The sequence below is a fragment of the Pantoea sp. genome (genome assembly GCF_032114055.1).
Taxonomy (GTDB): Bacteria; Pseudomonadota; Gammaproteobacteria; order Enterobacterales; family Enterobacteriaceae; genus Pantoea.
In genome coordinates this window covers 1-56,914 of record NZ_DAMCTB010000003.1, presented here as the reverse complement: position 1 = coordinate 56,914, position 56,914 = coordinate 1, and the positions used below count along the sequence as shown (strand labels likewise).

Below are 56,914 nucleotides of genomic sequence, written 5' to 3'. Positions count from 1 at the left end.
CGGTGGCTTTAGTAAGAGCCGCAAACCGCATTTACTGTCAATGCGTGGCAGGTCGGTGTGTATCCTCACTGAGGGAAAGGAGACGTAGCGGCCGGTTTAACCGGCCCTTCTGGAGCCGCATTCCGGCCAGAGCAGAAAGCATTGCTGGCATTCAACACTCACGGAGGATCAGCAGCGATAAGCCCGCGAACGGGCCAGACGGGCCAATCAGCCATCACCGGCAGGTAGCTCTGCTTACTCAGTCAGCCAGCCGCGAAATAGTGACGGCGTCACTACAGGGAATCCGGGCTATGCCTCGACGCATAACGAGCGTCTTAGTCAGCCAGCTTTTTTCAGCATAAATATCAATCAGAATCAGCATAGCCTGCTGGGTTTTCCATCAGAGTTAGTCTTTCAGGCTAAAAACTTGCAAAACCTTACATTCGTGGTCTATGGTTTAGCGGCTGCGGTTTCTGCCGCTTCACTTACATTTTTTTGGCTTCTTATAGCTTTCTTTTCCACTGTTTCTGAACACTGTTTGCGGCTGCGAAAGCTATAAGACTCCTTTACTGATGCACCTGAGGAGAATATGAACACCAGAAACTCATCGTCTGAAAACCCTAAGAAACATTTCTGGAACAGGAAGCCTAAAGAGCTGACTGTGGATGACATTACCGTTATTGACAATGACATGCTCAAACGTGCGGTTGGCGCGGCGGCATTAGGTAATGCAATGGAATGGTTCGATTTTGGTGTCTACAGCTATCTCGCCGTCATTATCGGTAAAGTCTTTTTCCCCGACGCTAACAACGCGGTGCAGCTGATTGCCACCTTTGGTACGTTTGCGGCCGCCTTCCTGGTACGCCCGATAGGTGGCCTGGTCTTTGGTCCGCTGGGCGACCGTATTGGCCGACAGAAAGTGCTGGCAATGACGATGGTCATGATGTCGATCGGGACCTTCTGTATCGGGCTAATCCCGGCCTATTCATCCATTGGCATCATGGCTCCGATTCTGCTGCTGGTGGCGCGCCTGGTGCAGGGCTTTTCTACTGGCGGTGAATATGGCGGTGCAGCAACCTTTATCGCGGAATACTCCACCGATAAACGCCGTGGCTTTATGGGTAGCTTTCTGGAGTTCGGCACAATCGGCGGCTACCTGCTGGGTGCCAGCCTGGTAACCGCCATGACGACCCTGATGTCAAATGAGGCGATGATGTCCTGGGGCTGGCGCGTGCCGTTCTTTATCGCCGCGCCGCTGGGCCTGTTCGGACTCTATGTGCGGCTGAAACTGGAAGAGACCCCGGCCTTCCAGCAGCACATGGAAAAGCAGGAGGCGCTGGAGCAGAGCAAACCGCGTCTGACGCTGATGCAGATGTTGAGCAAATATCGGGCGCCGATGCTGAAATGTATTGGCCTGGTGCTGCTGTTTAACGTCTCCAACTACATGCTGACCTCTTACATGCCGAGCTACCTGACCGGCGTGCTGGGTCTGCCCGAGCTGAGCGGTCTGCTGCTGGTGATGGTCGCCATGTTTGTGATGATGCCACTGACGCTGCTGTGGGGCCGCTGGACCGACCGCATCGGCCGTCGTCCGGTTATCGGTTTCGGTGCTGTCGGTCTGATCCTGCTGGCTATCCCAAGCTTTATGCTCATCGGTTCCGGGAATATGTGGGCGGTCTTTGGTGGCCTGCTGATTCTGGGCGTGCTGCACACCTGCTTCAGCGGCACCATGCCGTCGACGCTGCCTGCGCTGTTTACCACCGATATCCGTTACAGCGCTCTGGCTATCGGCTTCAACCTCTCGGTGTCACTGTTTGGCGGAACGACACCGCTGATCACCGCCTGGCTGGTGGATACCACCAAAAATACCATGATGCCAGCCTATTACATGATGGGTGCGGGCATTATTGGTCTGCTGACCATTCTCACGGTGCGTGAGACAGCCCGCCAGCCGCTGACCGGTTCATCTCCGGCGGTGGCGACTAAAGCGGAGGCGCACCGTCTAATCGACAAGCTGCGCAAGCGCAACAAGCCAGCCGCCACACCGGCAAAATAAGTCTCCTGACACCCTGCTCTGCAGGGTGTTTTTTTATCGCTTAACGGCTTTATGGGTAGCTGGATTTAACTGCCGGAAGCGCACTACTTTCACCCGATTGCTACATAGCATCCTGCTGTAACAGCGTCGGCGACGCGTTTAAGTGCGATCGTAAAATCAGAGCATGCAGGCCGGATGTTTGCAGGCGCGCACTTTGCTGAAATCCTCCTGCGCCCGCAGCTGCGCAGCCTGCTTCGCTGCCTGACCCAGTCGCTGCATCGCACTCTGCTCCGCATAAATTCACCTGCTCTGCACGTAACTGCAGATGGCTGGCGGCCTGATTCAGCCCATCATTCCGCGCCTGCCAGTCCATGCTTTCTGCCGCTGTACGCTGTTACGAATAAGCTGGCCTGACTGCCGGGCGGCCTGTGACAGCGAACCTTCGGCCAGCCCCGCCTGGGCTGACCAGGTTTTCACGTCCCGATCGGTTTGCCAGAAATGGTGCGACGCACACACGCCGATGGCCTCGGCGTTAATAAAGTCCAGTGCCCGATGTACAACCCCTTCTTTATTTCTTCTGGCACAGATGCCTGGCAGCGTGATAATCCGCAGACGGAGGCTCAACTGTCCGACTGTAGAGATTTTGCGCTGGAGACGCGCAACGATGACATTGCGTCGCAGATATGGGATCGGTTCAGTCCAGTCTGAGGCGATAAGAGGCAGGCCACTGCCTCTGCTGGCTCACTCCCGGCTACTCATTGCTGAAACGGCCGACCGTACTGGCCGCACCCAGTGCGTGACCTTTAAGCTGTGAGATCAGCTCTGACTGGGTTAAGCCCGCTTTCAGCTGACCCACGGGCAGATCGGTGGCGATCAGGACGAAGTTGTAATGATGCAGGCCACTTCCTGCCGGGGGACAGGGCCCATAGTAGTGCAGCGTGCCGGGACTATTTTTGCCACCGCTATAGCCTTTGCCCTGCGTCAGCGCGCCCTGCGCAAATGACGAGCGGCTGGCGGGGATGTTGTAAGCCACCAGATGCGTGACACCCAGCCCTTTCGCTCCGACCGGATCGGTCATCAGCAGCGCCAGGCTGCGGGTGCCGGAGGGAACGGCAGACCAGTTGAGTTCTGGAGAAACGTTGTCACCGGTACACGAAGGATTGTTTTTATTGGCACCGGCAAACTTCTTATCCAGTAGCGCATTGTCACTGAAGTCTTTCGATTGCAGCGTAAATACCGATGCCGCCAGTGTGGTCACGGGCAACACGGCCAGTATCGTCGCGCAGAGTAATTTTTTCACCAGCCACTCCTTATCAGATTAACCCGGACTGGCATGTCCGGGCGGATTGCGTCGCAGCCTGCTTACTATAACGGCTTTCGTGCCGCTGGCCCGGCGTCCCCTCTGTTTCCTGAGGAGGAAACGCCAAATCTATGATTGTTGTCGCGCTCAGTTGCTCGTCCATCTGCATAAAACCGTGCGGGTCGGCGGACAAACGATCGGTGCGGGGAGACACCGCGGTTCAGGCTGAAACATTCAGCAAACACCTGGTTCTGGCCTGTCGCGGAACGGATGAGCCGGGCGTCCCTGTCCTGATGGCCTGACAGTCAGAGCTGCGTTAATGCCGCAAACACCCGGGCAACTGCGACTGAGCCCGGATCCGGTACGCCGTTGAGGTTCGCACTGTTAAGGTAAGATGATCGCCCCGCCCTGGCTTTACCCATTCCGGCGGTGGCGTCACTGCCCTGCTGTGCAGCTTCTGCCGCTACCGCCAGTGACTGACCCGCTACCAGCGCCTCTATAGCCGGTTGCAGCGCATCGATCATCGTGCGATCACCCGGTCGGGCGCCACCATACTGTTTCATCTTATCCAGACCCTGCTGCAACGCCACCGGCAGCCTGTCCCCGTCGGCCAGTTGCTGAGCCGCAGCGGTAAAAAAGATCGCCATCAGCACGCCGCTGGAACCACCCATCACTGTTGCCAGGCGTTCACCGGTAATCGCCAGCAGATCGGGTAAGGCATCCAATGGCAGTTGATGATCTGCACATTCACGCTTTATCTGGCGCGCACCAACTGCAAAAGTGGACCCGGTGTCGCCATCACCGACCTGAGCATCCAGTCTGTTCAGGTCGCCTTCGCTGGCAATCAGGGTATCGCAGATAGCATTCACCATCGCTGCAACCCTGGGATTATCGGACGGTTGCGCGGGCTGCGCGCTGGCCTCACGGGTGACCACAACAGGGGCAAGCGGCACGATCTTCACCGCATTAACCCAGCCGGTGACTTCAACCGGCGCACAGATCGCCTCTTCAAGGAGCGGGTTCAGCGTCAGACAGGTAACGGAAAAGCCCTTCATATCCAGCGCGGTCATCAGTGGGGCCGGGCCAATCAGATAGTCGCACTGCTGGCTGCGTGGCGAAGCGATCAGCTCACGCGTTATCAGGCTCATCTCCAGTGCAGACATGCCACCAAGATTGTTCACCAGCAGCGCACATCGCTGATCGTTATCCGGCATCACCTTCTCCAGCAGATGTTGCACAAGCTGCTGAGCGTTCTGGGTCTGCATAACATCCACGCCCGGCTCGCCATGGATCCCCAGCCCCATTTCAACGCTGCCGTCGGGTACACGCTCACTGCTCTCCTCATCCGGCAGATGACAGCCGGAGAGCGCCACACCCATTGTGGCAGTGGACCGACTCGCAGCTTCAGCCGCCTCAGTCACCGCCGCCAGATCGTCACCGCGCTCCGCAGCAAAGCCTGCCACTTTATGTACCAGCAGCGTTCCCGCCACGCCGCGCGGCTGAGGATTGTCGGGCAACGCCACGTCATCACCCACAATGACCATGTTGACACTGAAGCCCGCTTTGCGGGCTTTTTCGGCAGCCAGACCGAAGTTAAGCCTGTCGCCGGTGTAGTTTTTTACAATCAGCAGGCATCCCGCCTCACCGGTAAGGTGAAGGATGGCGTTGTAGACGGCATCCACACTGGGTGAGGCAAACACATCGCCACATACGGCCGCCGTCAGCATCCCTTTGCCAATGAAGCCAACGTGGGCGGGTTCATGGCCGGATCCGCCACCGGAAATCAGGGCAACCTGCTGCTTTTGCCAGTCACGACGCATCACGATGCGAATGTGCGGATCGACCTGCAGCCGGACCAGGTTTTGCCACGGGCTGGCGTAAATCATGCCGTCTAACGCGCTGTCGACGAGATCATCCTTTTTATTCATTACGAATCGTGTCATCTCTTTTTCCTCATAGACGTGTCGAAAGTGATTAATCAGTGTTGCACACTTCAGCCGGGAGTGAGAAAGCGGCGGTCAGAGAGTCTCTTATGAGATGTGCTAAGCGGCATCTGGCAGCAGCCATTTTTTGCTGATCTCCAGGGTTTTCTTAGGTCCTTTACCACAAATTGAGCACTTTTACGCAGAAGCTAAAAGGAGAGTGGCTGAGGCGGCCGGGCTGATGCCAGCAACGGTGTCAACGCATACAGGCCCGAATGGGAAGCAGGGAGGGTACGCTGAATTCAAGGCTTCTCCATACGTTCACAGACGGGTTTCTACGTTTTCAGGGGTTAACAATTTCGCCAGCGATAGTCAGGCGTCGGCTGCGCCGTCCTACAAAGGATGAAAAGGCATTTTGCCGCCCAATTTCAGACTGAAATCGCCCAAAGCGGCGATAGCATACCACGACGCTTTATCCCACTTTCCACCTGATTTCTTTAGATGTTAAACCCCGCCCCACTTGATCTGGATCACAAAAATCCGCATCATGCGCAGCAAAACCTGACTGACACTGCGGAGAGAACAATGACACTGTACCAGGGTATGCTGATTTTTTATGCCGTTGTTGCACTGTTCGCTACGCTGATCACCTTTTTCATCGCCAAAGATAAGCTGAGCATTAAACTGCTGAGTGCCTTCCTGGTCGGCGCGACATGGCCGATGAGCTTCCCCGTGGCGCTGATGTTTGCCCTGTTTTAATTGACTTAACTCTCTTTTCGACCAGACTCAGGTAAAACGTCCCTGACCTGCATACTGCAATCACTGACGTGGTTTTCCCCATGAGGGTAGATAAGGAGCAGTGATGCGTCTTCTTAGTGCGATGATGCTGGTTTCCCTTCTCAGTGCCTGCAGTGCGCCGTGGCACGCCGAAAAGCCAGTGCCGGCGGCTGAAACCCGGCAGCAGACCTGTCAGCCAGGTTCGTCGACCAGTCAGAATGATTGTGGTCATTTTCCCGAACCGGAATTTCACTAGCTGTTATTCTGTGAGCCCTGTTGCAGGATCGACATCGCGTTATTTCATCGCATAACAAGGCTTTACACTCTGCAAGCCGGTCAGTAAAGTAGCGCCCAGACATCAACTCTGATGCGTAAGCGTTAACGTTAACCAACGCCCCCCGCAGCACTGCTGCCTGTGATGATCCCTGCCATGATGCCCGAACAGCACGCCATCCGACCTCACGCTGCGTTTTCCAGCGCCGCCTTTTTCTTGTTCGTTCTGCTTCTCACCGCCGCTAACCTGCGGGCGCCGATTACCGTCATCGGACCGGTTTTACAGGATATCCGCCAGACGTTTGGGCTTAGCACCGGGCAAGCCGGTCTGTTTAACTTTATTCCGCTGATGCTGTTCGCTCTGCTCGCGCCGCCAGCCGCCTGGCTGGGCAACCGGGTCGGCCTGATGCGTTGTTTATGGGGCGCGCTGTGCCTGATAACTGCCGGTTCGCTTTTGCGCTGGTTTCCGGCCGAAGCGGCGCTCTGGAGCGGCACGTTGCTGCTCAGCGCAGGCATCGCCGCCGCTAATGTGCTGCTGCCTCCGCTGATCAAACGCGACTTTACCGCGCACACCGCCCGCTACATCGGCCTGTATGCCGCCACAATGTCGATTACTGCCAGCCTGGCCTCCGGCATCGCGGTGCCGCTGAGTCAGATCTCGGCAGCGGGCTGGCGGCTCTCGCTAGTGGTCTGGGCACTGCCGGGGCTGGTGGCGCTGTTCGCCTGGCTGCCGCTGTTGCGCAAGCGTCAGCCTGACTCCGCCGCTGCGGAGGTCTCAATCCCGCAGCGCCACCCCTGGCGCTCAGCGGGCGGCTGGCAAATCGCCCTGTTTATGGCGCTGCAGTCGCTGGCCTTTTATACCCTGATTGACTGGTTCAGCCTGTTTGCCCAGGACAAGGGGTTCAGCCAGGCACAGGCGGGCTGGCTGCTGTTCTGGTATCAGGCAGTCGCGATCGTTGCTAACCTGGGATGTATGGTGGCGCTGAAGCGGGTACAGGATGCCCGGATCACCGCGTTTGTGGCCTCCTCCGGCATTTTTCTTGGCCTGCTCGGCTTACTGCTCTATCCGCAGTGGGCCATCGTCTGGCTGACGCTGGCCGGGCTGGGGGCTGGCGCCTCGCTGGTGCTCTGCCTCTCGCTGTTTAACCTGCGCGCTGGCAGCCATCGTCAGGCATCACAGCTGTCCGGCATGGCGCAGTGTGTCGGCTATGCGCTGGCGGCGCTAGGACCACTCTTTTTCGGCGTACTGCATGAGCAGAGCGGAAGCTGGACGCTGCCCTTTGGCATGCTGACGCTGCTGAGCCTGCTACAGATGCTGCTGGCACCGCTGGCGGCGCAGTCAAAACCCATCAGCTAAGGGCGGCCCGCCGCTCATACTTAATAAGAGGCCGTTCGCTGTTGCGCATCGCGGGCGGCCCATAACCGACAGGAGAAAGGTGCGTGTCTGAACTGAATAATGCTCTGCTGCAGGAGGTGCTGGATCAGGTGCGTCCGCTGGTTCATCAGGGGAAAGTGGCGAACTACATTCCTGCCCTGGCGGATGTGGCGCCTGACCATCTCGCCATGGCAGTCTGTCTGCGGGACGGCACACTCTTTCAGGCGGGCGATGCTGAAACGCGCTTTTCTATTCAGTCGATCTCCAAGGCGCTATCGCTGACGGTGGCGCTGACACGCTATGACGACAGCGAAATCTGGCAGCGGGTTGGTAAAGAGCCATCCGGTCAGCCCTTTAATTCGCTGGTGCAGCTGGAGCTGGAACAGGGCAAGCCGCGTAATCCCTTTATCAATGCCGGTGCGCTGGTGATTTGCGATCTGCTGGAAACCCGCCTGACCGCGCCGCGTCAGCGGATGCTGGAGATCGTCAGGCAACTGAGTCAGCAGCCCGATATCAACTACGACCGCCACGTTGCCCGCTCGGAGTTTGAGCACTCTGCGCGCAATGCCGCGATAGCCTGGCTGATGAAGTCTTTCGGGAATTTTGGTAACGATGTCACGAGCGTGATGCAGACCTATTTCCACTACTGCTCGCTCTCGATGAGCTGCGTGGAGCTGGCGCGCACCTTTATCTATCTGGCGAATCAGGGCCGGACGCTGGATGGCAGTGAGATGATTACCCCGCGTCAGGCGCGGCAGATCAATGCGCTGATGATCACCAGCGGCATGTACGATGGCGCAGGGGAGTTTGCGTGGCGGGTCGGCATGCCCGCGAAGTCCGGGGTCGGCGGGGGGATCATTGCCATCATTCCAGGCGAGATGAGCATTGCCGTATGGTCGCCGGGGCTGGACAGCGCAGGTAACTCGCTGGCGGGTACCGCGGCGCTGGAGTTACTGACCGAAAAGCTAGGCCGCTCAATATTCTGAGGCGGACCTGTGCCTCATGCCGTCGTCACGCCAGCAAACCGCAACAATCAGCAATAGGGTGGGCAATGACCGGATCGGGCAGCAGCCTGCCAGTCTGGCAGAGGCGGTCATAACCGCCCTGTTTCTGCGATGAGCTTAGTGCCTGACCTGCGCTAAATCTTCCTCTTTCAGCCCGGTCAGCTTCAGGACGACAGAACGCTCCACGCCGTTCTGCAGCATCGCGAGGGCAATTCTCAGAGCGGCTTTACGCTCGCCTTTTTGCTCAAGCTGTTGTGCGATAGTCATCAGCGCATCTCCATGTTGCGGCACATGGTGTGCCAGTTCACGAACAAAGGCTTCGGCGTCAGCCGTTTCGCCCGCCTGTACAATGTAGTGTACCAGCGAAACTATCTGCGATGAAGAGTGATAGCCTTTCAGCAAAACAGGCACCAGCCTCTCCATCAGTTCTGCCAGATCCCGCTGACGGATATGCTTCTGTAACAGGGTCAGCGCGGCCATCCGGCGATGTTGCATGATCTCATCATCCGGAATGACCGTCACATCCACCAGTGGAAAATGGCGGCTATAGAGCCTGCCTGCCAGCCGGGCATCATTGAACTCATCCAGCCAGCAGGTAGAATAGGGGTAAGGTGAGCGGCGGCCTGCGTAGTAGAGCATGGGGATCACCAGCGGCAGTCTCTTGTGGCCGCTTTCCAGATGGCGCTGCATGGCCGCAATGGCATAACGCATTAAGCGAAAGGCCATGTGCCTGTCTGGCACAGACTGATGCTCAATCAGCACATGAATGTAGCCCTCGCCCGTCGTGGTTTTCAGGCTGTAGAGCACATCACTGAAATAGTGCCGGAGATCCGCTTCGACAAAGGAACCCGACTCCAGTTTCAGCGTGCTGAGGTCACAGATTTCCCGCAACTCCGGCGGCAGATGCAGCGTCATAAAGTCGTGGGCAATATCCGGCTGCGTCAGAAACTGCCGGAAGGTCGCATCATGCGGTGTGGGTGTTCCCGCGCTTTTATTCATCAGCCAAATCCCTTTTCATGCAGTTCTTTGAACGGCGTGTTACTGGCCACGCGACATCGGGGTCAGTTTGTAAAACGGCGAGGGCGACTACGTCGCCCTGAATGTGCCTGTTTAAACTGGCAGGAAACCGGTAAACACAGCCTGCGTTGTCCATGTCACCAGACCTGGTATGGCCAGGCTCTCTGCTTCATAGCCTGATTCACCCGCAGGGTAAAAGGGTCTGGCTGAATATTACGAGACGTGCCGGAAGATTTAAGTCAGACGTGAGCGCCATGCGTGACGCCAAAGGGACAGGTTTACACCTGCCAGGGTATTTTCTGGCCCCTGGCAGGCGATACGGAATCTGAGTGCCTGCCTCAGCTCACGATGTTCACGGGCTGACCCTGAATAAAAGCGGCGATATTTGTCATGACGCCCGACACCAGGTTCTCCACGCCGCTGCGGCTGGCCCAGGCGATGTGTGGCGTCAGCAGCAGCGTCGGCAGGTCGGCCAGCAGTGGATTGTCCGCCGCCGGGGGTTCGCTGCTCAGCACATCCAGCGCCGCACCGCCGATTACTCCCTGCTTTAATGCCGCAGCAAGGTCATGCTCGTTGATCAGTCCGCCGCGTGCAGTGTTAATTAGTTGCGCATGGGGTTTCATCTGACGCAGTGTTTCCCGATCAATCAGCTGGCGGGTCTGTTCGCTCAGCGGACAGTGGAGTGAGATGATGTCGCTGGTCGCCAGCATCTGTTCAAAGCTGACGTAACCTTCGCGTATCCGGTCGCTGCCTTTGCGCTCGGCGTACTGCACCTGCAAGCCCAGCGCCTGCGCCAGCTGTCCGACCGCCTGGCCAATATCGCCTTTCCCGACGATCCCCAGCGTTGCGCCCGCGATATCCAGAATCGGCTGACGATGCAGGCAGAAATGGGTAGCCTGCGGCCAGTCGATGCGGGTGTTCAGGGCGTATGCCATCAACTGACGGCGCAGGGCAAAAATCGCGGCAATCACGGATTCGGAGACGCTCTGCGTGGAATAACCCGGCACATTACTGACCAGAATACCGCGCGCGCGACAGGCGTCGAGGTCAATACAGTCATAGCCGGTGGCAGCCACACAGATGAAGCGCAGCTCAGGTAGTTTTTCCAGCGTCTCTGCCCGCAGCGCCACCTTGTTGGTGATCGCTACCGTCGCGCCAGTCAGCGCCGGGACCACGTCATTCGCCGAGGTCTGCGGACGAATTTTCCAGTCGGCCTCTATCTGCTCGGTGAGCAGAGAGAGAGGGATGGTTTCACCATCCAGCATTACAATTTTCATCTTTCGTCCTTTATGCATTTCGGTTAAATACAGCCAGCGCCTTCATGTTACTTGTATGTATTTACCGGGTAATGATTAAGTTAAATGATGCTGAAATTAAAGTGAATATGTTCAAAGAGTGCGAATTTTTTCGCATCTGAAGCCACTTTATTTAACGCTTTAATCCCCTTCGCGTTACACTGCCGCCCTGAATTCTGCTCCTGTTACGTTCACTGAAATAATGCCGAGATCTTCACTCAGACAACGCCTCACTGCCTGTATTGCGATACTGGCCGTGCTGCTGTTGTTTGTTGCGCCGATAATCTCGAAAAATCTCGCCGAGCATCACGCCATGATGGCGCACATGCCGGGTATCTCCGCCATGAGCGCAGAGATGCCGATGATGCATCATCCCAGCGAGATGTCGGCTATGAACCCTGCAATGAGCGATATGGGATTTGCCTGCGGCTACTGCGATCTGCTGGTCCATGTGCCGCTGATGCTCTGGGTCTTTATCCCCTTTATCTGGTGGATGTGCCTGATCAGCCGCGCACCGCCTGCCCCGGCAGTCGCAGTGCCACGGCGGCGGCGGCAATGGCGCCTGAACAGGCCGCGTGCACCGCCCTTTTTACGTCACACTCACCGCTGAATGATTCGATTAAGTGACGATGTCACCTAATCGCCTTTATCTTTTGAAAAGTGTGGAATGTTATGTCCTCTTCTCAGGAAATCTCTCCTGCGCCACGCGGCACGCTGTTTAATCTGCTGCGTCGGCTGCATTTTTACATCGGCCTGTTCATTGCGCCGTTTATTTTTGTTGCTGCCCTTACCGGGACGCTCTATGTCCTGACGCCCCAGCTGGAAAAGGCAATCTATCATGATGCCCTGACTGCCGAACCTAAGGGTGCGGCTCAGCCACTGTCAGCTCAGATTGCCGCCGCACGTATGCGCGTCGGAGAATCAGCGCATATCTACGCTGTCCGGCCTGCTCCCGGTCCGCAGGAGACGACCCGCGTACAGTTTAGCGGGCCGGATCTGGGTCCGTCGGAGTCGCGCTCGCTGTTTATCGATCCTTACACACTGCAGGTGAAAGGAGATATGACGGTCTATGGCACCAGCGGTGTGTTACCGCTGCGTATGTGGCTGGATCAGCTCCATCGCGGCCTGTTGCTGGGTGATGTTGGCCGGAACTACAGCGAACTGGCGGCCTCATGGCTATGGGTTGCCGCCCTGGGCGGCATCGTTTTATGGGCGGGCACCCGGCCACGCAAACGCAAGGCTCGTCGCGGGTTTGCAGCTACCCGCTACTGGCACGTCACGCTGGGGCTGCTGCTGGCTCTGGGGCTGGTGTTCTTCTCGGTAACCGGGCTGACCTGGTCGCAGTGGGCGGGCAACAATATTGAGAAAATGCGCAGTGACTTCGGCTGGAAGACGCCGCAGGTCAACACCGCTCTGAACGGTGAAGCGCCCGCCGAAGCCGCCGATCCGCATGCTGACCATCGCGGTACGATGGCCGGAATGAACATGTCCGACATGACGATGCCCGCGAAAACCGCGGCGCCGGTCGTAGAGAATCAGCCGGATGCCCACTGGGATCAGGTGCTTGTCGCCGCGCGTGAGGCCGGACTGGATGCGGCAAAACTGGAGCTGCGTCAGCCTAAAAAGCAGGATCAGGCGTGGACGGTGTCAGAGATTGATCGCCGCTGGCCCAGTCAGGTCGATGCGGTGTCGATCAATCCAACCGATTTCAGTGTGGTGGATCGGGTAGAGTTCGCCCACTTCCCGCTGGTTGCAAAACTGACCCGCTGGGGCGTGGATGCGCACATGGGCGTGCTGTTTGGCCTGGCGAATCAGCTGATCCTCGCTTTTTTTGGTTTCGGCCTCTGTGCGATGATTGTGCTGGGCTACCGGATGTGGTGGATTCGCCGTCCTGCGGTACCGCAGCTTAGCCCCGCGCAGACGCTGCTTTCCGCCTGGCTGGCGATGCCGCGCTATGCGCAGGGCGCCAGCCTGATCGTGATGCTGGCGCTGGGCTATGCGCTGCCGGTGATGGGAGTAAGCCTGCTGCTGCTGCTGCTGCTGCTGGATATCCAGCGCTGGCGCAGCGCCCGGCGCGCCCGGACTGTCCACGTGGATACGGCACCCGATAAGCAGTCTCCGCTGGCTATCGTCCAGTCACGTTTTGCCGTGAAGCGCAAAGAGATGCGTTACTTCCTGCGCAGCGTGACGGTGCTGGCACTGATCGTGATTTCGGTAATGGCGAATGCGATGATTGGCGGCGTGATCGATCAGTATCAGATCCCCTTCAGTCACTGGTCGCTGACCATGTATATGACCCAGGCGATGATGATTCTGCTTTACTCCACGGTCTTTACCGGCCTGCTGTCGATTCCGCTCTGGTACTTCTTCCTCGGTGAGAGTGACGAACAGGGTAAATAGTCCGCTCAGCGGCTTTTATTCGAAATAACTGACGAAGCCGGGCCATCATCCCGGCTTCTCATTTTCCGTCGCGGGTCTATGATCGATTGAACTTCCTTTAATAAAGAGCAAATCATGAACATTGTACGTGCAAACCCTGAACAGCTGTTTGAGTACGGCCCCTTCACTGTCCGTCGTCAGCGTCCCGGCGAGGCCTTAAGCCCCCTGCTCAGCGTTGACCTGATGTCACTGAAACTGGATGCCCGCATGCCGATGCAGCAGCATCAGGATGAAGAGGTGTTCACCTACCTGTGGCGCGGCTCAATGCAGCATCAGGACAGCAACGGCGAGCGAACGCAGCTCTCGGCAAAACGGGTCATGATTGTTAATGCGGGCGAAGGGGTGCAGTACGAGGAGTCGGTGCCGCTGTTTGAGGCGGAGCTGCTGCAGGCGGTTATCCGGCCTTCACAGGCTGGCGGTGAGGCGATGACCCAGGTGCTGGAGCGCGATCAGGGAATTATGACCAACGGCTGGACCGAGCTGGCCGGACCGGAAACATCCGACGCTCCACTGGAACTGCGCCAGGAGGCCTATATTTACGACACGCTGCTGGAGCGCAACCAGTCGCTGGATGTGCCGGCGATGCCAGGCTTTATCGCCTGGCTGACGGTGCTGGAAGGCATCATCCGCGTCGGTAATCAGCGGCTGGGCCGTGGCGATGTGCTCACCGGTTCCGGCAGCGGTGTGGAAATTGCGGCCGAACGTGATGCTAATCTGGTCTGCTTTCTGGTAAAACCCGATTATCCGGTATAACCCTCTTTGCCCGGCGCAGAACGCCCGCCCGACAGGGAAAACGACGCGTGGCAACGGAACAGCTTGATCGATCCGCTGTGCTGATCAGGCACGCCTTCCCGGCAAAAAGCCGGTCAGTGGTCGCCACGCTGCTGTCTTGCCTGCACCCGCCTGTAGGCGTTATTAAACTGACGCACATCGTCGCGCAGCCAGTGACGTTGCGTCAGCGGGGCATCATCCAGCGCCTGGGGCAGCGGCACACCCGCCAGCGATCCCCGGCAGCAGAACGCGCGTGCCAGCGTCGGTGTATTGATGCCGATATAGCAGGCAAACTCAGGTAAGGTCATCAGTGCTTTGCTCATTTTACACCTCATGTTAATTAGCCCTTCCCCGCATTTTTAGCCCATATCTTTAATGCTTTTATTGATCTGAAACATAGATGTGATACTAATCATCTGCCTGATGATCAGAAATGTTGCCTGCTGCAGACTGTGAAAAAGTGAGGAACCCGTGCGCCATTATGGATTGATGATTGCTTTACTGTTTTCCGGTTTTGCCACGGCAGATATGCTAAAGACAGGCCAGCCTGTTCCCCCCGTTTTCATTGCCGAAAAAGGCGAGATGGTATTACATCAGGGCGACATTCACTATCAGCGCTGGAATAGCCAGTCACTGGCCGGTAAGGTGCGGCTGGTGATCCATGTCGCGGGCCGACTTTCTGCAAAGGAGCAGAGCGCCCCCCTGATTGCGGCTATCCAGCAGGCCAGGCTACCGCGCGATCGCTTCCAGACCACCACCATCGTCAACACAGACGATGCCCTGCCCGGCAGTGCTCTTTTTGTGGTGCGCAGTATCGCCTCCAGTAAAAAAGCGGACCCCGGGCAACAGTTCATTATCGACAGTAGTGGCGTAACCGCGCATCGCTGGCAGCTGCAGCCGGAAAGCGCCTCCGTTCTGGTGATTGACCCACAGGGTATTGTGCGCTTCGCTAAAGATGGCGCATTATCCACGGAAGATGTCGCCAGTGTGATGAAACAGCTGCATGATTTACTGGGCTGATCCACGCTGAATTATGCACCTGCATTGGCTGCAAAACGCGGAATGCGCCTGAATTCTCCAACATTTTTATCATCCTGAACTACGCTTAATGGTAATGGATTTACCCGCCGTTTTTAAAACATGCCTGCAGTATGATGGCAGTCGGGGACGAGTATTGAAGATGGCATCGAATCATTTCGACCTGCTGTGACTTCCTCTGTAGATAAGGACAGCCTTGATGACGGCCTGTGTAGAACAACACGTCAGTTTCACACACAGCGATGCAGCCACTCTGCTGAAAGAGATTGAGCAACGGCTCGACCAGCTTTTACCGGTTGAAAGTGAACGCGACCTGGTTGGCGCAGCGATGCGTGACGGTGCGCTGGCACCGGGAAAGCGCATCCGCCCGCTGCTGTTGATGCTGGCAGCGCATGACCTGGGCTGCAGCGCCACGCCTGCCGGTCTGCTGGATCTCGCCTGCGCCGTAGAGATGGTCCATGCCGCCTCGCTGATCCTGGATGACATGCCCTGCATGGATGATGCGCAGCTGCGGCGCGGGCGTCCGACCATTCACTGTCAGTATGGCGAACATGTTGCAATCCTTGCTGCCGTTGCGCTGTTAAGTAAGGCTTTTGGCGTGATTGCAGTGGCAGAAGGCCTGACCGCTGCAGCCAGAGCGGATGCGGTCGCCGAGTTATCCCAGGCGGTCGGCATGCAGGGGCTGGTACAGGGTCAGTTCAAAGATCTTTCAGAAGGCGACAAACCACGTAGCGCCGATGCCATTCTGATGACCAACCACTATAAAACCAGCACCCTTTTCTGCGCCTCAATGCAGATGGCCTCTATCGTCGCAGAAGCGTCAGGCGAAACGCGTGAGCAGCTGCGTCGGTTCTCACTCAATCTGGGCCAGGCTTTTCAGCTGCTGGATGACCTGATGGACGGCATGACTGATACCGGCAAAGATGCACACAAAGACGAGGGGAAATCGACGCTGGTCAATCTGCTGGGGCCACAGGCTGTTGAAACACAATTGCGCGACCACCTGCGTTGCGCCAGCGAACATCTCTCATCTGCCTGCCAGGACGGCTACGCCACCCACCATTTTGTTCAGGCCTGGTTTGAGAAAAAACTCGCTGCCGTCAGTTAAGGATGCTGCATGAGCCACTTTGCGGTCATTGCACCGCCCTTTTACAGCCATGTGCAGGCGCTTCAGCATCTTAGTCAGGCCCTGATTGCACGCGGTCATCAGATTACCTTTATTCAGCAGAGCGATGTCAGCTCGCTACTTAGCGACAACCGTATCAACTTTTTTCCGCTGGGTTTAACCTCTCATCCGGTGGGCAGCCTGGCGCACACGCTGAATCTGGCGGCCCATCCGCTCGGGCCCTCAATGCTGAAACTGATTAATGAGATGGCCCGCAGTACCGATATGCTCTGCCGCGAACTGCCGGTCGTGCTGAACACACTGGCGATTGATGGCGTCATTGTCGATCAGATGGAACCCGCGGGCGCACTGGTGGCAGAGGCGCTGGCATTGCCTTACGTCTCGGTTGCCTGTGCGCTGCCGCTTAACCGGGAGGCTGACTTTCCACTGGCCGTCATGCCGTTTGAGTATGGCAACAGCGATCAAGCGCGCGAACGCTATCGCGCCAGTGAAAAGATTTATGACTGGCTGATGCGCGGCCACGACCGGGTCATTGCCCATCATGCTCAGGCGATGGGCATCGCCTCGCGCGAAAAGCTGCATCACTGTTTTTCACCGCTGGCCCAGATCAGTCAGTTGATCCCATCATTGGATTTTCCGCGTCAGGCCCTGCCCGATCATTTTCATTCGGTGGGGCCACTGCGCGCATCAGACAGCAGCGTCAGTACCACGCATCCTCGCTATTTCAAGGACGACGGGAAACCCCGTATCTTTGCGTCTCTTGGTACGCTGCAGGGCCACCGCTACGGCCTGTTTAAAACTATCGTCCGTGCCTGTCAGGAGATCGATGCGCAGTTGCTGCTGGCCCATTGTGGCCGCCTGACTGCCTTTCAGGTGGAGAAACTGGCTCAGGCGAGCCATGTTCAGGTAGTCGATTTTGCCGACCAGGCGACGGCGCTGGCTCAGGCCGATCTGGCAATTACCCACGGCGGGATGAACACCGTGCTGGATGCAATCACGCATCTCACGCCGCTGCTGACCATTCCGCTGGCGTTCGATCAGCCCGGTGTGGCCGCGCGCGTAATCTGGCATGGAATAGGACGCCGCGCCTCACGCTTTGCCACCAGCCATTCGATGGCCCGTCAATTACAGACGCTACTGACCGATGACCACTACCGTCAGCAGATGATAACGCTGCGCGACGAGCTGCATCAGGCGGGCGGCACTGCGCTGGCGGCAGACATTGTTGAGCAGGCTATGCATACCCGACAACCGGTCAGCGCCAGGAGTGAGTATGCCACGGTATGATCTGATCCTGGTGGGCGCCGGACTGGCTAACGGCTTAATCGCCCTGCGCCTGCGCCAGCAACGCCCCTCACTGCGCATCCTGCTGATTGACGCCGAAAGCGAGCCGGGTGCAGGTCACACCTGGTCGTTTCATGCCGATGATCTGACGGCGAGCCAGCATCGCTGGATAGCCCCGCTGGTGGCGCACCACTGGTCAGGCTATGAGGTGCGTTTTCCCCAACGCCATCGCAGCCTGAACAGCGGCTATTTTTGTGTTACCGCAGAGCGCTTTTCGCAGGTGATACACGACAGGCTCGGCGCGGAGCTGCTGCTGAACACGCGTGTGGCCGCCGTCGCATCACATGCGGTTACCCTGGAAGATGGCCGCGTGCTGGAGAGTGACGCAATCATTGATGGCCGGGGCTATCAGCCCGACAGTGCATTGCGCATGGGCTTTCAGTCATTTGTCGGTCAGGAATGGCAGCTCAGGGAGCCGCACGGCCTGACCGTTCCGATTATCATGGATGCAACGGTGGACCAGCAGGCGGGTTACCGCTTCGTTTACAGCCTCCCTTTTTCGGCCAATACGCTGCTGATTGAAGATACGCACTATATCGACAAGGCGACGCTGGAAAGCGACCGCGCGCGTCAGAATATTCGCGACTACGCCGCCCGGCAGGGCTGGCAGTTAGACCGACTGCTGCGCGAAGAACAGGGCGCGTTGCCAATTACATTAACGGGTGACGCTGACGCCTTCTGGCTAAAGCGCGATCTGCCCTGCAGCGGGCTGCGCGCCGGCCTGTTTCATCCCACGACCGGTTACTCCCTGCCGCTGGCGGTTTCGCTGGCAGAGCGGCTGGCGGAAATGCAGACATTTACCTCAGACGATCTGCACGCCGCCATTGCGCAATTCGCCCGTCAGACCTGGCAGCAGCAGCGTTTTTTCCGCATGCTCAACCGAATGTTGTTTCTGGCCGGGCCTGCCGATCGCCGCTGGCAGGTTATGCAACGATTTTACGGCCTTCCCGAAGGTCTCATTGCCCGTTTTTATGCGGGAAAACTGACTCTGCCTGATCGGCTGCGCATCTTAAGCGGCAAACCGCCGGTTCCCGTGCTGGCAGCGTTACAGGCTATTATGACCCCTCACCGTCAACAGGCGAAGCAATGAACAGAACTACGGTAATTGGCGCAGGCTTTGGTGGCCTGGCACTGGCAATTCGCCTTCAGGCGTCCGGTATCCCGACCCGACTGCTGGAGCAGCGTGACAAGCCTGGCGGCCGGGCGTATGTCTACGAGGACCAGGGCTTTACCTTTGATGCCGGCCCAACAGTGATCACCGATCCCAGTGCTATTGAAGAGCTGTTCACCCTGGCGGGCAAGAAACTTTCTGACTACGTCGAGCTGATGCCGGTCAGGCCGTTCTATCGCCTCTGCTGGGAGTCTGGCAAGGTCTTCAGTTATGACAACGACCAGCCTGCGCTGGAAGCGCAGATTTCCGCGTTTAATCCGCGTGACGTTGAAGGGTATCATCGCTTCCTGAACTATTCGCGCGCGGTGTTTGCAGAAGGCTATCTCAAACTTGGCACCGTGCCGTTTCTCTCGTTCCGCGACATGCTGCGGGCCGCCCCCCAGCTGGTGAAACTGGAGGCGTGGCGCAGCGTTTACAGTAAAGTGGCGAGCTACATCGAAGATGAGCATCTGCGTCAGGCTTTCTCATTTCATTCGCTGCTGGTCGGCGGTAACCCGTTTGCCACCTCCTCGATCTATACCCTGATCCATGCGCTGGAGCGGGAATGGGGCGTCTGGTTCCCGCGTGGCGGCACGGGTGCGCTGGTTCGGGGCATGGTGAAACTGTTTGAAGACCTTGGCGGCGAAGTTGAGCTGAATGCCAGCGTTGCTCATCTGGAAACACAGAAAAACCAGATTACTGCTGTCCATCTGGAAGATGGCCGTGTCTTCCCGACCCGGGCGGTTGCCTCCAATGCGGATGTGGTTCACACCTACCGTGAACTACTGAGTCAGCATCCGGCGTCAGTCGCACAGGGAAAAACCCTGCAGAATAAGCGTATGAGTAACTCGTTGTTTGTAATCTATTTTGGCCTGAATCATCATCACGATCAGCTGGCGCACCATACGGTCTGTTTCGGTCCGCGCTACCGTGAATTAATTGATGAGATCTTCAATAAGGATGCGCTGGCCGAGGATTTCTCGCTCTACCTGCATGCGCCCTGCGTGACCGACCCCTCGCTGGCGCCGGAAGGCTGCGGCAGCTACTACGTTCTCGCGCCGGTTCCGCATCTCGGCACCGCCGATGTTGACTGGGCGGTTGAAGGCCCGCGCCTGCGCGATCGCATCTTTGACTATCTGGAAGCGCACTACATGCCCGGTCTGCGCAGCCAGTTAGTGACGCATCGTATCTTTACGCCATTTGATTTCCGCGATGAGCTGAATGCGTATCAGGGTTCGGCATTCTCGGTAGAACCGATCCTGACGCAGAGCGCCTGGTTCCGGCCGCACAATCGTGATAAGCATATCAGCAACCTCTACCTCGTCGGTGCGGGTACCCATCCCGGCGCGGGCATTCCTGGCGTGATTGGTTCGGCCAAAGCGACCGCAGGATTAATGGTGGAGGATCTGGCTTGAACAGTCCGTCACTGCTCGATCATGCTGTAGAGACGATGGAGGTCGGGTCAAAGAGCTTTGCGACGGCCTCTAAACTTTTTGATGCCAGAACGCGGCGCAGTGTGCTGATGCTCTATTCGTGGTGCCGCCACTGTGACGACGTGATTGACGATCAGGTGCTGGGTTTCAGCAACGATATGCCTTCCCCGCAGTCTGCTGAACAGCGCCTTAACCAGCTTGAGATAAAAACCCGTCAGGCGTATGCCGGATCCCAGATGCATGAGCCCGCCTTCGCGGCCTTTCAGGAGGTGGCAATGGCGCACGATATTCTGCCCGCTTACGCCTTCGATCATCTGGCGGGCTTCGCGATGGATGTGCAGGAGACACGCTATCAGACGCTGGATGATACGCTGCGTTACTGCTATCACGTCGCGGGTGTGGTGGGCCTGATGATGGCGCAGATCATGGGCGTACGTGACAACGCGACATTGGACCGCGCCTGCGACCTTGGTCTTGCGTTTCAGCTGACCAATATCGCGCGGGATATCGTTGAGGACGCGGAGGCGGGACGCTGTTATCTGCCTGAAACATGGCTGGCGGAGGAGGGGCTGACGCGTGAGAATCTGGCTGACAGAGAACACCGGCAGGCGCTCAGTCGCATTGCCCGGCGGCTGGTAGAGGCGGCTGAACCCTATTATCACTCATCATCGGCAGGGCTGCCTGGCTTGCCGCTTCGCTCGGCGTGGGCGATTGCAACGGCAAAACAGGTGTATCGTAAAATCGGTATCAAAGTGGTTTCTGCAGGTCCTGCAGCCTGGGATCAGCGCCAGTCCACCAGCACGCCAGAGAAACTGACGCTGCTGATGGCAGCATCTGGTCAGGCTGTTACTTCCCGGATGGCACGTCCTGCTCCGCGCCCCGCTCACCTCTGGCAGCGCCCCGTTTAGCCCCGTGACGCTCGCGCAGCGTCGCCTGCAGTTTTTCCAGCGGCGGCGCATAAAGAAAACCAAATGAAACACAGCCTTCTCTGCCACGTACCGCATGATGCAGGCGATGCGCCATATAGAGGCGGCGTAAATAGCCCTGGCGCGGTACATAACGGAATGGCCAGCGCTGATGCACCAGCCCGTCATGCACAATAAAGTAGAGCAGGCCATACAGCGTCATCCCCGCCCCAATCCACTGCAACGGCCAGATACCGATGCTGCCGAGGTAGATCAGCAAAATCGACAATCCGGCAAACACGACGGCATAAAGATCATTGACCTCGAACCAGCCTTTACGCGGCTCATGATGTGACAGGTGCCAGCCCCAACCCCACCCATGCATAATATATTTATGCGCCAGCGCAGCCGTAATTTCCATACCGACCACAGTGACCAGAACAATCAGGGCATTCCAAATCCACAACATAGTTTCTCCCGAATAAACATCCTGCACGGTGGCGCAGCGGTTCAATTTTAACAGAGATTACAGAAAACAGCGGGACGGGTCTGGCGGCTATTTACGATAGCTGCAAAAGATAAATCAGTACTGCCGATATATAGCCCGGCTGCAGGGGTCTGGCAGGTCAGACACCTGATGAATGACTGAAGCCTTATGGCGGATTCAGTCGCTGGCAACGTTTTCAGACTTTCAGTCAGAATGTCGGAGCGATATTAATAGGGAGAGTGTTATTCACCCCAGGCCCGTTAACTCTGCCTTGTTTTTAAAAAAACAGAGCAGGCAGCCGCCTTAAACCCAAAATTCACAGCAGATCGTGATCCAGCGGCGTGCGGAAAGCATGGCGGGCGGCTTCAATTAGCTGTCCGGCAGTAACAGTAGGGGGTAATCGCATCAGAATTTTGCTTGCCTGCCAGTAGCAGAGCACCATCACTTCATCTTCTTCTTTTTCCGCCCTTTCGTGCAGTCGGGCGCGCAGTGACAACACATTGATAGTCTGCTGCTCATCCAGCATGTCAGAGATCGTCTGGTTGATAACGCGATGGAGCGTTTTCCAGGTGAGATCGTTATACAAAATTAACCTCTTTTCATGCTTATCGGCTCAGCCATACGATTAGCTACAGCGTCGAAGACACAATTTCATTAATCTGCTGATAACTATAGTGGCTCGTCAGCAAAGATGAAGCGCGTTATAGCACGTACTAAAACCAGCAATTCTAACGATTAATACACCGCCCTGTCGCCTGCTTCACGCCGTGCTGCGGCTGACTGCTGCTTTTTTGTAACAATGAGAGCCGATGATTAACTGGCTCATGCCCTGATGATTTGCCAGGGTAAAATCCCTTACTTTTCCGATTATCTTTAAGGCGTTATTGATGAGTCAGCCTGCCGATAGCCTGGTCTGGGGTCACGGCCCTGCGATTTTCGAAGTCTTTCCTGAATCCACCTGTCCTTTTTCGGTGCGCGCATTTAATAAATCAGACGCATTACTGGCGCACGTCGGTGAAGAGCAGATGACGCTGAAGATTCGTCTGCAGTCACCGCCCTGGCGCCTCTTTTCCGGCCTGATCGTGCGCTATACCCTTGCCGCTGCTGTGACAGTAAAACCGCCGCGAAGCGCGGTGATACAGGCGGTGGCCGATCATCGTGAAGAGTTTGCGTTCACCGATCATTGTACCGGCCCGAACCGTGATGCCACGCCGAATCAGATTCTTCAGCGCCTGAAAGCCTGCAGCGGCGTGGATGCTTTTGCCGCATTCGATCAGCCTGACCTGCAGAATGCCATCAAGTAGCACTGCAAATATGCCCGGCAGAACGGCATTCACGTTTCACCCACCTTTATGGTCAATGGTCTGGTGCAGGCTGAGATCGGTAGCGGTGACGACATTGCGCACTGGGCAGGTTTCCTGACGCGTTAATTATGGGTAACGTGATCGTGTGATGCCTGTCCCTTTTCTGCCCGGCAAACTTAATTGTCTGATCATATTAATTGTTTTTCCGTCACCAGGACAGTTAAGCTGTATCGCTCTCAGCTCAAGGCTGAACGTAAGCCGCTGCAGCGGCTCATCACAAGGGTTTGACGGCGGCAGGCAACGCCAGCGCCGGAGACGCGTAACTCAACAAGGACTTGCAAATGACGATGACGCTGGAACAGGTCAGGGAAAAATACCCGGATGCGATAACCGATGCTTTCGGTGACTCACCGGAATTAGCCAATGCGCTGGCCACACTGATTATCGCCGGGAAAAAAGTGGCCACCTGTGGCGCATTAGAGAGCTGGCAGCAGCAGGATCCGCTGCCACAGCCGGGCGGCTATACCATCGTCCTGAACGGCGACCAAGCCCCCGTCTGTGTGATCCGCACCACCGGACTGTTTCTGACACGCTTTGACCGGGTGACCCCTGAGATGGCGATGCTGGAAGGCGAAGGCGATCTGAGCCTCGATTACTGGCGACAGGAGCATCAGCGTTATTTCCAGCGTGGAGGCTATTTCCACGCCGAAATGGAGCTGATTTTCGAGACCTTCCAGCTAGTCGAAGTGATGTAGCGTTAAAGCGTGTTCGCCGCCATCAGCGCCACCCGCGTGATGCCCCGTGCGGCGAGGAGCTCCGCCGCCTGTGCGGCGCGGAGTCCACTGGCACAGACCAGCACTACACGCTGATGCGCTGGCGGCTGCCAGCTGGCAATCTGCTCTGGCAGGACCCGCTCAACCTGACCGGCGACGCTGACCGGTGCCTCTTCCGGGCTGCGCAGCTCTACGATGCAATCCTCTTCCGTCAGCATGCACCGATCAATGAAAGGCATGACGGGGCCCTCTGGTTCCTGCGCATCGTCAAAGCGGAACCGCCTGATGTGCCACTCCACAAAATCGCACTGGATCATGCAACCCAGCGGCGACGGCGTCAGATTTAACAACACGCTCAGCGCCATCTGCGCCTGCATCGCACCCAGCGTCGCGACAGCCGGTCCCATCACACCGGCGGTATTACAGTTCCCTGCCGCAGTGGGTAACCGCGGAAAAAGCGCACGATAACCGGGTGCGCCACCACAGAAGCCCCCCACGTAGCCTTTGCGTCCCAGCACCGACGCGCAGATCAATGGGATGCCTCGCGGATAGCAGGCATCGGAAAGCTGATAGGTAATGGCAAAATTATCCGCCGCATCCACCACCAGATCGATTCCCTCCAGCGTCTGCGGCAACTGACTGGCACCGAGTGCAGAGGGATACGCCTCAACCAGACAGTCCGGATTCCGCTCTGCCAGTGCGCGCTGTGCGCACAGGGCTTTTGGCTGCCCCACATCCTCAACGCCGAACAGCGTCTGCCGATGAAGGTTGTGCAGTTCAACCCGGTCACCATCGTAAAGACGAATAAAGCCGATGCCTGCGCCCGCCAGTAACGGCAGCAGCGTCGCGCTGAGTCCGCCTGCACCCACCACCAGAATGCGGGCCCTGCTCAGCCGCTGCTGCCCCGCTTCCCCAATCTCCGGCAGCATGGTCTGTCGCTGATAACGCTCCATCCCCCCTCCTTAACTGAACTGTGCCAGCCCGAAAATTGGCGTCGAGGCCGATGCCATATCGCGAGGCTCCATCAACCCCGCTTCAAATGCCTCGCGTCCGGCGTGTATCGCGGCGGCGAAGGCCCCGGCCATCCGTACCGGATCGCCAGCTTTGGCAACCGCCGTGTTAAGCAGCACGCCATCGAAACCCATCTCCATCGCCTGCGCCGCCTGACCGGGTGCACCGATACCCGCATCGATAATCAGCGGCACATCGCTGAACCAGCTACGCATTGCGCGCAGCCCTTCGATGTTACGCAATCCCTGGCCGGAACCAATCGGCGCCCCCCAGGGCATCAGCATCTCGCAGCCCGCCTCCAGCAGTTTTTCGCCTACGATCAGATCTTCTGTGGTGTAAGGGAAGACCTGAAAACCCTCAGCGCAGAGGATGCGGGCCGCTTCCACCAGCGCAAAAGGGTCGGGCTGCAGCGTGTCGGCGTGACCGATCACCTCCAGCTTGATCCACGGCGTGTCGAAAAGTTCGCGCGCCATCTGCGCCGTCGTCACCGCCTCTTTGACCGTGTGACAGCCCGCGGTGTTAGGCAATATCCGTTTATTCACCTGCTGCAATAGTGAGCGGAAAGCGCCGCCGTCGCTGCCTTCGCGACGCAGGCTGACGGTAATGATCTCCGTGCCGGAGGCGTCGATTGCCTGATGGAGGATCGCTGGCGAGGGATAACCGGCGGTGCCGAGCAGGAATCGCGACTGAGGTTCGAACTGATAGAACATGATTAACCTCCCTGCATCGGTGACAGGATTTCAACCTGACTGCCCGTCTCAAGCCGCTGGCTGGCATAACCGCTGCGCGGCACAAACGTACCGTTCAGGGCAGTGGCCACGCTGCGCATGTCGATCTGCTGCTCCGCCATCAGTTCCGCCAGCGTGCTGGCATCGGTTTCGATTGTGCGTCCATTAAGTTCAACCTGCATGTGTCATCTCCCGGGTCAGTTGCAGCATAAGTTTTTCAGCCATGATTGGGGCCAGTAAAAAGCCGTGGCGATAAAGGCCATTCAGCGAAAAACGGCCATTTTCGTAGCGCACCTCCGGCAGGTTCTGCCGGTAAGCGGGCCGCAGGCCGGTACCACTCTCCACGATGCGGGCTTCGGCCAGCGCCGGATGCAGGCTGTAGGCGGCACTGAGCAGCTCCATCATCGCCCTGGCGCTGATCGGGCTGCTGTCATGGCTTTCAACCATGGTGGCCCCCAGCATGAAGTGCCCCCCGACACGCGGAACCAGATAGCAGGGAAAGCGGGGATGCAGCAGCCGCACCGGGCGGGAAATCTGAATATCGGGCGTCTGCAGGATCACCATTTCGCCCCGCACCGCACGCAATTGAGGTTGTTGAGCAGCCGCGTGGATACCCCGGCAGTCGATGATTTTTCCGGTGGGTTGTCCGCTGTGAATGGCGACGCCCGCCTGCTGCAGCGTGTCGCGCAGCTGCTGCATCGCCCGACGCGGGTCGAGATGCGCTTCCGCTGCGAAAAACAGCCCCCGGGCAAAACGGTTTTCCAGTGCGGGCTCAATGTCACCCGGCGTCACCCACTGATGCGCCTGGGTCAGACTGGCAAAGCGGGTCAGTTCACGGCTGTCACGCGGCGGTGCAACGACCAGCGTACCGTGCTGCTCAACGCCTTTCACGCGCTGCGCCCACCAGCCCGTCGCATGCTGGCCCCACGCGATCACCTCGGGTGGCGCGCTTTCCGCTTCACACCAGGGCGCGAGCATCCCGCCCGCCCAGTGCGAAGCGGCACGGCAGTCAGGTTGCGTAATGATTTCGACCGTTTCTCCGCGCTCCATCAGCAGCGTGGCGACACAGAGCCCGGCCACGCCGCTGCCCAGCACCGACCAGCGGCTCATGACGGCCATCCGGCAGGAAGAGAACGTTTCAGGATGAGATTTTTCACATTGCCCTCGTTTTTGTTAACGAAGACCCGTGATACAGAGGGAAAAGGCAAAGGCGTATGCGCCTCTGCGGCAAGTATCGGCGGCGATGCGATACCCGTCTTCCTACGCCAGTATCAACTGGGTCAGGTTCTAAGGGTCGCTAAGCCGCGCGATGCGCTATTAGCCTCTCAGTCTCTCCGGCGAGACTCCCCTGACGGGTCTAGTTGTAAGTTAAGCGGGCGGGTTCGTCAAGACGCGGGCATAAAGGCGCTGCAGAAAAGCGCGGAGAAAAAAGAAACAGGCAACTCCGGTTCGTCTGGCGTTGCGGGGGCTGAAGCGATCAGAGCGCCTGCAGCGCCTGTGTCAGGGTCTCAGTGACTTCGCGGATACGTGGTTCGGCGCGGCGGTAGTAGGTCCACTTGCCCACTTTGCTGGCTTCAACCAGACCCGCACCCTGAAGGGCCTTGAGGCATAACGAGGTGGCGGGCTGTGATAAGCCCGCCTTGTCCTGGATGAGGCTGGCGCAGACACCGTACTGATCGAAGGGGTAGAGCTGCGAATAGCCCGCAAACGCATCGTCAGGTTCTTTGAGCCACTTCAGCACGGCAACGCGTGTGGGGTTGGCCAGCAGCTTCAGGGCATTTTCCGGGGACATGCCGCCTCACAGGGTATCAGGATGGGTAAAAAGGATAGTCAGTATACCCTTTCTCATCGCCACCATACAGCGAGGCGTGGTCCACCGCGTTCAGGGGATAACCTGATCGGATACGCGCAGGCAGATCGGGATTGGCAATGAAGGTGCGGCCAAAACCAAACAGATCGCCCCAGCCTTTTTCCAGCATCTGCTGCGCCTTTTCTGCGGTATAGCGGCCGGAATAGATGATCGGCGAACGGAAGGTATCGCGCAGGGCGATGCGGAAACTTTCCGGCATCGCCGGGCTGTTATCCCAGTCCGCTTCAGCGATAGAAAGGTAGCCGACCTCCAGCTCATTCAGCAGTTGCGCGGCGCGGATATAGGTGGCATGCGGATCCCTTTCAACCAGACCGAGATAAACGCGCTCCTCGTCGGTGCTCGAAAACAGGGGCGCAAACCGGACGCCAACCCGATGGCTGCCAAACACAGAACTGACGGCCTGAACCACTTCACGCAGAAAGCGCAGACGATTCTCAGCCGAGCCACCATATTCGTCCGTGCGAAAGTTGGTGTGCGCCGAAATAAACTGGTTAATCAGATAACCGTTAGCGGAATGCAGCTCGACGCCGTCGAATCCGGCAGCTTTAGCATTTTCCGCTGCCTGCCGGTAGAGCCCTACGATCTCTTTGACTTCATAAGTAGTCAGTTCGCGTGGCTCGCTGGGCGCGGTCAGCATCCCCGCGCCCGGTCCGGTTTCGATAAATACCCGGACGTTATCGGCGGCGATGGCGGAGGGGGCAACCGGCGCCTGTTTGCCCGGCTGAAGTTCATTGTGTGATACGCGGCCTACATGCCAGAGCTGGCAGAAAATCGTGGCGCCCTGCTGATGCACTGCCTCTGTCACCTTTTTCCAGCCTGCGATCTGTGCCTCACTGTGAATGCCTGGTGTCCAGGCGTAACCCTGCCCGCGCGGCTCAATCTGCGTGCCTTCGGTAATCATCAATCCGGCACTGGCACGCTGGCGATAATAGTCGACCATCATCTCACCCGGGATATTGCCCGGCTGTTCGCTGCGACAGCGTGTCAGCGGTGGCAGAACGATGCGGTTACGAAGCCTGAGATCGCCCAGATTCAGGGGGCTGAAAAGTGACGGCATAAAACAAATCCTCTGACGTGTGAAAAGCCGCCATTATATTTACACATTTAAATTTGTAAATGTGTTATCACTTTTTTTGGAGACCGTGTAGCGGGTGCCGGAATCGGCAAACACTGAGTCTGGCGCAGTGGCAGGATAATGTGAAGCGTTAAAAACGTTTTAGCGAACGCCTGCTCCGACTGGCGTAAGAGATTCAGGCGATTCAGCGCATGCTCAGCAGACGCTTGCGCCGCGCGGGCACCGCCTCTCCCACCTGTCCTGCGCGCCCGGCTGCAGCGTATTGTGACAAATCGCCACGTGGTCGTTTATTATCATGGCCATTGCCTTTCAGAAGATCTCTAGCGGCAGTGTTTCTCCGCTATCCCTTCCGCAGGAAACATCCAGAGGAAACGTTGTGATTAACCCCCTCTCTTTAGATGCGCTCGGACCACGTATATGTATTATGGGGCCGTCGAACAGTGGAAAATCGACCCTGGCAGACGCGATTTCCCGCAAAACCGCTTTACCCGCTGTCTATCTTGATCAGCTTCATCATGCGCCGGGGAGTCAGTGGCGGCCCAGAGCAACGGCAGAATTTCTCCAGCTGCATGCTGAGGCGGTGAGTGGAGAAAAATGGGTGATCGAGGGGAACTACACAAAATGCATTACGGAACGACTCGCCCGCGCCACAGGGCTGATTCTGCTGGATGTCAGCGTGCCGGTAGCCCTGCTCAGATACATCCGCAGGTGCTACTCGTCTGCCCCACGCATTGGCGGGCTGGGTTCGGGCCACGATCCGGTAACTTTGCCGATGCTGAAATATATTATCCGCACCGCTCCACAGAACCGGAAACGCCACCAGCAGCTTTTCGACCAGGTCAGCCTGCCAAAAATTCTGCTTCACTCTTCGCAGGAGATTAAGGCCTGCTCGGAACACTGGGGGTTAGCATTAAACGTTCGCAGATAACCCTCTGGCCATTAATCAACGAGCTTCAGGCTCCCTAACAGCGCATTCAGCGACGCGACGGGCCCTGCGTGGTTAGTTGCAGACCGGGTGGTGTCCCAGGGCATCGCGTCATCGGTGCAGTAATCCCCAATGCACTGCATATCGGCAGGCTCATCAAGCAAACCCACCGGGATCCAGATATACGCATGGCCACGCAACCGGTTTGGCACCGCAGCGCCGCAGCGGGAACAGAAGTCGCATCGATAACCGCTCGGTCTGGACCATGACGCAATCTGCGTCTCTCCGGATAGCCAGGTAAAGTCACGCTCTTTAACCAGTGTTGCGAGGTTATGCCCGGTTCCGCTCTGTTTCCTGCACAGGGAACAGTGGCAGCGGTAATAGAACGCTGGCGTGACGGTGAGTTCAAAGGTCACGGTTTCACACAGACATGTGCCTTTCATTTAATCGCCTTGAATATTGAAATGCCGGGCCATCAGCAGACCCGACGCATAAGCCGCTAGCTACGGCCGAAAATCAGCCTCACACCTGCCAGCGCAAAGCAGCAGGCTAACAGCGCATCAAGTCCGCGACGGATGCGCAGGTAGAAGGTACTCATCACGGCGGTTGAGAACAGCAGCGCGTAGCCGCCAAACACGCAGACGCAAATCGCTGCACAGCCGCAAATGATGATGGGTAGCGTCGAGGCACCGCCGTCCGGCTTCATCGCAAATGACATGATAGCCACCCAGGTCAGAATCGCTTTAGGATTGCCGACGTGCATCAGGATGCCCTGCCGGAAAAGCCGGCCATAGGCGACCCGCTCCCCACTGGCGTTCAGAGCCGCGGCTTCCGTCCGGCGTAAGGCCGATTTACCCGCTTTAAACGCCAGCCAGAGCAGATAACACCCCCCGCCCATTTTCAGCACGATCAGCAACTGTGCAAAAGTCGCCAGCACGGTCAGCACACCGCAGGCGGCCAGCAGCGCCCAGAGCAGCGACCCGCTCACCACACCCGCCGCCAGCGCCAGCGCGGCGCCTCTGCCCTTTTTCATTGCCGTGCCCATAATCGCCATGTTGCTCGGTCCGGGGCTGGCCGTCGCGATAAGATAGGTCGTGAAAATCAGCAGCAGTTCATGCGAAAGGGCCATGTTATTTCTCTGAAGGGAGGAATGAAAAATCATTTATATCGGCTGATACCATGAAATGCCATGACTCTTTACGACAGGAACCCGTTAAGGCCCCTGAATACAGCAATCAGCAACCTTTTCATCGCCCGTTCTGAGCCTGTGCAAAAAAGAAGAACGTGGTCTGGCTAAGGAAAGATGAAGTGCACGCAGTCCGGCCAGTGTCGCTTCGCCAGCCGGACAGCGTGTTCAGTGGGGAGTTATTTGCCCAGAATTTCTCTGCGGACAATCTCTGCACCGGCGCTTAACGCATGCAGTTTACCATTCGCGACATGGCGCGGCAGTGGGATCATGCCGCAGTTAGTGGACGGATAGAGATTCTCCGCATCCACAAACTGCAACGCCCTGCGCAGGGTGTCGGCCACGGCCTCAGGCGTCTCAATCTCATGGGTCGCTACGTCGATGGCTCCGACCATGACTTTCTTGCCACGAATCAGCTCTATCAGATCCATCGGCACGCGTGAGTTCTGGCACTCCAGCGAGACGATATCGATAGCCGAACGCTGCAGTTTGGGGAAGACCTCTTCATACTGACGCCACTCTGTGCCCAGCGTCTTTTTCCAGTCAGTATTAGCTTTGATCCCGTAGCCATAGCAGATGTGAACCGCAGTTTCGCACTTCAGGCCTTCCACTGCGCGCTCCAGTGCCGCGATGCCCCAGTCATTTACCTCATCGAAGAAGACGTTAAACGCGGGTTCATCAAACTGAATGATATCCACACCCGCCGCTTCCAGCTCTTTCGCTTCCTGATTGAGGATGCGGGCAAATTCCCAGGCCAGCTTTTCGCGACTTTTATAGTGGTTGTCGTACAGCGTATCGATCATGGTCATCGGACCTGGTAATGCCCACTTGATCGGACGATCGGTCAGCTTGCGCAGAATCTTTGCATCTTCGACGAAGACTGACTTCGGACGGGAGACTTCACCCACCACGGTTGGCACGCTTGCATCGTAGCGATTACGGATACGAACCACTTCACGCTTTTCAAAATCCACACCGCTAAGATGCTCAATAAAAGTGGTCACGAAGTGCTGACGGGTCTGTTCGCCGTCGCTCACGATATCGATACCGGCCCGCACCTGGTCATCCAGACAGAGACGCAGCGCATCTCGTTTACCATCAACCAGCTCTTCATCCTGCAGTTTCCAGGGTGACCAGAGAACCTCTGGCTGCGCAATCCATGAGGGTTTAGGCAAGCTGCCCGCAGTGGATGTTGGTAATAACGTTTTCATAGCAGGTGACCTTTTTCTATTTTAATTAATCAAAGAACGGATTCAGCAGACCATTGTGAGAGCAGCGTCTGGTTAGGCTTAATAAAATGCGTCTCAGTAAATCTGCCCTGCTCAACGGCCAGCCGGCTGCGCTCTTCGCGATCGTAAACAATACGGGTAAGCGAATAGTCCTGATGCTGCAGCGTTGGCTGATAGCACTGTCCGGCGGCAGAGTTCGCATTATAAATTTCCGGGCGATAGATTTTCTGGAAGGTTTCCATGGTGCTGATAGTGCTGATAAGCTCAAGATTGGTGTAATCGCTGAGCAGGTCACCGTGGAAATAGAACGCCAGCGGCGCGACGCTGCCCTGCGGCATAAAGAAGCGCACCTTCAGGCCCATTTTTCCAAAATAAAAATCAGTCAGCGAAGGCGCATCCTGCTGGTATTCGACCCCGAGCACCGGATGCTGATTACTGGTCCGCACATAGGTGTTTTTACTTGAAACGCTCAGGCAGATAACCGGTGATTTGCTGAAATTCTCTTTATAAACCGCCGAATTAACAAAGCTTTTAAAGATGTTGCCGTGCAGCTGGCCAAAATCCTCCGGCGTACTGAATTCTGTCTGCCCCTTGTTATATTCGGCCAGCACCACGCTGAAATCGTAATCACGCACGTAGGATGAGAAGTTGTTGCCCACAATACCTTCGATGCGCTGACCGGTGTGATGATCGACAATCTGCGTTTTCAGAATTTCAATCGCCGGAAAAGATTCATCAGCGCCACTGGTAGAGAGATTCAGCTCTGCAGAGATAATATCCAGTTCGACAGAATAGCGATCGGCTTTTGGATTATCCCAGTTTGCCAGTGCGTTAAAGCGATTGTTGATCATCGCCAGGGCGTTACGCAGATTCTCCTGACGTTTTTCACCACGCGCTAAGTTAGCGAAGTTAGTCGTCGCCCGCGTATTTTTCGAAGGGTTATAGTTTTCGTCGAAACGAATGCGCTTGAGGGTAAAGGCTAAAGTATTCATCGCTGTCGGTATCCTGCTCGCTGATATGGAGGTTGAGGGCGATTTCCCTTAACAAACCTCTATATGACACAAAGTTATTAACAATTCTTACTTTATGCCTCAACTACCGGTTTAAAAAAAGTGATCAATTTTCAATGAACATGAAGGAAATTCATGTTGGCGCAATGATGTTGGAATTTCTTCACATCGCTGTGTTGCAGGTTCTTTCAGCTCGCTGAAAGCATCATGCTCCGGAACCTTAAAATGGCGGCAGGTCCGGCTTGCGGCACCCGGAACAGACGCATCAGCATTGTGCTGAAGGGTGAAATAGTGCAAATGCGGAAACCTGCAGGTTCCCGCACGACAGTCTGACCACGCCGCTCACTCAGTAACATAGCGTCAGCGCAAAGCGCGACCGTTAAACCTGGTACAGTTGCTCACACAGCACTTTCCGTGCGCCGGATTTGAGTGAGAGTCTGCAGGCAGCCTCACGCATTAACTGGCCCAGCCCGCTTTCGCGCATCGACTCTGTCAGTCGGGAGGCTGGTCCGGTGAGCGCCAGCGCCGCAAGCAGCCTGTCGCCTTCGCCAAAAACCGGCAATGACAACGAGGCGATGTGGGGATCGCGGATGCCGGAGGTAAACAATGGCAATTCAGGTACGGCGTCAAACAGCGCTTCATTCTGTCCCCAGTGACGCAGAACCTGCCCAATTGCGGAGTTATCCAGCGGCAGAGAGGTGCCGGGCAGGCGCGTTTCCCGCAGCCCTTCGGACGGCTCGGCTCTGAACAGGCAGAGACGCTCGCCGTTTTCAATCACATACCAGGTCGCACTCTCGCCGGTGGCGGCGGCCAGCGCATGCAGTTCAGGCTGAACCACGCTGGCAAGATGGAAAGATTGCTCATAGAGCTTGCCCAGATAGAGCAGCCTGGGTCCGAGGGTATACACGCCATTGTCGCGGCGGATGACATAGTTCATCCGCTCCAGTGAGTTCATCAGACGATAAACCGTCGTTTTATGGTAGCCCGAAAGCTGCGCGAGCGCGGTCAGCGTTAATGCTTCCTCGCCCGGTTTGAAACAGTCCAGCAGCGCCAGCGCTTTTTCTACGGCGATTACGCCTTCATTTCCCATCAGTAGGTTCTCCTGTTTCCGACGGCAGGCAGTTTACCGCGCAATTTGTGATTCACATCGTATTTACATCACAAATAGGTGCTTAACACTGGTGCGATCGGAATTAACCTCGCTATAGTAGTTTTATATTGTACAACTAAGTTTTACATAGTAAAACAAACGAGGAGCGTCTATGTCTCATGCAGAGAATACTTTCATCAAGCGCGACATTGTCCGTATCGCGCCGGAACTCGTAAAACAGGCAGCGCAGTTCCAGGCTGCGATACTCGCCGATGTCGCCGGACGACGTGGCACGCTGCATGGACGCGTTAAACCCGTTTCTGGCACCATGAAAGTGGCTGGACCTGCGATTACCGTAGAGGTCAGGCCGGGTGATAACCTGGCTATCCATGCCGCGCTGGCGATTGCTCAACCCGGTGATGTCATCGTGGTTGATGGCAAAGGCGACATCAGCTGCGCGCTGATCGGTGAGATTATGGCAACCCAGGCGGAAGCCTCTGGCATTGCAGGTATCATCATCGACGGTGCGGTGCGTGATGCCGATGCTCTGCATGCCAATGGCTTCCCGGTGTTCGCTGCGGGCCTGAATCCCTGCGGTCCGACCAAATCCATCGCGGGTCCGGTTAATCAGCCGGTTTCTGTGGCAGGCGCTGCTATTCAGCCGGGTGATCTCATCATCGGTGACATTGATGGTGTGGTGGTGCTGCCGCGTGAATCCGTTCCGGCCCTGCTGGCGCTGGCACAGAAAAAACTCGATTTCGAAACCGGCCGCATCGCGGCGATTCGCGATGGCGACCTGCGCGCGCCCTGGTTAGAGAAAGCCCTGCGTAGCGCAGGCATGCTGACTGATGAGGAGACACTGTGATGACTACGCCATCCCCTGTAATTCTGGTGACAGGCACTGACCTGGCACCCCAGGCGGTCAGCCTGCTCAGTGATTACCGGATTGTTTATGCTGGTCAGCAGCCCAGCGAAGAAAGTCTGATTCGGTTATGTCAGCAGCATAATCCGGTGGCGATTCTGGTGCGTTACGGGAAAATTAACGCCCGAATGATGGATGCCGCACCGGCGCTACGGGTTATCTCTAAGCACGGCAGCGGTATTGATGTGATCGACCAGAAAGCAGCGGCTGAGCGTGATATTCGCGTGGAGTCCGCGCCGGGTGCTAACGCCGCGGCCGTCGCGGAGCATGCCTGGGCGTTAATCCTGGCCTGTGCCAAATCGGTACTGACGCTTGACCAGCGGATGCGCCAGGGATACTGGGATAAATCCACGCATAAATCCGTTGAGCTGGAAGGCAGAACGCTGGGGCTGGTGGGCCTGGGTGCAATCGGCGGCCGTGTGGCCCGCATCGGACGGGCGTTTGGGATGAAAGTCATCGCCAGTGATCCCTTCGCCAGCACTTTTCCTGATGAGTGTGAATCCCGCTCGCTGGATGAACTGCTGAAGCAGGCCGATGTAATTTCACTGCACTGCCCGCTGACCGAACAGACCCGCCAGATGATCAATGCTGAGAAACTGGCCCTGCTTAAACCGGGCGCTATTCTGGTGAATACGGCGCGCGGAGGACTGATTGATGATGAGGCACTGTTAGCGGCACTGAATAATGGCTCCCTGGCCTGGGCCGCTCTGGACAGTTTCACCACCGAGCCGCTGGCTGCCCCGCACATCTGGCAGCAGGTTGAGAATGTTATTCTGACGCCACATATCGGCGGCGTCAGCGATAATTCCTACGTGAAGATGGGCACCGTGGCGGCCAGCAATATCCTGAACGTACTGGCGGAACCGCTGAAAAAAGAAAGTCCGGTTTCCTGACCGTTCTGATGCCCGACCTGAATGCGAGCAGCGGCCGGTCGGGTTTAAGCGTTGATCATTCGCCGGAATGGCCTATCCCCCGGTGGAAAGCGTGACCTGTTCCCACTGCATAATTTCCTCACTCAGCGCCGCCATTTTCTGCCGCACCAGGTCCAGCGCATCACTGCCCAGCAACAGATGCGAGGGCGGGTTCGGACTCGCTATCAGTGTCAGCATGGCGTGTGCTGCTTTAACGGGATCCCCCTGCTGATGCCCGCTTTTCGCCTGACGGGCCTGACGGATAGGATTAAACAACGCGTCATAGTCCGGGATGCTGCGCGGCGTGCGACTCATGGATCGCCCAGCCCAGTCAGTGCGGAAGGAGCCAGGGGCGACAGCGGTCACATGAATATTAAAGGGTGCGAGCTCCTTGCTGAGCGTGTCAGATATCCCTTCCAGCGCAAATTTGCTGCCACAGTAATAGCTGATGCCCGGCAGGGTAATGAAACCGCCCATTGAGGTGATATTGATGATGTGCCCGCGACGACGCTGGCGCATGCCGGGCAGCAGTGCTTTTATCATCGCCACCGCGCCAAACACGTTTACGTCAAACTGGCGGCGCATCTCCGCCAGCGGCGACTCTTCCAGAATGCCTTCATGCCCGTAACCAGCATTGTTCACCAGCACATCCACCGGCCCGGCGGCACGTTCCGCCTCTTCCACCACCCCGGCGATCCGATCGGTGTCGGTGACATCAAGCAGGTAACCTAAAGTACGGTCCGGATCCAGCGCCCTGAAATCCTGTAATGCCTCAGGGTTGCGTACCGTCCCGATCACCCGATGGCCGGCGAGCAGCGCCTCCTTCGCCAGAGCAAGACCAAATCCACTGCTGACGCCGGTAATCAAAATCGTTTTTGCAGACATCGTCATTCATTCCTGTGCAGTTAAAAGTTGCATGTTATTCTCAAACCTGACGGATTTTCAGACCGGATCTTCTCCATTCCTTGCCTGATCTTATGAGGCTCAGCGATGAACGACATGATTGCACGGGTAAAAGCACTTGCTGACTATGAGGGCTATAACCTGACGACGCTGCCGGACGTGCGGATTTTACGGGCCGATCGGCCGCTTGAGAAAACGCCGGTGCTGTATGATCCGGGGATTGTGTTTGTCTGCCAGGGAAGCAAACGCGGTTACTTTGGTCAGAAGACCTATCTGTATGATGAGCAGCACTATCTGGCCGTCTCGGTTCCGGTGCCGTTCACAATGGAAACCGATGCGTCTGAAGCGCGTCCGTTACTGGCGGTGTATCTCCATCTTGACTTACGGCTGGCGGCAGAGCTGATCATTGAGATCGACCAGCAGGGCGCGCCTCTCGCTGGGGAGGCACCGCAAAGCATGATGTCGAGCAGAATGGATGAGGGGGTAAAAACGGCAATGCTGCGCTTACTGGAGGTGCTGGACAACCCGACGGAAGCCGCCATCCTGGGGCGTTGCCGGTTGCGCGAACTCTATTACCGCGTATTAACGGGTGCGCAGGGAAACGCAATGCGCGCCGCCTTGTCGTTACAGGGTCACTTCGGCAGGATCGGTAAAGCCCTGCAGCATATCCATGCGCATTACGCAGAACCGCTGACGCTCGGGCAACTGGCGAAGGAAACCGGGATGAGCGTGCCAACCTTTCATCTCCATTTTAAGGCGATCACCCAGCTCGCGCCCATGCAGTATGTGAAATCAGTCCGCCTCCATCAGGGACGGATGCTGATGGTTCGTCAGCAGCTGACCGCTGCGGCGGCAGGCTATGCTGTCGGCTATGAGAGTCCTTCTCAGTTCAGTCGCGAGTTTAAACGGCTGTTTGGCCTGCCGCCGGCAGAAGAGATTCGAAGAATGCAGCGTCACTTTGCGTTTCCGGCTACGCCACCGGGCTCGGGTTATATCTCTTCGCATTAGAATGAATCGGGCGACGGCGTGTATCCGCCGTGCTGTCAGGGGGTGGCCGGGGAATATCGCAGGCTGAGTTTGCAGCAAGGTAACGAAGCGAATTGCTGTGCGGGGAGGCTTCCTGGCGGGATGCCCCTGCAGATGCGCTGAAACGCGTCTGCAGGGGCTAAGGTTATTTACTTACCGGCGAAGCGCCATTTTCGACGTTAATGGTCAGCTCTTTTTTTCGGCCCATAATCAGCACCGCAATACCGCCGATGCCACAGAGAATGGCAAGGGGCACCATCGCCAGCGTATGGCTGCCGGTCGCCTGATTAATGATGCCGTAGACGTTGACCATCAATCCGCCGCCGATCAGGTTTGCCATCGCCCCGATTGCAGCCAGCCCTGCCGCCGCCGTGGTTGAGGACATCCAGCCAGAGGCCAGCGCCCAGAATGGCCCTTTCATGGAATAGGCACCGATCAGAACCAGCGACAGGATCACGACGCTGCCGGTCAGGCTGTTGGTGATAAAGGCTGACAGCAGACCACCCGCGATCAGGAACAGGGTCAACGCGGTATGCCAGCGACGCTCACCGCTGCGGTCAGAACTTCTGCCCCAGACAATCATCAGAATCGACGCCAGACCATAAGGAATCGCATTCACTAATCCGGTGGTGAGATTATCCAGTCCATAGGATTTAAGCAGTTGCGGAGACCAGACGCTTAGCGTCGAACCCGCCGCAGACGCGCCAGCGTAGATCAGCGCCATTATCCAGATATGTTTGTGACGCAGCAGTTGCCACAGCGAGATATGACCAATCGCTTTTTTCTTCGCGTTTTCAGCCTCCAGCGTCGCGTTTAGCCAGGCTTTCTGCTCTTCGTTCAGCCAGCTGGCGTTAGAGGGACGATTGCTGAGTAAGAAGAAGGCAGCGATGCCCAGGATCACGGCCGGGATCCCTTCCAGAATAAATAACCAGTGCCAGCCGCGCAGGCCATACCAGCCATCGAGTGACAGAATCAGACCTGAAACTGGCGAGCCGATAAAGTTTGCCGCCGGGATCGCGACCATGAAGGTGGCAATCACGCGCGCACGGTATTTGCCGGGGATCCAGTAGGTCAGATAGAGAATCACACCAGGGAAGAATCCGGCCTCTGCCGCACCCAGTAAAAAGCGCAAAATATAGAGCGTGTTGGCGCTCTCCACAAACGCCGTACAGACCGAGATGACGCCCCACGATACCATGATGCGGGAGATCCAGATTTTTGCTCCGATCTTCTGCATTGCCAGGTTGCTGGGCACTTCAAACAGAAAGTAACCGACGAAAAACAGGCTACTCGCCAGACCAAACACCGCCTTTGACAGGCCCAGATCTTCGTTCATCTGCAATGAAGCCATGCCGATATTACCGCGGTCAATAATGGCAATCAGATAGCAGACGATCAGAAAAGGCAAAATGCGCCAGACCACCTTTTTAACGGTCTGCTGCTCGATATCGGCAGAGAATGTCGTGATGTGCTGTTTTTCAGACATGATGATCCTCACAATTTTGTCATCGACCTGCGCACGTAACGCCGGACGTTTGGTTTTACTCTGTAAAACATCAATGTACTCAGTAAAACTATTATCACGATAAAACGACTCTCCCGCCGGAAGATGTAATCAGGTTGTGCAAGTTGTCACAAAAAAGGACACATCAGTTTTATTTTATGTGACGGGCGTGTCGTTGCAGAGGGGGTAGTGAAGAGCAGCGTACAAGTGAACCTGTGTTGCGGGAGGGGATGCCCTCCTGTTCGTCTCTGACGTGTGATCGCATATCAGTGCCGCCTGTCGCGAATAACTGCTTTACGGAGTAAAACCGCAGACGCTGGCGTAGCCCGGATGACAGGGCGGTTCCTCATTGAGTTCGTCTGAAGAGTGCAGAATCGCAACAGAGACCGGTATGGTGAGAAGTCGTTACCTGATCAGCCGGTTTCCTCTCGCGATCACACTCCGGAACTCTTCACATTGGGTGTGATCCTGTTCTGTACAGCGGGCAATATGCCTGAGTCCACTGCTGAACACTTTTAACTGGCGAATGGTACGATCAATGTCTCTGGCTCGGCGGATAAGCTGTTCTTTGTCGATAGCGGTCTGACCCGCCGGGTTTACCATTGCTGCCATCTCATCCAGTGTAAATCCGGCTGCCTGGCCGAGCACGATAAGCTCGAGTTTTTCCAACACATTTTTGTGATACTGCCTTCTCAGGCCATGACGGCAAATCGGCGTGATTAACCCCTTCTTCTCATAAAAACGTAACGCTGAGGGCTGAACGCCTGAAAGCGTAGCGACCTCTCTGATATCCAGTTCATCTTTCATTGACTTAAACCTGACTTTAAGTTGCACACTGTCCACCAGCTTAACACGCTCTCAGGATAAGGATGATTATATGAACCGGTTTACTCTTCTTCAGGTCGTACTGACGGGCATGGGTGCCACACTTGTGATGGATCTCTGGTCTCTCTTCCAGAAATATATGCTTAAGACTGCTCCGCTTAACTATGCACTTTTGGGTCGCTGGATTTTGTGGGTTCCTAAAGGAAAGTTATGGCATAAAACCATTTTCAACGCCGCGCCACTTCGCGGAGAGTGTCTGACGGGGTGGGTGTCTCACTATATGACAGGCATCGTTTTTGCCTTTATCCCCTTAATGCTCAGCGGGCCGCGCTGGTCAGAAAAACCTTTCCTGATGATGAGCATTTTTACAGGCCTTCTGACCCTGTTATTTCCTTTCCTGTTACTGCAACCTGCTTTGGGTTTTGGCTTTGCCGCTTCATGTGCTCCACGCCCCTGGCCTGCACGGCTGTTCAGCCTGCTGACCCACGTGGCATACGGCGTCGGCCTTTACCTTACCGGATTGCTTATCAGGCTATGACCACCCTCTTACAACGGCTGTGAACCCCATAATGTTCAGATCGCCTGATTAAGGATTTCAGTAATTCGCTGCTGTGGCGCAGGATGGCCTGCGGAGCAGAGCAATTATTCCGGGAGTGACTCATCGCAGAGAGGGCCTTTGTACAGCCGGACTCGTTTTGCGCTTTTCATAAAACAACTGGCTGACGGATACGCAAGCGACCTCGTCTCACAGTCTGATTTCTGCGACTGCCGCCCGCACGGGGTTTATATCCGTCACGCCTTTCTGCCGCTTACTGACTTGTGCTGACTCCCCTCAACGCCTGGGTAACGGCTAACCGCCAACTTCGCATCTATAATTCAGTGACTCAGACCCGTAGCGCGCTTCAGCCAGCGCCAGGGTGACTGAACGTCGTGTCAGTGAAGCATCGACGTTTACGCTTTGGATAAAGCTTGCCAGGTTAATGAAGCGCATCATCTGCCAATAAAGGAAGCCTCATGATCTTATCACTCGAAAACCAGGTTGCACTGGTCACCGGCGCCAGCTCGGGCCTCGGCTACGCCTGTGCAGAAGGACTCGCAAGGGCAGGAGCCAGTGTGGTGGTGAACTACCACAGTCAGGCAGAACCGGCCCGGGAACTGGTTGAAAAAATCCGGGCGGCGGGAGGCCAGGCCATCACCGTGAAGGGCGACGTGTCGAAAGAGGCGGACGTTGACGCCCTTTTCAGCCAGACGATCGCGGAATTTGGCAGGCTGGATATTCTGGTCGCTAATTCCGGCCTACAGAAAGATGCCCCCTCCATTGAGATGTCACTAGAAGACTGGAACACCGTCATTGACGTGAATCTGACCGGTCAGTTTCTCTGCGCGCGCGCCGCACTGCGTCAGTTTCGCAAACAGAGCCATGACACGCAGATCAGCCGCGCGGCGGGAAAAATCATTCACATGAGTTCGGTCCATCAGCGCATTCCGTGGGCAGGTCACGTCAACTATGCCGCCTCCAAAGGTGGGGTGGATCTGTTGATGCAGACCCTGGCGCAGGAAGTGGGTGAAGAGCGCATCCGCGTTAACGGCATCGCACCGGGCGCGATCGCCACCGCGATTAATGAAGACACTACCCAGGGCGAAGCAGGCAAAGCACTGCTGAAACTGATCCCCTATGGCCGCATCGGCGAAGCGGAAGATGTCGCCAATGCGGTCGTGTGGCTGGCCAGTGACCTGTCAGACTATGTGCATGGCACCACGCTGTTTATTGATGGCGGAATGAGCCTCTATCCCGGCTTCCGCGACAACGGCTGATGCCCTGAACCGGTGCCTGGGGCCGCGTTCAGGCGGGCGGGGAGAGCCTCTATCCCCCGCCTGCCAGGCAGACTGCACCCTGTGCCCGCAGAGGTGTTCCGCTCAACAGCGACTACGCTCACTGTGTTAAGGTAGATGCAAAACGGATTCTGCTCTGAGGATGATGGTATGTCGCCTTTTTATCAATTCACTGCCACCCGCCTGGATGGCAAGCCTGTCACGATGGCCGACTACGCTGACAAGGTGGTGCTGGTGGTGAACACCGCCAGCAAATGTGGATTCACGCCGCAGTATGCGGGTCTGGAAACACTCTATAAAAAATACGCCGATCAGGGTCTGGTTATTCTGGGATTCCCCTGCAATCAGTTTGGTAAGCAGGAGCCTGGCGGTGCCGGCGAGATCGCGCAGACCTGCCATATAAACTACGGGGTCAGTTTCCCGATGTTCACCAAAGTTGAGGTCAATGGCGCGTCGGCGCATCCGCTGTTTCGCTATCTGAAAACGGCGCTACCTGGTGTGCTGGGCGGCCGGATTAAGTGGAACTTTACGAAGTTTCTGATTGGTCGCGATGGTCAGCCACTCAGGCGATTCGCGCCGATTACCACGCCGGAAAAGACAGAAGCAGCGATTCAGGCGGCCCTTTAATCTACACAGTCAGCGGATGAACCAGTCCTGCTATGATTACGTCCTGTCCGCAGCGCCGGAACGGTCATTCATAAAACAATGAAGGCGCGCTGATGCTGCTGGCCGGTCTAATCATGCTGGCCGGACATATCAGAAATGCGCTAAAAAACCCCGTCCTCGGCTTAACCTGCATCCTGCAAAGGGGCCTGCTATTTCATACTGCGATGTTGATCTATCAGTTTATCCCTGGCGTCTTCACCGGCGTGAGTCTCATCACCATGCTCTATCTGCAGAACCTGCTGTGCATGCCCGACAGCATCACGGGTGACATGATCTCCTGCACACTCACCTGTGAATGGCATAGTTAACCTGTTTCTGTACAGATAACCGGAAGAAGATCGCAAGTTGATTAGCCAGAACCCGTCGAATAACGCTATTCTTCTGCGCTTAATTTAACGCTTCAGGAAACCCACATGTCAGAGAGTGCAGTTTCAGGGCGTTCCCCTTCGGTATTCTGGGGAGCGACCATCATTTGCGGCACAGTGGTTGGTGCAGGCATGTTTATTCTGCCGGTCGTGATGGCAGGCGCCTGGTTTGGCTGGTCGTTGCTGATACTGGCGTTTAGTTGGATCAGTATGCTGATCAGTGGCCTGCTGTTTCAGCGCGTCAGCCAGCACTATCCGCTGGAAACCGGCTATGACAAAATCGTACGTGACCTGTCAGGCCGCGGCTGGGCGGAAATCAATGGCCTGAGCCTGATGTTCGTGCTGGGCATTCTGACCTATGCCTATATTTCCGCAACCGGGCCGGTTTACGAGCACTCACTGAGCGCACTGACCGGCCTCAGCGTCTCATCCTCAGACGCGAAAGTTATCCTGGGGGTGACAGTTGCCGCTATCGTCTGGCTGGGAACCAGCAGCATAGGCCGGATCATGTCTGTTCTGCTCATCGCCAAAATTGTGCTGCTGCTGGCGTTGTTTGGCGGGTTACTGACGACCGTGAACAGCGATTATCTGCTGGACAACGACAATCCGGCAGGAACCTACTGGCCTTATATGCTCGGTATCGTGCCCTTTTGCCTCGCCTCGTTCGGCTATCACGGCAACATCACCGGCCTGATCGCCTATTATGATGGCGATGCGCGCCGTGTGAAGCGGTGCCTGTGCTTCGGCACGGCTATGGCGCTGGTTATCTATCTGTTCTGGATCCTCTGCACCATGGGCAATCTGCCCCGTTCTGCCTTCCCGGAGATCGCCAGACAGGGCGGCGACATTGCCGCCCTGATGCGGGCGTTTAATCCCGACGGCGTGACCACGCGCCTCTCGCTGCTCTTTTCTGTGTTTTCACATTTTGCGGTTATCTGCTCCTTCGTGGGGGTCACCGCCGGTCTGGTGGACTACATCAGCGATCGCTTCAGCATCCCTGCTACCCGGATGGGCCGCCTCAAAGCCACGGCTATGACCTTCCTGCCGCCGTTAAGCCTGTCGCTGCTTTACCCCGATGGATTCGTCACCGCCATCGGCTATGCGGGCCTGCTTGCGACGCTCTGGGCCGTTATCATTCCGGGGATGCTCCATCTGAAGATAAAGGCTTGCCCCTCTTCCGGATATCAGAGCAGCAGATGGGATCCGCTGCAGCTGGGCATCATCATGACCTTCGCGGTGCTGAATATCCTCTCGTGGACGCTCAGCGAGTTTCATTTGCTGCCGGTGTTTTAACCTCGTAAAAATGTGCCAGCCTCGTTTAGTCAGATGCTGGCACGCTGAACGGCCAGTCAGGGAAAAAGATGACTGTATTTCCTCTTTTGCCAGCTGTTTAGCGGGCGCAGATACCGGGCCTGACAAACAAAATGAAGTCTTCTCTGACCGGACCTGCGATGTCCTGAAGCAGAGTTACGTTTTCGTGGCTGAACCCTCACTGGCGTCTGAATGAAATTCCGCCCTGACCACTTCCCTCTCTTTACAGAAACTCCTGGGTTTAAGACGATATTCACTGCCCTGACACTTTCTGTGTATCGCTAAGCGGATGCCCGACCTGACCCGCACCCCAGGATCGTCTCTTTTCGGACCATTAAAAATTTTCAGGAGATTCAAAAACCGTGGCGAACTGCCGATAACCACTGGTAGCGACATTTTGTACACAGGAGATAACATCCATGCCATTACCCGATACCCACAGTGAGCAACAGCAAATCAGCGAGATCACCGCGCGGACCGGCGCTATTCTGCGAACGCTGCACGACAGTCTGCAACAGCTGGGGCTTGATAAAACCATTGCCGAGGTGGCGGGCAGCATCCCGGACGCGCGTGAACGGCTCGGCTACGTCGTCACGCTGACGCGGGAAGCCGCGGATGGCGTCATCAACAGCGTCGAAGCCACTCAGCCGATGCAGACACTGCTGGCTGATAACGCAGAGCAGCTCACGCAACGCTGGGAAACTAACGCCAGTCAGCCGCTTAACAGTGACCAGGCGCAGGCCTTAGCCGCGGACACGCGAGCCTGGCTGGATGATGTGCCACGTATTACTGGCCGGACCCAGCAGCAATTACACGCCATTATGATGGCGCAGGGGTTTCAGGATCTGACCGGGCAGATTGTGCAGCGCATGATGGCGGTTCTGAATCAATGCGAACAGCAGTTGATTCAGATCATCCGCGATAAATCCGCGTCAGCGACCACCAGTGAACGTGCCGCGCCGCCTCAGTCGCCTGCGCCTGCTGAACAGGCGGCCAGTCAGGATGACGTGGATGATCTGCTCGCCAGCCTGGGGATCTAGGCGGACAGACTTTGTCCGGAGAGCCTTGCTATAACGAACAGCACCGGTTTGCAATTCAGGTTAACGTCTGTGCCAGATGCAGATGCTGCACATATCGAATAAAACAATCTTGCGAAAAGCGGATGCTGAAAAAGAAAGTAACAGAAAACCCGGAAGCTGACCTCGCCACCAGCCCGTGTATGTTAAGCATTGATAACTGACAGCTCATTCAGATTCTGAGTGTATCCGAGAGCGTGTCATACCCCGCCAGACAGGACGCTGACTCAGGAGTAAAAGCGATGCCGGGATCAAAAAAAGAGGAGCCAGGCTCCTCTTTTTTAAATCAGTCATGCATCAGCGTACAATGTGCAGGAAGTGCAGATGCTTCTCATACTGATCGAGAATATCATTAATGATCTGCTCCTGATTCCAGCCCATCACATCATAATCCTGACCGCCCTCTTTAAGATAAACATCGGCGCGATAATATTTCTGCTCCTCTGCCTTATCGCTGCCAGACATGCCCGCCAGGGCAAAGGCTGGCTGCAGATAGGCGCGCGCCCGCACTTCATAGACAAAGTTAAGCTCGTTGCCCAAATCCACCTCGAAGCGCACACGATCTTCAACATCGTTCCAGGTATGCGACACAGTATTCTGCTTCGCCAGTTCCTGCTCTACCATCTCCATGGCTGGATAGATGACCTCGGCCATAAACCGCTTCACCTGTGAGCGTTTCGGGAAGTGAGCGATATTTCGTAACCGCCGCTGCCACGGGATCGGATTACGCGCCGCGGTTGGGGCGATAGTGGCAATCTGCTTACTGTCACGCTTCCAGGCATCGATGCGCAGTGCCTTAAGCAAGCCATAGATCGACATCAGCAGAATTATCGCGAAGGGCAGTGCGCTGGCGATGGTGACGGTCTGCAGCGCTTTCATCCCCCCCGCCAGCAGCAGCGTGACTGCGACGACGCCCATCAGGGCGGCCCAGAATATGCGCTGCCAGACGGGGGTGTTGTCGGTCCCGCCCGCTGCCAGCGTATCCACCACCATCGCGCCGGAGTCGGCGGAGGTGACAAAGAATACGACGACCATTGCCATAGCGATAAACGAGAGCACGGCGCTGAAGGGGAAATGCTCCAGAAAGTTGAACAGCGCCAGTGTCTGATCGCTCATTACCGTCTGCGCCAGATCAGTAGCCCCCTCCTGCATGATCAGCCAGATTGCGCTGTTGCCGAAAAAGGTCATCCAGAGCAGCGTGAAACCGGCGGGCACGAAGAGTACGCCGGTGACGAACTCGCGGATTGTGCGACCACGTGAGACACGGGCAATAAACATCCCGACAAACGGCGACCAGGCCAGCCACCAGCCCCAGTAGAACAGCGTCCAGCCACCAAGCCACTTACTCGATTTAGGTTCATAGGCATAGAGGTTGAAGGTTTTGGTGACCAGTTCAGAGAGATAACCGCCGGTGTTCTCCACAAAGGATTTCAGCAGCAGCACAGTCGGGCCCAATGCGCCCACCATAATTAACAGCAGCACGGCCAGCGTCAGGTTGATTTCAGACAGGATGCGGATGCCTTTATCCAGCCCCGAAACCACGGAGAGCGTCGCCAGTGCGGTAATGCCGACAATCAGAATCACCTGCATAGTCTGATTAACCGGCAGACCAAACAGGTGATTCAGCCCGGCATTCACCTGCAGCACCCCGTAACCCAGCGAAGTCGCTACGCCCAGGACCGTACCGATAACGGCAAAAATATCAACAGCATGTCCCATCCAGCCATAAATACGGTCACCGATAATCGGATAAAGCGCCGATCTCAGGGTCAGGGGTAATCCGTGCCGGTAGCTGAAGAACGCCAGAATCAGCGCCACAATGGCATAAATCGCCCAGGCGTGCAGACCCCAGTGGAAGAAGGTGATGCGCAGGGCTTCCCGGGCAGCCTCAACCGTTTCTGGCTGGCCCGTAGGTGGTGCCATGTAGTGCATCACGGGTTCCGCCACACCGAAGAACATCAGTCCGATGCCCATGCCTGCCGAAAACAGCATGGCAAACCAGGAGTGGTAGCTGAAATCGGGCTCCGCATGATCCGGGCCGAGCTTGATATCGCCATAACGGGAGAAACCCAGATAGGCGACAGTCAGCAAAATCAGCGCGACGGCCAGAATATAGAACCAGCTGGCGTTGGCGAATAGAGAGTTTTGCAGTGCACTCAGTTGCACATCAGCCTGTTCAGGGAAGAGTGCTGCAAAGGCTACCAGGATAATGATAAGTATGGCTGAGGTGAAAAAAACCGGTGGATTGATGTGGCTTCGCTTGTGTTGCATTTCAGTTTCTGATGAAGACATAAGTATCCTGAGCAAAGTGAATGAAGGCCAAATGTAACAATCAGTATGGAAGAGTAAAAGCGAAACGGCCTTGTTTGATTAAAATTACAGCGAACTATCCGACGAAACGGCATCTGCCTGCCAGCCTGCAACACGTTCCACTGCATTTTTATCCGCCTCACAGGTCATTGCGAGTTTAGCGCGCATCACTGCAAGCTGCGCATGCCGCTTCGCATCCGCGCCATAACGATGCGGTGCGATCATCGCTAATGCCTGTAACGCTTTCTGCAGGCGCAACTGCACCTCCACCAGGGCGGCCCCATCGCGTGCGATGCCAGTAAAGATATCGTCGAACATATCGCCTATCGCGGCTGGCTGCATAAAGAGCCGCGAATAATGCGGGGTTTCCGGGTCCTGCAGTCCGGCCGGGCTGAACAGCCGGACCGCCCGTCCGATAATATCGATTGCCGTACCGGGATCGTTGACCGCCGGAGAGAGCGCGCGTGAGGCAATTTCCGACAGCACGCAGAGTCCGAAACGGGGATCCTGTTCAAACGAGCGCTGTTCCCCCAGCGTAAAGGCGCTGAGCAGTTGCTGAAGATCTTCATCTGCAAGCGGCCTATCGCACCAGAGCAGCGGGGCAGCGCCGTGAACAAAGCTGCCCGGCTGCGCGGTGAGATAAAGATGGCACGCTTTTTCCTCTGCGAAGCCGGAGAGTTCCTGCAGGTCCAGATGCTGCAGATAGCCCGCCTGCGGGGGGTAAACGCATTGCAGCGGGATCGTTTCCGGCAGACTACCGTCCCAGAAGGCGCAGCCCATACAGGGTGACCGGAGGCGATGGTGAAGAGCAGCCGTCGTGGCTTCCTCAACGCGATGCGACGTATCAGACAGACAGCCAAACTGTGCCAGATGCTGAATCCAGCGCAGCAGGGTGATCACAATCATGGCAATAACACCCAGGGTGACAAAAAACAGAATAACGCGCCCCTGCATGCCATAAGCCCCCATGCCGAGCGCGATAATCCCCACCAGGCTGTACAGGAAGGAGCCGATAAAGGTTGCCAGCATTGTCTGGGTCGTGCCGTCTTCAAGTAACAGAACGGTAGCGCGGGGCGTGACGCTGCTGCTGGCAGAATTATACGCAGAGACCATGATGTTGAGTGAAAAGGTCGTCACGGCCAGCATGCTGGAGGCGAGGATAGTCAGTATCTTATCCACCGCATCACTTCCTACGATGCCCGACATAGAGATAGGAATGAAGGGTTTAATCGCGATCGCGACCAGAGCAGTAATCACCGCCAGCACGGCGAATAGTGAACTGCGAAACCAGAGCTGGCGGGTCAGCCGGTGAATAATCCACTGCGTTTTAGACATCATGTCACCTGTTATTAATTTCAGTTACGGCTGAACAGTTTGTGCATCCGGTCGCGCGGCCTTTGTGCTGCCCGTTCTGCTGCGACAGCGGCGCGACGAACGGCAGTCTGGCATCGGCACCCAGACGCGCCGCGTCCTTAATGACTGGCGCGGCGCACATCTGTTTCTCTGCCGTTGCGGGAAGGGTCCGTCCGGCTTCAGAGTAAGCATAGCCGGGGGTGCACGATTTACCTCTCTCTGTCTGCCCTGACGCGATCCCGCCAGGCCAGCTTTATTCTCGCGTCATCAGCCGTGCAATGCTCTATGCCCTCGCCCTGCGTTTTGAGCAGAGATTGACCTCCTTCTGTTTTCGTTTATAGTATTCAGCCTGTTCTGATCGGCCTTATGCGCAGATCGGGCTTCGCTGCCAGCGCCGCAACCGGAGACTGGCTTACTTCCATCCTGAAGGCACGCTATTGCCGTAAAGGAGAATCCATACATCATGCGTCTTACGCCACCCTGAGTCGTCACCCTTCCCTGCTGCACTGAGGCATCTCAGTCGCGCACTCAATAACATCCTGTTTGCGGATGTGCTTCTTTATATCTGAATTTTTTGCCCTTCAGGGCTGACTGTATTCAAAATCTGAGAAATGACTATGCTGCTGTCCTCAACGCGTAAGGACTGGCTGGGTAACGTCCGTGGTGACGTCCTTGCCGGTATTGTGGTTGCGCTCGCGCTTATTCCTGAAGCAATCGCCTTTTCTATCATTGCTGGCGTCGATCCGCAGGTCGGCCTCTATTCCGCCTTCTGCATCCCCCTTGTCATGGCCTTTCTGGGCGGTCGCCCGGCGATGATCTCCTCCTCAACCGGCGCGATGGCGCTGCTGATGGTGACACTGGTTAAAGATCACGGGCTGCAGTATCTGCTGGCTGCCTCCGTGCTGACCGGCGTCATCCAGCTGATGGCCGGATATCTGAAGCTTGGCAGCCTGATGCGCTATGTCTCCCGTTCGGTCGTGACCGGATTCGTTAATGCGCTGGCTATACTGATATTCATGGCACAACTGCCGGAGCTGACCAACGTGACCTGGCACGTCTACGCGCTCACGGCTGCCGGTCTGGCGATTATTTATCTCTTCCCCCTCCTGAATAAAACACTTCCCTCCCCGCTGGTCTGCATCGTTGTGCTGACCGCCATTTCCATGTGGCTGCATCTGGATGTGCGCACGGTGGGCGACATGGGCAAACTGCCGGATAGCCTGCCGGTGTTTCTCATTCCGGACATCCCGCTTAACCTTAATACCCTGTTGGTCATCCTGCCCTATTCGGCGGGACTCGCCGTGGTCGGACTGCTGGAGTCCATGATGACCGCCACCATCGTGGACGATATGACCGACACGCCGAGCGATAAAAACCGCGAGTGTAAGGCGCAGGGCATCGCCAATATCTGCACATCATTTATCGGCGGGATGGCGGGCTGTGCGATGATTGGTCAGTCGGTGATTAACGTAAAATCGGGCGGTCGCGGGCGGCTCTCCACGCTGACGGCGGGCGTGGTGCTGCTGCTGATGGTGGTGTTCCTGCGCGACTGGGTGTCGCAGATCCCTATGGCCGCGCTGGTGGCGGTGATGATTATGGTTTCCATCGGCACCTTCTCATGGCGTTCGATTGCGAACCTGCGTACTCACCCGGTTTCAACCAGCGTGGTCATGCTGGCGACCGTTGCTGTGGTGGTGGCAACCCACAACCTGGCGTTTGGCGTGCTGACCGGTGTACTGATTGCGTCGCTGAACTTCGCTACTAAGGTAGCCCGCTTTATGGCGGTCACCTCTGAGCTGAAAGACGGGACCCGCACCTATACAGTGACCGGGCAGGTCTTCTTTGCCTCGGCCGATCGCTTCACCGGCAATTTCGACTTTCGCGAGTCGCTGAAGCGCGTAATCATTGACGTGACGCACGCCCATTTCTGGGACATCACGTCGGTGAGCGCGCTGGATCGTATTGTGGTTAAGTTTCGCCTGGAAGGCGCCGTGGTGGAAATCAGAGGGATGAATGATGCGACCCGGACGCTCGTTGATCGTTTCGGCGTGCATGAAAAACCCGAAGAAGCGGAAAAACTGATGAGCGGTCATTGATTCACAAACGTTGCGTCCTGAATCATCGGGTGACCGGAGCATTCTCAGTCTGCCGGGTCTCTGCGTATGCATCCCGGACGGCCTGGAAATGGCATTGATGCAGGTGCCGAAAACAGGGCTGTTTCTGCCGTCGGCGAACGGTCACGCTTTCCGGTGGTGACGTTCAGAAGCCAATGACGCTGCATTAATTTCCGGGGGCCTGCGCCGCAGGCCTCTTTTTGCCGCGGCATCATGCGTATGCCTCAGCTGAAACCGGCATCACCGCTTTATCATCCTTAACAACGGCTGAGACTCCGTCTGTCTGGGATTTCAGCCGGCTGGTCCGGCCCTTTCCCGCAGAGCGTCCGGCGTAGCACTCCGGCCCGGCCCTGAACAATTGCTCACGTTGCAGGACGCGAAGCGGCTCAGATTCGGGCAGCTACAGCTGCGGCCAGAAGACATAGCCAAGCCCGCGGATACTTTGAATCTGAAATCCGGAGTTCCGGCACAGTTTTTTCTTCAGCCGACAGATCAGAACGTTAACGACATCCTGATTGCGCAGGTCAGCGTCTGAGTAAAGCTGGCCCATTAGTTCATCCCGCGTCACAACTTTGCCATTTCGCTTCATCAGGAACTCGGCCACCAGATACTCGAAGTTGGTCAGATCGATCTGTGTACCATTTTTTAATACCTGCTTACCTGTTAAGTCGAGTTCGTAAGGCGGCAGCGTTATCCGGCTTGAGGCAATTCCCCGGCTGCAACGGTCAATGGCGCTGATACGCGCAACAAACTCTTCAGGCTCGATGCCATCAGAAATAATGTCATCCGCTCCGGCTTCATAGGCAGCAATTCTGATAGCCTGAGTGCTTTCTGTCGCGGTGACGATAACGGGTGTGGTAAATCCTCTTTTGCGATAACGCCTGATCAGCGCGCAGTGCTGTTCACAGAGCAAATGAGTGCTGATGATAAAGACATCAGGACGGAACTTTTTTAGCGAACGCAGGGCGTTATCCGTATCTGAAAAGGTATCCGTCACAAACCCCAGTCGGCTTATAAACGCTGGAGCGAAGCGGGAAGAAGCCTTATTTTTGTCATAGATCAGAATGCGCATTGACGACTCCGCCAGCCTGATTAACGTTAAGTAAAATTAAACTCAAATTATCTAAAAGGCACAAAATGTCAACTCACTGAATGCCCGATTTTTCAGTCACCGAAAGCCATACCTCACTAATTATTGTCGCAAAAGCCAGGAAAAGGCGTCAAAGCGACAGTGAGAGAAATACTGACAGCCATTTTACTGTCACCACTGCATCCGGCCTTACGCTTCCTAATGTTAAATCAGATTAATATAAATCACACTGTAAAGTGATCCTGACAGCCCCCCGTAAAAGCCGTTATGTACCGGGATTTTTACTGAACGCCTCCTGTTCCCGCACCATGCCAAAACAGAGCAGGCGCTGATCCCGGGATTTTCTGGCAGCGGTGCCTGGCGCTCTGTCACGGTAGCAAAACTCGTCAGGCCAGAAGCCAGAGAAAATCCCTCGAGAGATAGCCGTTTTGTTCAGAAAAAGAGCAATCTTCATTCTCACTGTCGAAGATTAAAAAAACCCTAACGCGGATGAAGGTGTGCTGAAAGCGGTTGGGTTGCGCGCCAGAAGAAGTGTCAGTGCAGGCGCGGCTAAATCTTCGGTCCTGTTTTTTGTACAAACCTCAAAAAGCGCAATTGCTGGAAGGCCTGGGCTTTATGAGAAAGTAAAACCATCACGTTTCTTTTTCAGAACGATGGGAAACATCATCAGAAAGGCCTGAATAGGGCACTGACAGCTTTTTCAGGTTGCCGTCCTGCCCTCAGGCTAAATTTAATAGCAGGATTAACTCAGCCTGTTGAACATTTATCATCTGCTGGCTAAGCAGTTACTTAAGAACAGGAAAAACGTGGATCACATTGGCTGCCAGCGGATAAATACCTAACACGCGTGTCGAAGACTTAAGCTCATCCAGGGTGGCATTCTCCTGTGGCATTTTTCCTCCCCACAGGGTTACGCCTTCAGAAAGATGCGGTGGACGGCCCTCACTGTCTTCGCTAATTTCAAGCGTTTCACCATTGTTCAGAGTGATAGTTAAAGAAGAAATATCCTGCGTTACAGTCGTTCCATCTTCTTTGCTGAATGTTATTTTCATCAACCGTACTCCATCGTCGTGGGTCATGTCAGCATACGAAATTGTGTTGTCTGATGAACGATGTTTAAAAGATGCAGGCCTTTCCTGAGCAACGTAGCGCCATTGTGCCCCGGCCTGTCTAGCCCGTAGTTTTCAGCGAAGCTGTGATCAGGACGGGTTCGATAATTGCGTAAAGCGGGCATGAGCCTTTCAGTTCAACTCACTTTCCATTAACGCTAACGTCAGTCAAAATAAGTTCTTAAGGTTTCTTCCATCCAGTCCATAAAAGCTCTGACACGCTTTGATAAGCTGCGCCGGTGTGCGACGACAAAAGAAGCCGTCAGCGGCTGTGGACGAAGATGGGGAAGAATTTCCACCAGTTCGCCACGTTTAATATAGGGCAGCAGAGAAGAATAGCCGCCCTGTATTAAGCCCAGCCCCGCCAGTCCTGCATCATGATAAGCCGGTACGCTATTGACGACTATTGCACCGGGTAACATCAGCGAGTGAAAACCATCGGCTGCGGGATATTGCCAGCCTTCATGCCTGGAACCAAAATTCCGCGTGTAATGAACCATCCGATGTCCCTGCGTAACGAGCTCGTCGAGCGACGCAGGCACACCAAAGCGTTGAAGATAGGCCGGACTTGCTGCATTAATTATGCGCAGATGCCCCAAAGGCCGGGCGATTAGCGTTTCGTCCAAAATGGGCCCAAGCCGGACAACACAGTCAATCCCTTCCTGGACCAGATCGACATAGCGGTCACTACTTGAAAGCTCCAGCTGCAACTCGGGGTGCGCATCGAGTAGCGCAGGCAGTGCCGGTATCACTACGCTCTGCGCCAGCACAGCTGGCATATCCACGCGTAACCGTCCTCGTAATGGCGTACTTACATCCCTGAACATGGACTGAAGTTCTTCTGTTTCCGACAACAAATCGCGTGCGCGCGAATAAAAAAGTCGCCCTTCCTCTGTCAGCTGTACAGTTCGTGTTGTCCGACACAGAAGTGTCGCACCCACCTCCTTTTCCTGGTCGCGGACCACCGTTGAAACACGGCCTTTCTGAATACCAAGGCTTTCGGCAGCCTGAGTAAAGCTTCTCATTTCTGCCACACGCGCAAAAATAGCCAGTACATCGAGATTCTTCATTGTACATTCTCTAAGTAACAGTGCGTCACTTTTTCAGGCGTTTATTGCAATCTAAATCGTTAATAAAGTGATTGCACGTTATCTCTCTCGCATAACTTTTTAAAGAACGTTGAATGACTGAATTCTGGAAAAATCATTTGTGGGGTGGTGATCTGCCACTCTGATCAGGGGTACAAGCAACGGATGGCAATTGCTGTGGCTGAATGTATCCGCGCCATCCTTATCGGCGCGCCTGGTTAACGGAGCATCCGGGCCACCTCTTGCCGTGACCATGGAGGCGCTGCTTTCTCCTGAGCGATACACAGGCTGCCACTGCACATCAGGGATACCTGCCCAAAGACAATTTACGCTGCTTTTTTTAACCAAACAGCATCGAATTTAACGGTTTTACACGCGCCCGCGTATATCACAGCTGTTTATCAGCCAATGCGGATCTTTTACTCTTAACGAGGATATGAAATGAATAAAGGTTATTTAATCGCGCATGTAACAGTTTCAGACTCTGCGGCTTATGCTGAATATGCCCAGGCCGCCGGGGAAGCGATGAAAGCTTTTGCGCCAAAAATCATTGCCTGGTCCGGACAATATGAAAATCTTGAAGGAGAAGCTCACGAACGGCATGTCATTTTTAAATTTGATTCTTATGACGAAGCCAGGCGTTTTTATGAAAGCCCTGCGTATCAACTAGCAAAATCAATCCGGGCAGGCGCGGCGACGGGCACATTTGTTTTGGTTGAAGGCGCGGGTTTCTGACTTTAAGCAACACATCCTCTATTGGTGCTTAGCGGATACTGGCTTGCGTATAGTCCGCTTTGTGCCAGAAGCGGACATTGCAAAGATCATTGTTTCAATAAGCAGATAACAGGTCAGACCATGTAAACTTTATTGACCGCGCTCCATTAACTCTAGCGTCTGTCCGTCGGGGCTTTGTAAATATATCACTCTGGTTCCCTGCATGGGGCCTGATAAGACTGTCTGAGGTTTACCTGGTGTTTTCCAGCCATACTTCGATACTTTGTTCAAGAGCGTATCAAGATCCTCAACGATAAACGCAAGGTGAGCATAGCCAGAGATGTAGGGTGCTGCGGGTTCTTCTGGCTGTATAATGTTATCGTATTGCAGTAATTCAATTTTGATACCAGCCAGCTCAAGCAACGCCATTCGTACATCAGCCCCTCTTGCGCCTGTGACTTCATCAATGATTGGCCCAGACATTTTCCCTTTGCGTAATAACTCCCCTCCAAGAACATGGGTCCAGAAGAACATTGACTCGTCAATGTTTTTAACTGAAAAACCAACGTGGTCCGCATTTTTTATCATGAGATTGCCTGTTGAGTTTCAACAAATGAGCATCAGACTATCCGAAATCTCCACTTTAATACTTTACGATAGGTGCGGAGTTAGTTTAATCATTAAAACATACAGTTAAGCCTTCCCTTAATGATATATTTATGATTATCCACCGTGAGTTCTATGCACGTTAGCTAATCCCTGTGGAAAAAATACGTGACTGTGTTGGCCTGTACCCAGTTAATTAATAATCCGCGATGTTAGTAATGTCCGCTTCTCGCTCCTGGCGGACTTTTTGCACTTCAGCCGCCCGGCGGACGGCTCTCAGTTTTAACTCATTTATCAGAATAAAATTGCCAGTCCGCGGCTGTCGCAAGCGTCACAAACGGGCCTGCCAGGGTGGCGTTGTGATGGTTGATGATTTCGTTAGCTGCCAAACAGCCGTTATCCATTGTGGTGTGCGCATCTGAAATCAGCACGGTCCTGAACCCCAGTTCAGGTGCTGCACGACAGGTAGTGTCCACACAGAATTCTGTTTTCATCCCGGCGATGACAAGTTGTTTTATTTCCCGTTTGCCGAGCTGAAACTGAAGGCACATATCCCGGAAACAATTGGGATATTTTTTGCTGAAAACGATATCGAACGCAGCATTTATTCTCATTTCGGGTATCAGTTGTGTTAAGGGACTTTGCTCAGAGAAGGGGGAATCGTCAGGTCCGGTGTGGCGGGCAAAAAATACCGGCACCTGCGCCTGCCTGGCTTTTTGTATAAGCAGGCAAATGTTTGACAAAACTGAGTCTGCGGAATGGGGCAAAGAGGGACCTCTGAATAGCCCCTGCTGCATATCAATAACTAAAAGTGCATTTTCAGATGAAGTCATGATATCTCTCCATTCAGTAAGTTATGAACGGAGAGATTTTCTTCCCCGTCCGGTTGGGCGGGGAGTCAGAATCTGTTTTGTCAGAAGTCAGTCACAGATGCGCACACGCCGCCGAAGGTTTCGGTGGTGGTCGCGGTTGTCACTGGCTTAGCTAACTTAATCATTTTCAGACGTGCTCTGTTGAGTTGAGAATTAGTCAATACTAAGCATCTTTAAATATGCTCTTCATCTTGTAACATCGGAAATCAGGGATTTCAACGGATATAATTCCAGATTGATGACCTCCCCTGTTGATATATCACGAACTCACAAAAGACAATACTGGCTTCCGCTTCTCGCTCATAGCGGCCCTTCATCCCAATCAGCCTGGCCGCGTTGTGCCAGAAGCGGACATTTAGATATTAATCACAGCGCTATTACATGACCTGGCCATAATACCAACGCTCTCCGGTGAACCATTCATCACGATCCTCACTCCCATAGT

Annotated in this window: 56 protein-coding genes, 1 pseudogene and 1 riboswitch; of the genes and pseudogenes, 28 read left to right on the top strand and 29 right to left on the bottom strand. The window is 55.8% G+C overall.

Annotated features, from left to right (window positions below; all coding sequences use genetic code 11):
* The first annotated feature begins 568 nt into the window (after positions 1-568).
* Positions 569-2,035 (top strand): glycine betaine/L-proline transporter ProP, encoded by a 1,467-nt coding sequence (gene proP, locus RT657_RS06800; RefSeq protein WP_313653305.1) that lies wholly within the window; start codon positions 569-571, stop codon positions 2,033-2,035.
* Between the two features lie 321 nt (positions 2,036-2,356).
* Here proP and RT657_RS06795 read toward each other — a convergent pair whose 3' ends face one another.
* From RT657_RS06795 to RT657_RS06785, 3 genes are all read right to left on the bottom strand, one after another.
* Positions 2,357-2,638, bottom strand: a complete 282-nt coding sequence (locus tag RT657_RS06795; RefSeq protein ID WP_313653303.1) for a hypothetical protein — start codon at positions 2,636-2,638, stop codon at positions 2,357-2,359.
* 127 nt (positions 2,639-2,765) lie between these two features.
* On the bottom strand, positions 2,766-3,314 hold the full coding sequence (locus RT657_RS06790; RefSeq protein WP_313653302.1) for a YbhB/YbcL family Raf kinase inhibitor-like protein: 549 nt from the start codon (positions 3,312-3,314) through the stop codon (positions 2,766-2,768).
* 305 nt (positions 3,315-3,619) lie between these two features.
* The gene (locus RT657_RS06785) at positions 3,620-5,257 is read right to left on the bottom strand and encodes a dihydroxyacetone kinase subunit DhaK (protein WP_313653300.1); all 1,638 of its coding nucleotides are present in this window, start codon (positions 5,255-5,257) and stop codon (positions 3,620-3,622) included.
* Positions 5,258-5,821: 564 nt separating this feature from the next.
* On the opposite strand from RT657_RS06785, the gene RT657_RS06780 reads away from it, so the two are divergent.
* The 4 genes from RT657_RS06780 (at position 5,822) to glsB (ending at position 8,647) form a co-directional block, all read left to right on the top strand.
* Positions 5,822-5,995: a GhoT/OrtT family toxin gene (locus tag RT657_RS06780; protein WP_009093071.1), complete on the top strand. Its 174-nt coding sequence runs from the start codon at positions 5,822-5,824 to the stop codon at positions 5,993-5,995.
* A 103-nt stretch (positions 5,996-6,098) separates the two neighbouring features.
* Complete coding sequence (locus RT657_RS06775; RefSeq protein WP_313653298.1) at positions 6,099-6,269, top strand: hypothetical protein; 171 nt, start codon at positions 6,099-6,101, stop codon at positions 6,267-6,269.
* A 174-nt stretch (positions 6,270-6,443) separates the two neighbouring features.
* Positions 6,444-7,643, top strand: coding sequence for an MFS transporter (locus RT657_RS06770; RefSeq protein WP_313653296.1), 1,200 nt, complete (start codon positions 6,444-6,446; stop codon positions 7,641-7,643).
* Positions 7,644-7,726: 83 nt separating this feature from the next.
* Positions 7,727-8,647: a glutaminase B gene (gene glsB / locus RT657_RS06765; protein WP_313653295.1), complete on the top strand. Its 921-nt coding sequence runs from the start codon at positions 7,727-7,729 to the stop codon at positions 8,645-8,647.
* Positions 8,648-8,782: 135 nt separating this feature from the next.
* Here glsB and RT657_RS06760 read toward each other — a convergent pair whose 3' ends face one another.
* Both RT657_RS06760 and RT657_RS06755 read right to left on the bottom strand, forming a co-directional pair.
* Positions 8,783-9,664: an Rpn family recombination-promoting nuclease/putative transposase gene (locus RT657_RS06760; RefSeq protein ID WP_313653294.1), complete on the bottom strand. Its 882-nt coding sequence runs from the start codon at positions 9,662-9,664 to the stop codon at positions 8,783-8,785.
* 356 nt (positions 9,665-10,020) lie between these two features.
* On the bottom strand, positions 10,021-10,959 hold the full coding sequence (locus RT657_RS06755; protein ID WP_313653293.1) for a D-2-hydroxyacid dehydrogenase: 939 nt from the start codon (positions 10,957-10,959) through the stop codon (positions 10,021-10,023).
* A gap of 220 nt (positions 10,960-11,179) precedes the next feature.
* Here RT657_RS06755 and RT657_RS06750 point away from each other — a divergent pair, with 220 nt between their 5' ends.
* From RT657_RS06750 to RT657_RS06740, 3 genes are all read left to right on the top strand, one after another.
* Positions 11,180-11,587: a DUF2946 domain-containing protein gene (locus RT657_RS06750; RefSeq protein ID WP_313653292.1), complete on the top strand. Its 408-nt coding sequence runs from the start codon at positions 11,180-11,182 to the stop codon at positions 11,585-11,587.
* Positions 11,588-11,649: 62 nt separating this feature from the next.
* Entirely contained in the window at positions 11,650-13,377 is a 1,728-nt protein-coding gene (locus RT657_RS06745; protein ID WP_313653290.1) for a DUF2534 family protein, read from the top strand.
* A 114-nt stretch (positions 13,378-13,491) separates the two neighbouring features.
* Positions 13,492-14,169 (top strand): pirin family protein, encoded by a 678-nt coding sequence (locus tag RT657_RS06740; protein ID WP_313653289.1) that lies wholly within the window; start codon positions 13,492-13,494, stop codon positions 14,167-14,169.
* Between the two features lie 113 nt (positions 14,170-14,282).
* Here the strand turns inward: RT657_RS06740 and RT657_RS06735 are convergent, their stop codons facing one another.
* Complete coding sequence (locus tag RT657_RS06735) at positions 14,283-14,510, bottom strand: hypothetical protein (protein ID WP_313653288.1); 228 nt, start codon at positions 14,508-14,510, stop codon at positions 14,283-14,285.
* Between the two features lie 166 nt (positions 14,511-14,676).
* On the opposite strand from RT657_RS06735, the gene RT657_RS06730 reads away from it, so the two are divergent.
* The 6 genes from RT657_RS06730 (at position 14,677) to crtB (ending at position 21,186) form a co-directional block, all read left to right on the top strand.
* Positions 14,677-15,207: a YtfJ family protein gene (locus tag RT657_RS06730; RefSeq protein WP_313653287.1), complete on the top strand. Its 531-nt coding sequence runs from the start codon at positions 14,677-14,679 to the stop codon at positions 15,205-15,207.
* A gap of 217 nt (positions 15,208-15,424) precedes the next feature.
* Complete coding sequence (locus tag RT657_RS06725; protein WP_313653286.1) at positions 15,425-16,333, top strand: polyprenyl synthetase family protein; 909 nt, start codon at positions 15,425-15,427, stop codon at positions 16,331-16,333.
* 9 nt (positions 16,334-16,342) lie between these two features.
* Complete coding sequence (locus RT657_RS06720; protein WP_313653285.1) at positions 16,343-17,638, top strand: glycosyltransferase; 1,296 nt, start codon at positions 16,343-16,345, stop codon at positions 17,636-17,638.
* Entirely contained in the window at positions 17,625-18,785 is a 1,161-nt protein-coding gene (crtY, locus tag RT657_RS06715; protein ID WP_313653284.1) for a lycopene beta-cyclase CrtY, read from the top strand. Before RT657_RS06720 ends, crtY begins: the two co-directional genes overlap by 14 nt.
* On the top strand, positions 18,782-20,260 hold the full coding sequence (locus tag RT657_RS06710; protein ID WP_313653282.1) for a phytoene desaturase: 1,479 nt from the start codon (positions 18,782-18,784) through the stop codon (positions 20,258-20,260). Before crtY ends, RT657_RS06710 begins: the two co-directional genes overlap by 4 nt.
* Positions 20,257-21,186, top strand: a complete 930-nt coding sequence (crtB, locus tag RT657_RS06705; RefSeq protein ID WP_313653281.1) for a 15-cis-phytoene synthase CrtB — start codon at positions 20,257-20,259, stop codon at positions 21,184-21,186. Before RT657_RS06710 ends, crtB begins: the two co-directional genes overlap by 4 nt.
* Here the strand turns inward: crtB and RT657_RS06700 are convergent.
* The gene (locus tag RT657_RS06700; protein WP_313653280.1) at positions 21,125-21,652 is read right to left on the bottom strand and encodes a sterol desaturase family protein; all 528 of its coding nucleotides are present in this window, start codon (positions 21,650-21,652) and stop codon (positions 21,125-21,127) included. The genes crtB and RT657_RS06700 overlap by 62 nt on opposite strands.
* A gap of 334 nt (positions 21,653-21,986) precedes the next feature.
* Complete coding sequence (locus RT657_RS06695) at positions 21,987-22,256, bottom strand: hypothetical protein (protein ID WP_313653279.1); 270 nt, start codon at positions 22,254-22,256, stop codon at positions 21,987-21,989.
* Between the two features lie 301 nt (positions 22,257-22,557).
* Here RT657_RS06695 and RT657_RS06690 point away from each other — a divergent pair.
* Positions 22,558-23,100 (top strand): annotated as a pseudogene (locus RT657_RS06690) (thioredoxin).
* Between the two features lie 215 nt (positions 23,101-23,315).
* Positions 23,316-23,729, top strand: a complete 414-nt coding sequence (locus RT657_RS06685) for an ASCH domain-containing protein (RefSeq protein ID WP_313653277.1) — start codon at positions 23,316-23,318, stop codon at positions 23,727-23,729.
* Positions 23,730-23,731: 2 nt separating this feature from the next.
* Here RT657_RS06685 and RT657_RS06680 read toward each other — a convergent pair whose 3' ends face one another.
* From RT657_RS06680 to RT657_RS06655, 6 genes are all read right to left on the bottom strand, one after another.
* Positions 23,732-24,700, bottom strand: coding sequence for a HesA/MoeB/ThiF family protein (locus RT657_RS06680; RefSeq protein WP_313653276.1), 969 nt, complete (start codon positions 24,698-24,700; stop codon positions 23,732-23,734).
* A gap of 9 nt (positions 24,701-24,709) precedes the next feature.
* Positions 24,710-25,468 (bottom strand): thiazole synthase, encoded by a 759-nt coding sequence (locus RT657_RS06675; RefSeq protein WP_313653274.1) that lies wholly within the window; start codon positions 25,466-25,468, stop codon positions 24,710-24,712.
* A gap of 2 nt (positions 25,469-25,470) precedes the next feature.
* Positions 25,471-25,668, bottom strand: a complete 198-nt coding sequence (gene thiS, locus RT657_RS06670; protein WP_313653272.1) for a sulfur carrier protein ThiS — start codon at positions 25,666-25,668, stop codon at positions 25,471-25,473.
* Positions 25,658-26,596: an FAD-dependent oxidoreductase gene (locus RT657_RS06665; RefSeq protein WP_313653270.1), complete on the bottom strand. Its 939-nt coding sequence runs from the start codon at positions 26,594-26,596 to the stop codon at positions 25,658-25,660. Before RT657_RS06665 ends, thiS begins: the two co-directional genes overlap by 11 nt.
* Positions 26,597-26,726: 130 nt before the next feature.
* Positions 26,727-26,846, bottom strand: a riboswitch (TPP riboswitch).
* 117 nt (positions 26,847-26,963) lie between these two features.
* A complete protein-coding gene (locus RT657_RS06660) occupies positions 26,964-27,278 on the bottom strand; it encodes a helix-turn-helix transcriptional regulator (protein WP_313653268.1) in 315 nt (104 codons plus the stop codon).
* Positions 27,279-27,294: 16 nt separating this feature from the next.
* Positions 27,295-28,413 carry an alkene reductase gene (locus RT657_RS06655; RefSeq protein WP_313653266.1) on the bottom strand — a complete coding sequence of 373 codons (1,119 nt, stop codon included), beginning with the start codon at positions 28,411-28,413 and terminating at the stop codon, positions 27,295-27,297.
* A 397-nt stretch (positions 28,414-28,810) separates the two neighbouring features.
* Between RT657_RS06655 and RT657_RS06650 the strand changes: the two genes are divergently transcribed.
* A complete protein-coding gene (locus tag RT657_RS06650; protein ID WP_409520983.1) occupies positions 28,811-29,359 on the top strand; it encodes an AAA family ATPase in 549 nt (182 codons plus the stop codon).
* Between the two features lie 11 nt (positions 29,360-29,370).
* Here the strand turns inward: RT657_RS06650 and RT657_RS06645 are convergent, their stop codons facing one another.
* From RT657_RS06645 to RT657_RS06625, 5 genes are all read right to left on the bottom strand, one after another.
* Entirely contained in the window at positions 29,371-29,799 is a 429-nt protein-coding gene (locus RT657_RS06645) for a GFA family protein (protein WP_313653262.1), read from the bottom strand.
* A gap of 56 nt (positions 29,800-29,855) precedes the next feature.
* A complete protein-coding gene (locus tag RT657_RS06640) occupies positions 29,856-30,485 on the bottom strand; it encodes a LysE family translocator (RefSeq protein WP_313653260.1) in 630 nt (209 codons plus the stop codon).
* Between the two features lie 236 nt (positions 30,486-30,721).
* Entirely contained in the window at positions 30,722-31,753 is a 1,032-nt protein-coding gene (locus tag RT657_RS06635; RefSeq protein ID WP_313653259.1) for a methionine synthase, read from the bottom strand.
* 29 nt (positions 31,754-31,782) lie between these two features.
* On the bottom strand, positions 31,783-32,763 hold the full coding sequence (locus RT657_RS06630; protein WP_313653258.1) for a DUF1852 domain-containing protein: 981 nt from the start codon (positions 32,761-32,763) through the stop codon (positions 31,783-31,785).
* Between the two features lie 397 nt (positions 32,764-33,160).
* Positions 33,161-33,871, bottom strand: a complete 711-nt coding sequence (locus RT657_RS06625) for an IclR family transcriptional regulator (RefSeq protein ID WP_313653257.1) — start codon at positions 33,869-33,871, stop codon at positions 33,161-33,163.
* Between the two features lie 172 nt (positions 33,872-34,043).
* Between RT657_RS06625 and RT657_RS06620 the strand changes: the two genes are divergently transcribed.
* Both RT657_RS06620 and RT657_RS06615 read left to right on the top strand, forming a co-directional pair.
* Complete coding sequence (locus RT657_RS06620) at positions 34,044-34,736, top strand: RraA family protein (RefSeq protein WP_313653256.1); 693 nt, start codon at positions 34,044-34,046, stop codon at positions 34,734-34,736.
* Positions 34,736-35,686, top strand: coding sequence for a hydroxyacid dehydrogenase (locus tag RT657_RS06615; RefSeq protein ID WP_313653254.1), 951 nt, complete (start codon positions 34,736-34,738; stop codon positions 35,684-35,686). The genes RT657_RS06620 and RT657_RS06615 overlap by 1 nt, the downstream gene beginning before the upstream one ends.
* Positions 35,687-35,758: 72 nt before the next feature.
* Here RT657_RS06615 and RT657_RS06610 read toward each other — a convergent pair whose 3' ends face one another.
* Complete coding sequence (locus RT657_RS06610; RefSeq protein WP_409520979.1) at positions 35,759-36,589, bottom strand: oxidoreductase; 831 nt, start codon at positions 36,587-36,589, stop codon at positions 35,759-35,761.
* Positions 36,590-36,694: 105 nt separating this feature from the next.
* Between RT657_RS06610 and RT657_RS06605 the strand changes: the two genes are divergently transcribed.
* A complete protein-coding gene (locus RT657_RS06605; RefSeq protein WP_313653250.1) occupies positions 36,695-37,615 on the top strand; it encodes an AraC family transcriptional regulator in 921 nt (306 codons plus the stop codon).
* Positions 37,616-37,778: 163 nt separating this feature from the next.
* On the opposite strand, the gene RT657_RS06600 is transcribed toward RT657_RS06605, so the two are convergent.
* Together RT657_RS06600 and RT657_RS06595 are read right to left on the bottom strand one after the other, a co-directional pair.
* Entirely contained in the window at positions 37,779-39,119 is a 1,341-nt protein-coding gene (locus RT657_RS06600) for an MFS transporter (RefSeq protein WP_313653248.1), read from the bottom strand.
* Positions 39,120-39,542: 423 nt separating this feature from the next.
* Positions 39,543-39,944, bottom strand: a complete 402-nt coding sequence (locus RT657_RS06595) for a MerR family transcriptional regulator (RefSeq protein ID WP_313653247.1) — start codon at positions 39,942-39,944, stop codon at positions 39,543-39,545.
* Positions 39,945-40,014: 70 nt separating this feature from the next.
* Here RT657_RS06595 and RT657_RS06590 point away from each other — a divergent pair, with 70 nt between their 5' ends.
* The 6 genes from RT657_RS06590 to RT657_RS06565 all read left to right on the top strand — a co-directional run bounded on the left by RT657_RS06590 (position 40,015) and on the right by RT657_RS06565 (position 45,177).
* On the top strand, positions 40,015-40,500 hold the full coding sequence (locus tag RT657_RS06590) for a DUF2938 family protein (protein WP_313653246.1): 486 nt from the start codon (positions 40,015-40,017) through the stop codon (positions 40,498-40,500).
* 476 nt (positions 40,501-40,976) lie between these two features.
* Positions 40,977-41,777: an SDR family oxidoreductase gene (locus RT657_RS06585; protein ID WP_313653245.1), complete on the top strand. Its 801-nt coding sequence runs from the start codon at positions 40,977-40,979 to the stop codon at positions 41,775-41,777.
* A gap of 168 nt (positions 41,778-41,945) precedes the next feature.
* Positions 41,946-42,422 carry a glutathione peroxidase gene (locus RT657_RS06580; RefSeq protein WP_313653244.1) on the top strand — a complete coding sequence of 159 codons (477 nt, stop codon included), beginning with the start codon at positions 41,946-41,948 and terminating at the stop codon, positions 42,420-42,422.
* 92 nt (positions 42,423-42,514) lie between these two features.
* The gene (locus RT657_RS06575; RefSeq protein ID WP_313653243.1) at positions 42,515-42,769 is read left to right on the top strand and encodes a hypothetical protein; all 255 of its coding nucleotides are present in this window, start codon (positions 42,515-42,517) and stop codon (positions 42,767-42,769) included.
* A gap of 105 nt (positions 42,770-42,874) precedes the next feature.
* Positions 42,875-44,119, top strand: a complete 1,245-nt coding sequence (locus tag RT657_RS06570; RefSeq protein WP_313653242.1) for an aromatic amino acid transporter — start codon at positions 42,875-42,877, stop codon at positions 44,117-44,119.
* A 437-nt stretch (positions 44,120-44,556) separates the two neighbouring features.
* A complete protein-coding gene (locus tag RT657_RS06565) occupies positions 44,557-45,177 on the top strand; it encodes a protein phosphatase CheZ (protein ID WP_313653240.1) in 621 nt (206 codons plus the stop codon).
* 333 nt (positions 45,178-45,510) lie between these two features.
* Here the strand turns inward: RT657_RS06565 and RT657_RS06560 are convergent, their stop codons facing one another.
* Together RT657_RS06560 and RT657_RS06555 are read right to left on the bottom strand one after the other, a co-directional pair.
* Positions 45,511-47,505, bottom strand: a complete 1,995-nt coding sequence (locus tag RT657_RS06560; protein WP_313653238.1) for a choline BCCT transporter BetT — start codon at positions 47,503-47,505, stop codon at positions 45,511-45,513.
* Between the two features lie 84 nt (positions 47,506-47,589).
* Positions 47,590-48,858, bottom strand: a complete 1,269-nt coding sequence (locus RT657_RS06555; protein ID WP_313653236.1) for a DUF2254 domain-containing protein — start codon at positions 48,856-48,858, stop codon at positions 47,590-47,592.
* A gap of 635 nt (positions 48,859-49,493) precedes the next feature.
* Here RT657_RS06555 and RT657_RS06550 point away from each other — a divergent pair.
* Positions 49,494-50,972 carry a SulP family inorganic anion transporter gene (locus RT657_RS06550; protein WP_313653234.1) on the top strand — a complete coding sequence of 493 codons (1,479 nt, stop codon included), beginning with the start codon at positions 49,494-49,496 and terminating at the stop codon, positions 50,970-50,972.
* Between the two features lie 418 nt (positions 50,973-51,390).
* On the opposite strand, the gene RT657_RS06545 is transcribed toward RT657_RS06550, so the two are convergent.
* The 3 genes from RT657_RS06545 to RT657_RS06535 all read right to left on the bottom strand — a co-directional run bounded on the left by RT657_RS06545 (position 51,391) and on the right by RT657_RS06535 (position 54,259).
* Entirely contained in the window at positions 51,391-52,062 is a 672-nt protein-coding gene (locus RT657_RS06545) for a winged helix-turn-helix domain-containing protein (protein WP_313653232.1), read from the bottom strand.
* A gap of 803 nt (positions 52,063-52,865) precedes the next feature.
* Positions 52,866-53,132, bottom strand: a complete 267-nt coding sequence (locus RT657_RS06540) for a hypothetical protein (protein WP_313653230.1) — start codon at positions 53,130-53,132, stop codon at positions 52,866-52,868.
* A 221-nt stretch (positions 53,133-53,353) separates the two neighbouring features.
* Complete coding sequence (locus RT657_RS06535) at positions 53,354-54,259, bottom strand: LysR substrate-binding domain-containing protein (protein WP_313653228.1); 906 nt, start codon at positions 54,257-54,259, stop codon at positions 53,354-53,356.
* Positions 54,260-54,718: 459 nt separating this feature from the next.
* On the opposite strand from RT657_RS06535, the gene RT657_RS06530 reads away from it, so the two are divergent.
* On the top strand, positions 54,719-55,012 hold the full coding sequence (locus tag RT657_RS06530) for a DUF1330 domain-containing protein (protein ID WP_313653226.1): 294 nt from the start codon (positions 54,719-54,721) through the stop codon (positions 55,010-55,012).
* A gap of 129 nt (positions 55,013-55,141) precedes the next feature.
* Here RT657_RS06530 and RT657_RS06525 read toward each other — a convergent pair whose 3' ends face one another.
* Entirely contained in the window at positions 55,142-55,579 is a 438-nt protein-coding gene (locus RT657_RS06525; RefSeq protein ID WP_313653224.1) for a VOC family protein, read from the bottom strand.
* 305 nt (positions 55,580-55,884) lie between these two features.
* Complete coding sequence (locus RT657_RS06520) at positions 55,885-56,430, bottom strand: cysteine hydrolase family protein (RefSeq protein ID WP_313653223.1); 546 nt, start codon at positions 56,428-56,430, stop codon at positions 55,885-55,887.
* Positions 56,431-56,914: the final 484 nt, after the last annotated feature.

Coding starts and splice junctions, on each gene's coding strand:
- proP (WP_313653305.1), top strand. CDS start 569: ATGAACACCAGAAACTCATCGTCTGAAAACCCTAAGAAACATTTCTGG.
- RT657_RS06785 (WP_313653300.1), bottom strand. CDS start 5,257: ATGACACGATTCGTAATGAATAAAAAGGATGATCTCGTCGACAGCGCG.
- RT657_RS06780 (WP_009093071.1), top strand. CDS start 5,822: ATGACACTGTACCAGGGTATGCTGATTTTTTATGCCGTTGTTGCACTG.
- RT657_RS06775 (WP_313653298.1), top strand. CDS start 6,099: ATGCGTCTTCTTAGTGCGATGATGCTGGTTTCCCTTCTCAGTGCCTGC.
- RT657_RS06770 (WP_313653296.1), top strand. CDS start 6,444: ATGATGCCCGAACAGCACGCCATCCGACCTCACGCTGCGTTTTCCAGC.
- RT657_RS06760 (WP_313653294.1), bottom strand. CDS start 9,664: ATGAATAAAAGCGCGGGAACACCCACACCGCATGATGCGACCTTCCGG.
- RT657_RS06755 (WP_313653293.1), bottom strand. CDS start 10,959: ATGAAAATTGTAATGCTGGATGGTGAAACCATCCCTCTCTCTCTGCTC.
- RT657_RS06750 (WP_313653292.1), top strand. CDS start 11,180: ATGCCGAGATCTTCACTCAGACAACGCCTCACTGCCTGTATTGCGATA.
- RT657_RS06745 (WP_313653290.1), top strand. CDS start 11,650: ATGTCCTCTTCTCAGGAAATCTCTCCTGCGCCACGCGGCACGCTGTTT.
- RT657_RS06740 (WP_313653289.1), top strand. CDS start 13,492: ATGAACATTGTACGTGCAAACCCTGAACAGCTGTTTGAGTACGGCCCC.
- RT657_RS06735 (WP_313653288.1), bottom strand. CDS start 14,510: ATGAGCAAAGCACTGATGACCTTACCTGAGTTTGCCTGCTATATCGGC.
- RT657_RS06730 (WP_313653287.1), top strand. CDS start 14,677: ATGATTGCTTTACTGTTTTCCGGTTTTGCCACGGCAGATATGCTAAAG.
- RT657_RS06725 (WP_313653286.1), top strand. CDS start 15,425: ATGACGGCCTGTGTAGAACAACACGTCAGTTTCACACACAGCGATGCA.
- RT657_RS06720 (WP_313653285.1), top strand. CDS start 16,343: ATGAGCCACTTTGCGGTCATTGCACCGCCCTTTTACAGCCATGTGCAG.
- crtY (WP_313653284.1), top strand. CDS start 17,625: ATGCCACGGTATGATCTGATCCTGGTGGGCGCCGGACTGGCTAACGGC.
- RT657_RS06710 (WP_313653282.1), top strand. CDS start 18,782: ATGAACAGAACTACGGTAATTGGCGCAGGCTTTGGTGGCCTGGCACTG.
- RT657_RS06700 (WP_313653280.1), bottom strand. CDS start 21,652: ATGTTGTGGATTTGGAATGCCCTGATTGTTCTGGTCACTGTGGTCGGT.
- RT657_RS06685 (WP_313653277.1), top strand. CDS start 23,316: ATGACGATGACGCTGGAACAGGTCAGGGAAAAATACCCGGATGCGATA.
- RT657_RS06680 (WP_313653276.1), bottom strand. CDS start 24,700: ATGGAGCGTTATCAGCGACAGACCATGCTGCCGGAGATTGGGGAAGCG.
- RT657_RS06675 (WP_313653274.1), bottom strand. CDS start 25,468: ATGTTCTATCAGTTCGAACCTCAGTCGCGATTCCTGCTCGGCACCGCC.
- thiS (WP_313653272.1), bottom strand. CDS start 25,668: ATGCAGGTTGAACTTAATGGACGCACAATCGAAACCGATGCCAGCACG.
- RT657_RS06665 (WP_313653270.1), bottom strand. CDS start 26,596: ATGAGCCGCTGGTCGGTGCTGGGCAGCGGCGTGGCCGGGCTCTGTGTC.
- RT657_RS06660 (WP_313653268.1), bottom strand. CDS start 27,278: ATGTCCCCGGAAAATGCCCTGAAGCTGCTGGCCAACCCCACACGCGTT.
- RT657_RS06655 (WP_313653266.1), bottom strand. CDS start 28,413: ATGCCGTCACTTTTCAGCCCCCTGAATCTGGGCGATCTCAGGCTTCGT.
- RT657_RS06645 (WP_313653262.1), bottom strand. CDS start 29,799: ATGAAAGGCACATGTCTGTGTGAAACCGTGACCTTTGAACTCACCGTC.
- RT657_RS06640 (WP_313653260.1), bottom strand. CDS start 30,485: ATGGCCCTTTCGCATGAACTGCTGCTGATTTTCACGACCTATCTTATC.
- RT657_RS06635 (WP_313653259.1), bottom strand. CDS start 31,753: ATGAAAACGTTATTACCAACATCCACTGCGGGCAGCTTGCCTAAACCC.
- RT657_RS06630 (WP_313653258.1), bottom strand. CDS start 32,763: ATGAATACTTTAGCCTTTACCCTCAAGCGCATTCGTTTCGACGAAAAC.
- RT657_RS06625 (WP_313653257.1), bottom strand. CDS start 33,871: ATGGGAAATGAAGGCGTAATCGCCGTAGAAAAAGCGCTGGCGCTGCTG.
- RT657_RS06620 (WP_313653256.1), top strand. CDS start 34,044: ATGTCTCATGCAGAGAATACTTTCATCAAGCGCGACATTGTCCGTATC.
- RT657_RS06615 (WP_313653254.1), top strand. CDS start 34,736: ATGACTACGCCATCCCCTGTAATTCTGGTGACAGGCACTGACCTGGCA.
- RT657_RS06610 (WP_409520979.1), bottom strand. CDS start 36,589: ATGTCTGCAAAAACGATTTTGATTACCGGCGTCAGCAGTGGATTTGGT.
- RT657_RS06605 (WP_313653250.1), top strand. CDS start 36,695: ATGAACGACATGATTGCACGGGTAAAAGCACTTGCTGACTATGAGGGC.
- RT657_RS06600 (WP_313653248.1), bottom strand. CDS start 39,119: ATGTCTGAAAAACAGCACATCACGACATTCTCTGCCGATATCGAGCAG.
- RT657_RS06595 (WP_313653247.1), bottom strand. CDS start 39,944: ATGAAAGATGAACTGGATATCAGAGAGGTCGCTACGCTTTCAGGCGTT.
- RT657_RS06590 (WP_313653246.1), top strand. CDS start 40,015: ATGAACCGGTTTACTCTTCTTCAGGTCGTACTGACGGGCATGGGTGCC.
- RT657_RS06585 (WP_313653245.1), top strand. CDS start 40,977: ATGATCTTATCACTCGAAAACCAGGTTGCACTGGTCACCGGCGCCAGC.
- RT657_RS06580 (WP_313653244.1), top strand. CDS start 41,946: ATGTCGCCTTTTTATCAATTCACTGCCACCCGCCTGGATGGCAAGCCT.
- RT657_RS06575 (WP_313653243.1), top strand. CDS start 42,515: ATGCTGCTGGCCGGTCTAATCATGCTGGCCGGACATATCAGAAATGCG.
- RT657_RS06570 (WP_313653242.1), top strand. CDS start 42,875: ATGTCAGAGAGTGCAGTTTCAGGGCGTTCCCCTTCGGTATTCTGGGGA.
- RT657_RS06565 (WP_313653240.1), top strand. CDS start 44,557: ATGCCATTACCCGATACCCACAGTGAGCAACAGCAAATCAGCGAGATC.
- RT657_RS06560 (WP_313653238.1), bottom strand. CDS start 47,505: ATGTCTTCATCAGAAACTGAAATGCAACACAAGCGAAGCCACATCAAT.
- RT657_RS06555 (WP_313653236.1), bottom strand. CDS start 48,858: ATGTCTAAAACGCAGTGGATTATTCACCGGCTGACCCGCCAGCTCTGG.
- RT657_RS06550 (WP_313653234.1), top strand. CDS start 49,494: ATGCTGCTGTCCTCAACGCGTAAGGACTGGCTGGGTAACGTCCGTGGT.
- RT657_RS06545 (WP_313653232.1), bottom strand. CDS start 52,062: ATGCGCATTCTGATCTATGACAAAAATAAGGCTTCTTCCCGCTTCGCT.
- RT657_RS06540 (WP_313653230.1), bottom strand. CDS start 53,132: ATGAAAATAACATTCAGCAAAGAAGATGGAACGACTGTAACGCAGGAT.
- RT657_RS06535 (WP_313653228.1), bottom strand. CDS start 54,259: ATGAAGAATCTCGATGTACTGGCTATTTTTGCGCGTGTGGCAGAAATG.
- RT657_RS06530 (WP_313653226.1), top strand. CDS start 54,719: ATGAATAAAGGTTATTTAATCGCGCATGTAACAGTTTCAGACTCTGCG.
- RT657_RS06525 (WP_313653224.1), bottom strand. CDS start 55,579: ATGATAAAAAATGCGGACCACGTTGGTTTTTCAGTTAAAAACATTGAC.
- RT657_RS06520 (WP_313653223.1), bottom strand. CDS start 56,430: ATGACTTCATCTGAAAATGCACTTTTAGTTATTGATATGCAGCAGGGG.